The sequence below is a fragment of the Sulfitobacter sp. NFXS29 genome, from assembly GCF_040148765.1.
GTDB lineage: Bacteria > Pseudomonadota > Alphaproteobacteria > Rhodobacterales > Rhodobacteraceae > Sulfitobacter.
The window spans coordinates 169,090-213,934 of the sequence record NZ_JAGDED010000008.1; the positions used below are offsets into that span (position 1 = coordinate 169,090).

Genomic DNA, 44,845 nt, shown 5'->3' on the forward strand with positions numbered 1-44,845 from the left:
CCCATCGGTTCGCGCAAGAGATCGCGCCCGAGGGGCCAGAGAAGCTCTATATCAGCCGCAGTAAATTGCCCGCTGGGCGCGGCAATCTGATCGGTGAAGAGGCGTTAGAAACCTATCTGACGGCGCAGGGCTACACCGTCTTTCACCCCGAGAAACACGGGCTGCGCGAACAGATCGCGGTCTATAAGGCGGCAAAGCAGATCATCGCCGCCGAAGGGTCGGCCTTGCACCTTTTGGGAATGGTCGCCCGGCCCGCGCAGCAAGTGGCCATCGTCGTGCGCCGCCCGTCCTCTGCCACGCGCGGGTTGGAACAGCACCTGCAGAGTTTTGCGGGGATCACCACCGCCACGCTCTGCCATCTTACCCGCTCGTGGAAACCGCTCGGAAAAGCCAAGGCGCGGCTTTGGATGGGGGAGCTTGATATGCCCACGCTGCAAGATAGCCTACGTGAGGCGGGTTTTATCGACGACAGCGGGCCGCTTTGGGCAAACCTTGATCCCGCAGAGGTGCGCGCCCGGCTGGGGGATCAATTTGAACTGGTGCCCGAGAAAGCTTAACCCACTACCCCCGTGCGCAGCATCGCGGTGACTTCGATCTCAATGCGGTATTTGGGGTCAATCAGCCCGCATTCGATCATCGTCGCCGCAGGTGGGTTCGCGCCGAATGCCGCGCGCAGAAGCGGCCAGCAAGGTTCAAACTCCGTAGCGTCGGGCAGCATGTAGGTGACGCGGACCACATGGGCGAAATCACTGCCCGCCTCTGCCAGTGCCCGCTCAATCGTCGCCAATGCGGCTGCGCATTGCGCTTTGACATCAGCCCCTTCACCGACGCAGCCCGAAACATAGACCATGCCGCCCGCCATCACGGCGCGGCTGTAGCCGATCTTTTCCTCATAGGCGCCACCCGATGAAATCCGCTTCATGACCGTTCCCTTCAATGTAAGAGGGCGGACCCATTGGCCCGCCCTCTATTTCTCTGCCTAGCGTCGGGTCTAGCCCGCGCTGGCTGGTTCTTTGCTTTCGCTGTCGGCGTGGATCATCAGCGGTTTGGCCTCGGATGTGACGGCCTCTTCGTTGACGACCACCTCGGTCACCGTCTCCAACCCCGGCAGTTCGAACATCGTATCCAGCAGGATGTCTTCGAGGATAGAGCGCAGGCCCCGCGCGCCGGTTTTCCGTTCAATCGCGCGTTTGGCAATCGCTTGCAGCGCGTCATCGGTGAAGGTCAGCTGCGTGTCTTCCAGTTCGAACAGACGCTGGTATTGCTTGACCAAAGCGTTCTTCGGCTCGGTCAGAATGGTCACCAGCGCGTCTTCGTCCAGATCTTCGAGCGTTGCCAGAACCGGCAGACGGCCCACGAATTCCGGGATCAGACCGAACTTCAACAGGTCTTCGGGCTCAAGGTCAGTGAAAATCTCACCGATGCCGCGCGCGTCATTGTCACGCACGTCGGCGCCAAAGCCCATGGCCGAACCCTTGCCCCGCGCCGCGATAATCTTGTCGAGGCCCGCAAAGGCACCGCCGCAGATGAAGAGGATGTTGGTCGTGTCCACTTGCAGGAATTCCTGCTGCGGATGCTTGCGCCCGCCTTGCGGGGGCACAGAAGCCACGGTGCCTTCCATCAGCTTCAAGAGCGCCTGCTGCACGCCTTCACCGCTCACATCACGGGTGATGCTGGGGTTTTCGGACTTGCGCGTGATCTTGTCGACCTCGTCGATATAGACGATGCCGCGCTGCGCACGCTCCACGTTGTATTCAGACGATTGCAGCAGCTTGAGGATGATGTTCTCCACATCCTCGCCCACGTAACCGGCTTCGGTCAGCGTGGTCGCATCGGCCATGGTGAAAGGCACATCCAGAATACGCGCCAGCGTTTGCGCCAGCAGCGTCTTGCCGCAGCCGGTGGGGCCGATCAGCAGGATGTTGGATTTCGCCAATTCGATATCGCCGCCCTTCTGGGCGTGGTTCAACCGTTTGTAGTGGTTGTGGACCGCCACCGAGAGCACGCGCTTGGCCATCGCCTGACCGATCACGTAATCGTCCAGCACGCCGCAGATGTCGCGGGGTGTCGGCACGCCGTCGGTCGCCTTGAGGCCCGAGGCTTTGGTCTCTTCTCGGATGATGTCCATGCACAGCTCGACGCATTCGTCACAGATGAACACGGTCGGCCCCGCAATCAGCTTGCGCACCTCGTGCTGGCTCTTGCCGCAGAAGCTACAGTAGAGCGTATTTTTGCTGTCGTTGCCGGAATTATTCGCCATCTCAAACCTTTCAGGTCTGTCGTGTATGTCCGCCCCGAACGTGGGGCTGCGAGATTTGGCCTCAAGCTTAGGCCAGTGACCCCGGCGCTACAATCGCAAAATATGCAGCGCCGGGCCCCTCTATTACTTGTCTTTCTTGTCCTTGCCGCTGGCAGCGGCATCATCTGCCTTGCCACGGCTCTCGACGATCTCGTCCAAGTGGCCCCATTCTTTGGCTTCTTCGGGGGTCATCCACAGGTCCCGGTCGAGCGCTTTTTGAACGGTTTCCAGCGGCTGGCCGGAGTGTTTGACATAGAGCTGATACATCCGCTCACGAGTGCGCTCGATATGGCGGGCCGAGATCAGGATATCTTCGGCCATGCCTTGCGAGCCGCCCGACGGCTGGTGGATCATGACTTCGGCGTTGGGCAGCGCGAAACGCATGCCCTTTTCGCCGCCAATCGCGATGACCGACCCCATGGAGGCCGCCATGCCACAGATCAGAGTAGAGACCTTGGGTTTGATGTATTGCATCGTGTCATAGATCGACAGGCCCGCCGTCACTTCGCCACCGGGCGAGTTGATGTACATGCTGATTTCCTTGGTCGGGTTCTCCGCCTCAAGGTGCAGCAACTGGGCGACGACCAGATGGCTCATCCCGCTGTGGATCGGGCCGTTGACGAAAATGATCCGCTCTTTCAGCAAACGCGAGAAGATGTCGTAGGACCGCTCGCCCCGGCTGGTTTGCTCAACCACCATCGGGACAAGCGTATTCATATAGGTGTTGATCGGATCGTTCATGCGTGCCTGCCTCAGTTCCTGTTCGCGGGACCATACCCGCAAAACTGTTACCCAGAGATTAGTCCCCCCGGTATGGGGGTTCAAGGGGGGCAGGCACGTCAGTTTTCTCTAATCGCCGCAATCACTCCGATGCGTCACGCAGGTAGGCGATCAGCGCGGCGATGTCTTCTTCTTTACGCACACCGGGGAAGGACATTTTCGTGCCCTTCATATAGCCCTTAGGGCTGGCCAAAAACGCGTTCAGCTCGCTTTCGGTCCAGACCAGCCCGGCCTCGGCGGCGGCGGCCATCGGTTTGGAATATCGGAACCCATCGACCGCGCCCGCCGGGCCATCCACGATGCCGTTCAGCACCGGTCCGACGCGGTTCTTGGCCTTGGCGCCGATCTGGTGGCAAGATTTGCATTTGCGGAACACCTTTTCACCGGCTTTGATCAGCGCCGGGTCGGCGGCAGGAGCCTCGGCCACCTCAACCGCCGGCGCCTCGGCGGGCGGGGCTTCGGATGTGGGTTCGGCGGCTTGCGCCTCTTCGGCCTTAGCGGCGGCTTTGGCGGCGGTCTCTTCGGGCGTTACATCCAGCACAGCGGCGCGCATGGTGATTTCGACCGATGGTTTGCAGTCGCTCATGCATGGCTTTTCTTTAAAGGCCGCAAACTCCACCTCTGCCCGGTCATCGGGTTTGAACGCCTCCTCATTGGGCAGACGCGCTTCGGCAAAGTTGTCCGAAGAGAGCACGAAATCCTCGTCCACCTCATCGTTGAGATAGAGCAGATAGGCCGTGATGGCATAGACCTCATCATCGGTCAGCGACTGCGCATCGCCAAAGGGCATCGCCCGGTTGATGTAGTCGTAAACCGTTGACAGATAGGGCCAATAGCTGCCGATCGTCTTGACCGGGCGCGCATTGGTCAAGCTGCCCTGCCCGCCCGCCAGCACCGGCCAGCGGCCCGTGCCTTCGCCAAAGACCCCGTGACAGGCAGAACATTTCTCGGTGTAGATTTTATCGCCGGTCATCACGTCGCCGCTGCCCGCAGGCAGGCCCAGACCGTCGGGGCGCACGTCGATGTCCCAAACGGCGATTTCCTCGGGCGTGGCGGCGCGGCCAAGGCCCAAAGGCTCGGCGGCAAGGGGGCTGGCCATGGCGCTGGCCAGCAGCGCAAGTTTAAGAAATCTCGACATTTTCGGCCTTTCCGTCAGCGTCAACAGCCCAAGTCTGGATGCCATTGTTGTGGTAGATCGAATTCTCGCCCCGGATCGCGCGCAGGGCGTTTTTGGCGGGCTGGACATAGCCGGTGCTGTCATGCGCGCGGCTTTGCAGCAGCAGCGGTTTTCCGTCCCATTCGAAATCATAGTAAAAGCGGTGCAGCGCCTTAGGCGTGCTCGGCCCGTCCATTCGCGCCTCATGCCATGTAATGCCGCCATCAAGGGTCACATCCACGCGCGGGATCGTCCCCCGGCCCGACCACGCCAAACCGGTCAGCACGGTCGGCCCCGGCCCATGGGTGATCGGCGCCTGCGGGCTGGGGCTGGTGATGACGGATTTTGCGTCCATCTCCCAAGTGAAGCGCCGCGCCACGCCGTCGGCCATGAGGTCGGTGTATTTGCTGGTCTCCTCGCGGTGGTGCCAAGGTTGATCGCCCACTTTGAGGCGGCGCAGCCATTTGACCCACATGTTCCCTTCCCAGCCGGGCACGACCAGCCGCACCGGGTAGCCCTGTTCGGGGCGCAGCGCCTCGCCGTTCATCTTGAAGGCGACCAGGCAATCGTCGAGCGCCTTTTCCATCGGGATCGAGCGGGTCATGGCGGCGGCATCGGCCCCTTCTGCAAGCAGCCATTTGCCCTCAGGCTTGATCCCCGCCTCTTCCAGCACCAGCCGCAGCGGCACGCCAGTGTACATAACGTTATGGATCATGCCGTGGGTGAACTGACAGCCGTTAAGCTGTGAGCCGCGCCATTCCATCCCAGAATTCGCTGCACATTCAAGGAAGTAGACGTGGTTCTGCCGGGGAAAACGTTTGAGGTCTTCCATGGTCAGCACCAAAGGTTTGTCGACCAGCCCGTGGATCATCAGCCGATGCTGCGCCGGATCAACGCGGGCAACGCCTGAGTGGTGACGTTCAAAACACAGACCATTGGGGGTGATCGTCCCGTCGAGGTCATGCAGCGGCGTAAAATTGATCGAGCTTACCGGATCGGCAGTGAGCCACTCCACCGTGCGTCGTTTCACATCGGCCTCATGCGGCGATGGCATTCCGTAAGGCGCGGCGTCAACGCCATCGCCCAACTCCTGCATCCACGGGTGAATGGCAATCGCCGGGTCCGTCTGGGCGCTGGCGCGGCCCGCCAGCGTTCCTGCGGCCGCCGCCCCTGCCCCCGTTAGAAAGGCACGGCGCGATGGCCCATTTTGATTTTCGTCGGTCATATCGTGGCCCTCACATATTCAAATTCATTTTATTGAATTTGTTCCCGTGTGAGAACCCCTATTCTGTTTTTTCTTAATCTGGCAGAACGATTTCCACCGGCGTGCGGGCCCCATCAGAAACCGTTCCCAATTTGGAGATATGGCTTTCGACCACATCCCAGATCGGCGGCCCTTCGGTGCCCTCGTTGACCGAGGCCCATCCGGCGACGACATAGCTGCGCTGCGGGTCAATCGGCTCACCGGAACTAAGCAAGGTCATGTCGCTAATCCGCTCACCCTGCGGCTTGGCGATGTCCATCTTAAAGCCCATGCCGCCGACCCGCACCATGTCGCCGCCCTGCTGGTAATAGGGGTCGGGGTTGAACAGGTTGTCACCTACGTCCTCCAGCACGACTTTCAGGAATTCCCCTGTCATTTCCGTGCGGTAGGCATTGGGATAGGTCATCGAGGTGACGTTAAAGATATCCTCGCGCGTGATATCCTGGCCCGGCAGGATCGACGGCCCCCACCGCACACCCGGGCTCAGCGCGATCTCGGCGTCCCGCTCGCTCAGCAGCGCGTCGCAGATGAGGTCATCCCATGTGCCGTTGAAGTTACCCCGACGGTAGAGCAGCGCGTCGCTTTGCCCGACCACATGGGTCAACTCATCCAGATAAGGCGCACGCTGCGCGTCGATCAGCTGGGCCACCTCTTGATCGGGTGTGATGAGGTCCGAGAAGATCGGGATCAGCTTGTGCCGGATGCCCATCATCTTGCCATCCCGCACGTCCAGATCCACGCGGGAAACAAATTTCCCGTTGGAGCCAGAAGCGATGATATGCGTCTGTCCCACCAGCACCGGTTCGGGCAGCGCGTCATGGGTATGGCCCGAGAGGATCACGTCGATTCCCTTGACGATCCCGGCCATCTTCTTGTCGACATCAAAGCCATTGTGGCTGAGACAAACGACCAGTTCGGCACCCTGCGCGCGGACCTCGTCGACCATCTCCTGCATATGCTCGTCGCGGATGCCAAAGGAATATTCGGGGAACATCCAGCCGGGGTTGGCGATGGGCATGTAGGGAAAAGCCTGCCCGATCACGGCTATCTTCACGCCACCGCGCTCGAAAAACTCATAAGGTTTGAACAGTTCCGCAGGCTCGTCCCATTCAGCATCAAAGATGTTCTGGCCGAGAGCGGCAAAGGGCAGCCCCTCGACAATCTCCTGCACCCGTTCCGACCCCAACGTAAACTCCCAATGGAAGGTCATCGCGTCGGGTTTCAGCGCGTTCATCACGTTGACCATGTCCTGCCCTTGGGTCTTGAGACAGGTCATCGAGCCATGCCACGTATCCCCGCCATCCAGAAGCAGCGCATCGGGCCGGTCGGCGCGGATCGCATTTAGCACGGTCGCCACGCGGTCGAGCCCGCCGACCTTGCCGTAGGCCTGCGCTTGCGCGACAAAATCATCATAGGTCAGCGCGTAATCCAGCGGCGTGCCGCCGCCGATGCCATAGCGAATGCGGAAATCCTCGCCGGTGATATGGGGCACCTTGCCGCGATTGTCGCCGACGCCGATGTTGACCGAAGGCTCGCGGAAATAGATCGGCTTCAGTTGGGCGTGGATGTCGGTGACATGCATCAGAGTCACATTGCCGAACTTCTCGAACTCCAAGAGCGCGTCCTGATCAAAGCGGTCCTGCGCCGCCAACCGCGCCCAGTTGCCGAAGCCCGAGCCGCCGTAGATGGAGGCCGCAGCCATGGACATTTGCAAAAAATCGCGGCGAGACAGCATGTTACGCTCCATCACTTGAAAACAGGTAAAGGCCCCGCCCCCTTTTGAGGGGCGGGATCAGGTCAGGCAAAACGCCCGAATATGATATCAGTTACGCACCGAAGGCGCTTCGACCGACAGGCCGTTGCCGCGGCTGGCGACGTAAAGCTCAAGCGCCACGAACTCGGGGCTGCCGGGGCTAAAAGTCTCGGCCCGGGTGTCACGCACGCAACCTTTGAAACGCGCGTGGCTGCTGTTGAGCTTGGTGTTTTTCAGACGATACACCGGAAAGCCGTTGATCTGTCCTTGGCTCAGATGGTCGGCGCGGATCATGTTGCCATAGTTGTCTTCGTGGCAATTGGCGCAGCTCAGCTCAAGCTGGCCGTAGCGGGTGTAGTACATCTCTTTGCCCTGCTCCCAAGTGCTTTGGGCCGGGCCGTCGATCGCTACATTGACCGGCATGCCGCGCGACTGGACCGAGATCAGCGCCTCCATCGCGGTCATGTCGTTGCCGGTGTATTTATAGGGCTCTGCGCCCATCTGGTTCTCGCGGCAGTCGTTGATCTGCATCGCAAGCGTGCGCACTTCGCCCGCCTCTTCGTTCCATTTGGGATAGACGGCGCGGACGCCTTCCATCGATTCCACGTCATTGTGACAAGACGCGCAGGACTTGCCCTCGCTGCCCTCTGCCGTGTCCCAAGCCGCTTGGGCTTGGTCGACAAAGATCATGCCGGGGTTATCGAAATCGTCCATTTGCGTTTGCTGCGTCTCATCCGAGCGGAAGCGCCAGCCAGACATGATTTCCGGCAAAGCCCCCTCAAGATGCGCAGGCGCATCGGTCTTGGTCACCATCTCGATCTCGCCGTTGACGACAAGCTCGGCCTCCTCATCGGCCATCCCCAGCATGGGGGCGGCCACCAAAAGCGCCGCGACAGCGGTCATTGCCTTGAATTTCATGTCTTTCCTCCCTGTTCCACGCACGGTGCTGGCTGACGCGGGGTCAGCCAACCGTGATGGATTTGACTTCTTCGTAGACCGAACCGTCGTCATCGTACCACGTGAATTTAAAGTCGCCTGCCTCAGGCACAGTGGCGTCAAATTCGAAATAGGGGTTGGTCGACATCGCCGGTTCCATCTTCACGTCGATCACGCTCTCGCCGTTAAACTCAGCTGTGAAGCGGTTGATGATCGAACGCGGGATGACATTGCCGTCGCCGTCTTTGCGCTGGCCCGATTCCATCGGGTGGCTGATCAGGGTCTTGATCGTAATGACCTCACCTGCCTCAGCTTTTTTCGGCACTTTGACGCGAGGGGTTACACCTTCTGCCATTTTGAAAACTCCTGAAAATTGGGGCGCGCGGGCTTAGCCGCCGCAGCCGCCGATTGTGACTTTGATCTCTGCGCTGGTGCGGGCGAATGTGCCGTCTTCCAGCTTGGCGATGGCGACAACGTCTTGGGTCGTGGCCAAACGAATGCGGGTGGAGGCACTGCGGCTCCCTGCCAAGGGGCCGAAGTTGAAGGTGCCGACGGGCGGGGTCGGGTTGCCAGTGGCCAGCACCATGATCGCGGAAGCACCCGGCGCTTCGACCGAGATTGGCACGGTGTTGCCGTTCTCAGCGATTTCGGGCGCGGTCAGGGTCACGCCGGTGTCGGCCATATCGGCCCCGCCGGTGAATTCCGCGATCAGCTCGTCGACCGTGGCGGCAGAGGCCCCCACGGGCAGCATTGTCAGCGCCACGGCACCAAGGCCCAGGCCGAAAGTTTCACGTCTTGAGAAGTTCATCTCTCATCTCCTTATTCGTCAGCGGCGCTCTGCGCCGTCATTCCATTGCCGCGGTGCGCTGACCGCGATGATCTGTCGAGCCCTCCGCCGCCCCTAGGCCGCGAAGCTTCGGCGCTACTCTTTCAACGTGACCAAGAACGCCACGATATCTTCGATCTGCTGGGCGTCCAACAGAGGCGGCAGCGGCTCGGACCCGGCCTTGCCGGTGAAACCGTCGCCGGGGCGGATGTATCCGCTTGTCTTGTAGTAGGAGGGCATCATCGAGCCTTCGAAGGTCATTTTGCTGTTGGCGACGATGCCGCGCAGCTCTGCCTCGGTCCAGCGGTCGCCCGCCCCGTCGAGCATCGGGCCGATCTCACCTTGGAAGGGCACATCGCTCAGCGCGCCGATCTGATGGCAGGCCACGCAGTTGCCCGCCTTTTTGTTGCCGACGATGGCGGCACCGCTGGCGGCGTCTCCGGCCGTGCCGGTCAAGGATTGTTCAACCGAACCGTAATCATCATAGGTCACGTCGGCAGGTGCCACGGTTTCAGCGGCGGCCAGAACGGGCGCGCCCGACACAATTGCGGCGGCGATCCATCTCATCATCGAAAACTTCCTCCCAGTGCCGATCACGGTGATGTGTGATCCGGTTTACCTGACCCTAAGACAGGGATGCGGCGCGGCGCAACAACAAATTCAAACTTTTGAATAGCTTTACCCGCGCAGCGCCGCTTTTCATCGGTCAATCCGTGCTACCGTTGTTGCGCTCTTGGATCATCCGCGCGTGGTAGCGTTGGAAATCCTCTGCCCCCTCAAGGGCGTAGCGTTCCTCATTGACCCAAGTCAGCATATCCAGCGTCGTGCCTTTGCCAAAGGCACCCGGCATCACCGCCACGGCGGCTTGCGGCGCTGTCGCGCCTTCGGCCACCTCAGGCGGCAGGAACATCATCGTCGGGGTAAAGAGAATCCCCCATTTCCGCGCCATCTGCTTTTCCGAGAGAGTCTCGCCATCGAAATCGGTCACTTCGATATCGCCGTGCAAATTTAGCTGCACAACGAAGTAGTTTTCTTCGATGTAATCGGCGATCTCAGCGGTGGGAAAGACTTCCTCATGCATTTTGGTGCAGTAGATACAGCCGCGCTGCTCGAACATCAGCATCAAGCGCTTGTCCTCGGCCCTCGCCTCCTCAAGATCCTCGCGCAGGTCTTTGAAGGTGTCGCGCATCCAAGCCGCCTTGTGCAGCCCGTCGTCGCCCAGTTCCGCCGCGGCCAATGGCCAAGCCAGCACCGCTGCCGCCACTGCGGCCCCTATCCTTGAGATCATCATCTTGGCGTCCTCCTCCTTGTTGCGGTTACCCTAACGTCGTGAAGCTGGGGAACCAACGGATCATCGCATCCGCGATCAATTGTACCCCGCCTGTCACGATCAGCACGGCAAAGAGGATCAGCATGACCCCCATCGCCTTTTCCACCTTTTGCACCAGCGCCATATGCCGCGCGGCCCAGTTGAGAAACGGCTTGGCAAAGAGGGCCGCCACCACGAAGGGCGCGGTCATCCCCGCGCCGTAAGCGGCCAACAGCAGCCCACCATGCGTGATGTCCCCCATGCCCGACGCTATCATCAAGATCGCCGCCAGCGCCGGGCCAACGCAAGGTGTCCAGCCAAAGCCAAAGGCCAGCCCCATCACATAGGCGCCCCAGATCGACGTGGGCTTGCCGCCTCCCTCCAGCCGCGCCTCGCGGTAGAGCAGCGGCACCTTGATGACGCCCAGAAAATGCAGGCCAAAGACCAGCAGGATCGCCGCCGCCACCCAGCTGAGCGGCTCAAGGTATTGTGTAAACACCTGTCCCAAGGCCGTAGCCCCCATGCCCAGCAGCACAAAGATCGTCGACACCCCTAGCGCGAATAGCACCGAGGATAGCACCAACCGCCGCTGCGCCCCCGGCGCAATCGCGCCGTCGCCGCGCAATTCGGTCACGCTGAGCCCCGCCATATAGCTGAGGTAAAACGGCACCATCGGCAGAATGCAGGGCGTAAAGAAGCTGAGCAGCCCCGCCAGCAGCGCGCCTGCATAGGTGATGTCGAACATGTTACCCCCTGCCTGCGCCGCGAAATGCCGCCGCGCTTGAATAATTCACATATTCAAATTACGTTGAGTGTTATCCAAACGTCAATCAGGCAAGCCAATGATCCGCACAGTGACCGCCCTGAGCCTCGCGGCCCTAACCGCCCTGCCCGCCTTGGCGGTGGAATTGGTCATGGTCGAACAGCCCGGCTGCATCTATTGCGAACGCTGGGACAAAGAGATCGCCCCCGCCTACCCCAAGACCGCCGAGGGGGAGTTTGCCCCGCTGCGCCGCGTCGATATTTCTGTCGTCGAGGACAGCGTCACCCCCCAGCGCGCGTTGGTATTTACGCCGACCTTCCTGCTGGTTGAAGATGACACCGAACTGGGCCGCCTAGAAGGCTACCCCGGTGCGGAATTTTTCTGGCCCATGCTAAACATGCTATTGCGCGACAAGACCGATTTCGAGGAACTGACCGAATGACAGCCCTGCCCGTGATGACCCCCGACATGTCCGAAGAGGACATGGACCGGATGCTGACCAACGCCGTGACCGCGTCGAACTTCCTCAAGGCGATCAGCCATGAGGGACGGTTGATGATCCTGTGTCACCTCGTTTCGGGTGAAAAATCGGTGAGCGAGTTGGAAGCGCTCCTCGCCACGCGACAGGCCGCTGTATCTCAGCAGCTCTCACGGCTCAGGCTCGAAGGGCTGGTGACCCCGCGGCGTGATGGCAAAACGATCTACTACCGGCTTGCCGATGACCGGCCCCGCAAAATGCTGGAACTGGTCTACGAATTATTCTGCAAGAATGATTGAGCGTCTGGGCCAGCCGTTGACCGCCGCCCTTTTGGGTGGATTGGGCGGCGTATTGCTGGGCCTTGCCGCACGTTTGGGGCGGTTCTGCACCTTGGGCGCGATCGAAGACATGCTTTACGGCGGCTCCAGCCACCGGATGCGCATGTGGGGCTTGGCCATCGGCGTGGCGATGCTGGGCAGCTTCACCCTTGGCGGATTTGGCCTGATCAACATCGACCGCGCCTTTCACCTGACCATCGCTTTCTCTTGGGCGCCCGCGATCTGTGGCGGGTTGATCTTTGGCTACGGGATGGCGCTGGCGGGCACCTGCGGCTTTGGCGCATTGGCGCGGCTTGGTGGCGGCGATCTGCGTTCATTTGTTATCGTGGTGGTCATGGGGCTGGCAGCTTTTGCTGTGCTCTCCGGCCCCCTCTCCCCGGCGCGTGTGTTTCTCTTCCCCCGGCAAATGAACGTGGGCCCGCCCGATGGCATCGCCCATGCGCTTTCTGCACTCACAGGCGGACCAGTGGCAATGATTGGGGTGGCTCTAGGGTTGGTGATCTGTGCCTTCATGCTGAGCGCCCGCGCCTTTCGCCGTGATTTCCGAATGGTCTTTTGGAGCGTGACCGCCGGTCTCGCCATCGTCTCGGGTTGGGCGGGCACGGCGTGGCTGGCACAAACCGGCTTTGGCACACAGACGCTCATGTCTCACAGCTATGCCGCCCCCGTGGGAGAGACACTGCTCTATGCCATGCAAGGCTCAGTCCGCCCGCTGAGCTTTGGTATCGGCTCCGTCTCGGGTGTCTGGGTCGGTGCCTTCCTCGGCTCCCTCTGGCAGGGGCATTTCCGTTGGGAAGCCTGCGAAGACCCGCGCGAGCTGCGCCGCCAGATATTCGGCGCGGGGCTTATGGGCGCTGGCGCGGTGATCGCCATGGGCTGCACCATCGGGCAAGGCATCTCGGCCATATCGGTCTTGGCCTTCAGCGGACCTGTCACCCTGGCGTCGATCTTTGCCGGGGCCGCCTTGGGCCTGCGCCAACTCATTGTCGGATTTCGCAACAACCCGATCTAGCGCGTCATAAAACCGTGACAGTCATGGTGCAGATGGAGGCCAGCCAAGTCACCAGAGGAAGCATGATGACCCGCCGCGAAATTCTCAACGACCCCGCCATCGGCAACAAGGCTGAAGCCTTTGAGGCCTTTGACGACATCCCCACCAATGCCAATCTTTCGCGCACCATCGGTGATGTGATCAACGCCCGCTATGGCCGCCGCGACATCCTGCGCGGGATGCTTGGGGTTTCCGCCACCACCGCGCTTTTCGGCACCGCTGCCGCCATCGCCCCGTCCAAGGCCAATGCCGCCACCAGCCGCTATGTCTTTGACGAACTGGCGTGGGGCAATGATGAAACCCACCACGTCGCCCCCGGCTATGACGCGCAGATCCTGCTGCGGTGGGGCGATCCGATCACCGCAGACGCGCCCGAGTTCGACGTGATGAACCAAACCGCCGCCGCGCAGCTGAAACAGTTCGGCTATAACAACGACTACGTGGGCTTTGTGCCGCTGAACGAAGACGGCAGCCGCGGGCTGCTCTGCGTAAACCACGAATACACCAACGAAGAGGTTATGTTCCCCGGCCTTGGCCGTCAGGACAAAGTCGACTTCAAAGGCATGACGCCCGAGTTGATCGACATTGAGATGGCGGCGCACGGCGGCTCGGTCGTCGAGATCGCCCGCGATGAGGTGGGCAAGTGGCAAGTGGTGCGTGATGGCAAGATGAACCGCCGCATTACCCCCCTCGACACTGCCATGACGCTGAGCGGCCCTGCCGCCGGTCACGCGCGGATGAAGACCAACAACGATCCTAGCGGCACCCAGGTCATCGGCACGCTCAACAACTGCGCGGGCGGGCTGACCCCTTGGGGCACATGGCTGATGGCCGAAGAGAACTTCCACGGCTATTTCTGGACCGACAAGCTGGACGCCGACGGCAAGCCCGACATCAGCGGTGCCGCGGAAGAGAAATCTTGGGACCGCTACGGCGTGCCGGGCATGTGGTACGCTTGGGGCCAGAAGCACGACCGTTTCAACGTGGATGCCGAGCCGAACATGCCCAACAAATTTGGCTGGGTGGTCGAGGTTGACCCGATGGACCCGACCTCCACCCCCATCAAACGCACCGCTCTGGGCCGTTTCCGCCATGAGGGCGCCGAGACCACGGTCAGCAAAGACGGCAAGCTGGTGGTCTATATGGGCGACGACAACCGCTTTGACTATCAGTACAAATACGTCTCTGCCGGAACCGTGTCCGAAGACCCCGCCGCCAATGGCGCTCTACTGGACGATGGCACGCTCTATGTCGCGCGCTTTGAGGAGGACGGCACGATCAACTGGCTGCCGCTGGTGCATGGCACCGGACCACTGACCGCCGAGAACGGCTTTAACGACCAAGGCGACGTGATGATCGACACGCGTCTGGCCGCTGACCTTTTGGGCGCCACCCCGATGGACCGCCCCGAAGACGCGCAGCCGCGCGGCGATGGCACGGCCTATATCCTGCTGACCAACAACACCAAGCGCAAGCAGGGCGACACCAACGCCGCTAACCCGCGCGCCGACAGCAGTTTTGGCCATATCATCGAGATCAAAGAGGCCGAGGCTGACCACGCCGCCACCAGCGGCACTTGGTCGATCCTTGTGCAATGCGGTGACCCAAAGGTTGCCGAGGTCGGCGCGCAGTGGAACCCTGAGACGTCGGAAAACGGCTGGTTCGGCAGCCCCGACAACGCCGCGATGGACGCCGACGGGCGGCTCTGGATCAGCACCGATCAGGGCAGCAGCTGGGGCAAGACCGGCAAATCCGACGGACTTTACGCGCTGGAGACCGAAGGCGAGGCGCGCGGCACCTCAAAGCTCTTCTTCCGCTGCCCCGTGGGCGGCGAAATGTGCGGCCCCTACTTTACGGAGGATGGCGAGACGCTTTTCGTCGCGGTGCAGCACCCCGGTACGGACGGGACCAAGGACATCCCCGGTTTCGAGCGGGAAAGCACGTTTGAAGACCCAGCCACCCGCTGGCCCGACTTCGACCCCAAGATGCCTCCGCGCCCGGCGGTGGTTGTCATCACCAAAGAAGGCGGCGGTAAAATCGCCGTCTGATCAGAATTCTATAAAAGTTATTTCAGCATGTAAGATGTGGTGCAGCTTCCCCGGCTGCACCACTTTTCGTTTCGGCGCCAAGATCAATCCGACAGGCAAACGGCCATGTTCTCTGCCATGCCGCGCAGCAGATCGGCATAGAGCGCAGCGCCCGGTTCCAGATCAGCCCCCAGCGGGTCGAGCGTGCCGGTCCCGGTGCCCTGCCCTTCGGTCACCGCGGCGATCAGGCCGGGGTTGAACTGCGGCTCGGCAAAGACGCATTTCGCGCCGCTCTCGGCCACCAAATCGCGCAGTTCTGCCACCCGCGCCGCACCCGGCGCGCGGGCGTCATTTTCGCTGATGGCGCCGCGTGCTTCGATGTCAAAACGCGCTTCGAAATAGTGGTAGGCGTCGTGGAAAACGATGAAGGGGCGGTTTTTAACCGGCGCGAGGGTCTCGGCAATGTCCTTTTCCAAGGCGGCAAGCTCGGCCTGCGCCGTTTTGGCATTCTCGCGGTACTGTGCGGCGTTGTCGGGGTCTAGCTCTGCCAGCGCCTCGGCGATCTGACCCAGCCAAAGCTGACCGTTCTGCGGATCAAGCCAGACGTGGGGGTCAACGCCGCCATGCGCGTGGGCCTCATCATGGCCGTGATCGTCGTGGTCTTCGTCAGGCGCTGGCGCGTCATGTTCTGCGTCGCTATACCCTTCGTGACCGTGCGCATCGTGGTCATGCTCCTCGTGGTCATGTCCTGCGTGACCGTGCGCGTCGTGGTCATGCTCCTCATGCGCATCGTCACCATGCAAGTCGTGATCGTCCCCCTTTGCGGCATGCTCCTCCCCCTCGTGGTCTTCATCTCCCACATCGCCGTGATCATGGGCCTCAAAACTCGCCCCCTCACGGAACGCCAAGACGCGGGTGCCCGGCTGCTCCATCAAGGCCAGATGGCTCGCGCTGCTGGCCAGAGATTCCAGCGGATCGGCCAGCCAAGGCGTCAGCAACGGGCCAACCCAGACGACCAAATCCGCCCCGCTCAGCGCCCGCGCCTCGGAAGGGCGCATCGCATAGCCATGTGGTGAACTGCGCGGCGGCACGATGAGGTCAGGCGTGCCGACTCCCTCCATCACCTGAGACACCAGCGCATGAACCGGGGCGATATCCGTGGCGACGGCAGGCACCTCCGCCCAAAGCGGCGATGCGGCAGAGGCAAGAATGGCAGCGGGGAGCGTAAAACGATACATGGCAGACCTTCAAATGTTATAGTATCACCTTGCTAACACCGCTGTTATAACATATCAATACCCAAACGAATTGAGGTCCCCCATGAGCGCCATCGAATTCCGCGATCACGATCATGCCGCCTGTATGCGCAGCACCATGCAGGCCGCCGAAGCACAATGCGCCGTGCGCGGGCTACGGCTGACGCCCGTTCGCCGCCGCGCGCTCGAAATTCTGCTGTCAGAGCACCGCGCTTTGGGCGCCTATGACCTCTTGGCCCATCTCTCGGCCGAAGGCTTGGGCGCGCAGCCCCCCGTGGCCTATCGCGCCTTGGATTTTCTGGTGAAAGCCGGGCTGGCCCATAAGATCGAAGCGCTCAACGCCTATGTGGGCTGCGTACATCCGGGCGAAGACCACGCGCCCGCCTTTCTGATCTGCCGCGGTTGCCGGTCGGTGGCAGAGGCCGAAACCTCACCCACCAAAAGCCGCCTTGGCGATGCCGCCCGGGCCGCAGGCTTCCGCATCGAGCGCAGCGTGGTCGAGGCCGAGGGTCTTTGCCCCGCCTGTCAGGAGACCGGCGCATGAGCCTGATTGAGACCCGTGGCCTGACCCTGCGCCACGACGGGCAAACCGCCCTGCGCGATGTGAACTTCAACATCGAACCGGGGGAGATCGTCACCATCGTCGGCCCCAACGGATCGGGAAAATCCAGCCTGCTGCGGGCGCTGATCGGGGCGCTGAAACCGGCGGCGGGCAAAGTGTCCCGGAAGGCGGGGCTGCGCATCGGCTATGTGCCGCAAAAGTTGCAGATCGATGCCACCCTGCCGTTGACCGTGCGCCGTTTCGTCAACCTGCCGCGCCGCCAAAAGCCTGAGGCGATCCGCGATGCCCTTGCCACCGCTGGCGTGCCGGAATTGGCCGAGCGGCAGATGGTCGACCTTTCCGGCGGGCAGTTCCAGCGCGTCTTGCTGGCCCGTGCGCTGCTGGAAAGGCCCGATCTGCTGATCCTCGACGAGGCGACTCAAGGGCTGGATCAACCCGGCTCTGCCGCCTTTTACCGCCAGATCGAAACGGTGCGCCAAGACTTGGGCTGCGCCGTGCTGATGGTCAGCCATGATCTACACGTCGTAATGGCCGCCAGTGACCGGGTGCTCTGCCTCAATGGCCATGTCTGCTGCGAAGGCACGCCCGAAACCGTGGCCGACGCGCCTGAATACCGCGCGCTCTTTGGCAGCGGCACCCAAGGGGCGCTGGCGCTTTACCGCCACGATCACGACCATCACCACCACCATCACACCCACCACCACGGCGACGCCTGTGAAGGCCACCACCAAGAGACCGAGAATGCTTGACGATTTTATTCTGCGGGCCGCCCTCGCAGGGCTTGGCGTGGCGCTGGCCGCCGCCCCCTTGGGCTGTTTCGTGATCTGGCGGCGCATGGCCTATTTCGGCGATGCCACCAGCCACGCGGCCTTGCTGGGCGTGGCCTTGGCGCTGGCGACCGATCTGCCGATCACCGCGGGCGTGCTTTTGGTGGCGCTGGTGATGGCGCTGGTGATCAGCACACTCTCGGGCCGCAATGTCAGCGCCGATGCGCTGCTGGGCGTCATGGCCCATTCCGCGCTGGCGCTTGGGTTGGTGGCCGTGTCCCTGCTGCCGGGGCAGCGGGTTGATCTGTCGTCCTACCTCTTTGGGGAAATCCTCGCTGTCACCCGATTTGACCTTGCCGTCATTTGGGGCGGTGCGCTGGCCGTGGCGCTGCTGTTGGCGTGGCGCTGGTCGGCGCTGCTGGCCGCCACGCTGAACCCCGATCTTGCCCAAGCCTCTGGCGGGAACCCGAAACGCGAGCAGTTGATCCTGACACTGGCATTGGCGATCATGGTGGCCGTGGCCATCAAGGTCGTGGGCGCACTGCTCATCGCCGCCATGCTGATCATCCCCGCCGCCACTGCCCGGCCCTTTGCCAGGACGCCCGAGACCATGGCAATCTGGGCCATGGGACTGGGCGCTTTAGCGGCACTGGGCGGGCTGATGGCATCACTGGAATTCGACACGCCGACAGGGCCCAGCATCGTCAGCATCGCCGCAGGTCTCTTTGCGCTCTCCTCGGCCTTTTCGGCGGCGCTTCCGGCGTTGCGCCGCCGGGGGTGACCCCGGCGGCGGGATCGCTTAGCGGTTGATCACCGCATCGGCTTCGATCTCAAGCTTGGCGTCATCCTCGACCAATCCGGCGACGACCACCATCGCCATGGCCGGGAAATGCTTGCCCATAACCTCACGATAGGCGCGGCCCACGTCCTTTTGCGCGGCAAGGTATTCTTTCTTATCCGTCACATACCACGTCAGACGGGTGATGTCTTCGGGCGTGCCGCCTGCGGCTTCGACCACCTCGCGGATGTTTTGCAACGCCTGTTTCATCTGGCCAATAAAGTCATGGCATTCGAACTTCTGCTCGGCGGTCCAGCCGATCTGACCGCCGACGAACAGGTGACCATCCGCGCTCAGCACGCCGTTTGCATAGCCCTTCGCGGGGGCCCAGCCTTCGGGCTGAATGATTTGATGCGACATGTCGTGTTCCTTTTTGTTAACAGTCACACACCGAGAAATTGATCGGCGATTTGGGAATCGAGCGCGGGCATCGGGCCAGACCAGACCGTGCGGCCCCGTTCGAGAATGACAGCGTGATCGGCCACGCGGCGCAGCTCGGCGAGGGATTTGTCCACCACCAAAAGCGCCAGCCCGCTGTCGCGTTTAAGCTGCGCCACAGCGGCCCAGATTTCTTGGCGCACCACGGGGGCCAAGCCCTCGGTCGCTTCATCCAGCAGCAGCAATTTCGGGTTGGTCATCAACGCACGGCCAATCGCCAGCATCTGCTGTTCTCCGCCCGAAAGCGAGCCTGCCGCCTGATCGCGCCGCTCCCCCAGCCGTGGAAAAAGCGCCGTGACCCGCGCCTCGTCCCATGCACCGGGGCGTGCGGCAGCGATGAGGTTTTCATGCACTGTCAGCGGCGCGAAACAGCGGCGTCCCTCAGGCACCAGCCCCACCCCGGCCTGCGCGGCGCGGAAACTGGGCAGACCCGCGATGTCGCGCCCGTCAAAGCGCAGCCCACCGCCATCGTGTTTCAGCATCCGGCAGATCACCTTAATGGTCGAGGATTTGCCCATCCCGTTGCGCCCCATCAGCGCGCAGACCTCGCCCGCTTTTAACGTCAGATCGACGCCAAAAAGCGCCTGCGTCGGCCCGTAGGAGGCGGTGATGTCGTTCAACTCCAGCAAGCTCATGCCGCGTCCTCCTCGCCCAGATAGGCCACCCGGACCTGCGGATCGGCCTTGATCTCGGCCGCCGTGCCGCTGGCGATGATCTGGCCATAGACCAGCACCGAAATGCGGTCCGCCAGCGCGAAAACCGCGTCCATGTCATGTTCCACCAGCAGGATCGGCGCCTCGCGGCGCAGTCCGTCGAGAAAGCCTGTCATCTCCTTAGAGCCGCTGGCCCCGAGCCCCGCCATCGGTTCGTCCATCAAAAACACCTTGGGCCGCAGGGTCAGCGCCACGGCGACCTCAAGCTGGCGACGTTGCCCATGCGACAGGTCCGCGGTGCGCTTGGCCGCGTGATCCGCAAGCCCCACCAACTCCAAGGCGCGCATCGCCTCTTGCCGCAACTCCTGTTGCCGCATCACTGGCGCGAAGAAGCGCATCACCCGGCCCGATTGGCCAAGCGCGCCCAGCACCGCGTTTTGCAGCACGGTATATTCCATCGCCAGCGACGAAATCTGAAACGTTCGCCCCAGCCCCGCCCGCGCCCGCTGCACGGTGGTCATCGGTGTCACGTCCTGCCCGGCAAAATGGACCGATCCGCTGTCTGATCGCAGCCCGCCCGCGATCTGCTTGATCAGCGTCGACTTGCCCGCCCCGTTGGGGCCGATAAGCGCGTGGATCTCGCCCGTCCGCAGGGTGAGGGAGACATCATCCGTCGCCTTCAACGCGCCAAAGCTTTTGTGCAAGTTGCGCACGTCCAACAGCACATCCGTCTTCCCTTCAGTCATGGGCCACCTCCCGTCCGGCAACGAGGCCAATCATGCCGCCGCGCGCAAAGAGCACCACCAGCAACAGCAACAGCCCCAGATAGATGTGCCAGAACTCCGACAGCCCGCCCAAGACATGCTCAAGCAAGATGAACAGCGCCGCCCCGGCCACCGGGCCAAAGAGCCGCCCCACCCCGCCGAGGATCACGAAGATCATGATCTCGCCGGAGGTCTGCCACGAGAACATCGTCGGGCTGACAAAACGGTTGAGGTCGGCGAAAAGCGCGCCCGCAAGCCCGGTGACCGCGCCCGAGATGACAAAGGCCACCAGCCGGAGCCGGAAGGGCGCGAGGCCCACGGCTTCGACCCGCTCGGCATTCTGCCGCGCCGCCGACAGCGCAAGGCCGAAAGGAGCCCGCGCCAGACGCCCTGCAAACAGCAGCACCAGCGCCAGCACCGCAAAGGCGATGGCAAAGAAAGTCAGCGGATCAAGCGTGTTCAGCCCCGGAAAGCCGTTGCGCACATAGATCGACAGCCCGTCCTCGCCCCCATAGGCGGGCCATGAGATCGAGAAGTAGAACAGCATCTGCCCGAAGGCGAGCGTGACCATGATGAAATAGACACCCGAGGTGCGCAAAGACAGCGCCCCGATCAGCAGCGCAGCAAGACCAGAGACCACGATCGCCACCAGCCAGATCACCGGCATCGACTTGGTGCCTTCGATCAGAAATGGGCTCTCCATGATCGGTGTGTAGCTCTGCGCATGGGCGGCGAGAATGCCCATGGCATAGCCGCCGATCCCAAAGAACGCCGCGTGGCCAAAGCTCACCAGCCCGCCCAGCCCGAGCGCGATATTCAGCCCCACGCCCGCAAGGGCGAGGATCGCCGCCTTGGTCGCCAGCGTGATGATGAAGGGCTCGTCCAGCGCAAAGGCCGCCAGCGCCGTCACGGGCAGCAGCAAAAAAAGAAAGAGGTTTACGAGTTTTTCGCGCATCATGGCTCAGGCCTCCCCAAAGAGGCCGGTGGGTTTGAACAGCAAGACCCCCGCCATCAGAATGTAGATCGACATGGAGGCGAGCGAGGAGCCGACGGACGTGGCCGCCGAGGCCTCCATGAAGTTGGCAAAAAAGAGCGGCAGCAGGACAGAGCCAAGCGTATCCGTCAGCCCCACCAGCAGCGCCCCGATCAGCGCGCCCTTGATCGAGCCGATGCCGCCGATAACGATCACCACAAAGGCAAGGATCAGCACCGGCTCCCCCATGCCCACCTGCACCGACTGGATCGCGCCGACCAGCGCACCGGCAAGCCCCGCCAGCGCCGCGCCGAGGGCGAAGATCAGCGTATAAAGTTTGGCGATATCAACGCCAAGCGCTGCGATCATCTCGCGGTCGGCCTCACCTGCACGGATCTGGATGCCAATGCGCGTGCGGGCGATCAGCAGGAACAGACCTGCAGCAATCACCAGACCGACGCCGATGATCACGAGCCGGTAGAGCGGATACTGGATGCCGCCCGGCAGGGTCACAGGCCCCGCCAGCGCGGAGGGAATGTCGAGAAACAACGGGAAGGAGCCAAAGAGAAACCGCGTACCTTCTGAGAAAATCAGGATCAGCGCAAAGGTCGCCAGCACTTGGTCCAGGTGGTCGCGGTCATAGAGCCTGCGGATCACCGTCATCTCGATCAAGCAGCCCGCCAGCGCCGCCGCGGCCAAGGCCGCCACCAAGGCCAAGAGGAACGACCCCGTCGCCGCCGCAACCGCCGCGGCGGCAAAGGCACCGACCATGTAGAGCGAACCATGGGCGAGGTTAATGAGCCCCATGACCCCGAAGATGAGCGTGAGCCCCGCGGCCATCAAGAACAGCATGACCCCGGATTGGACCCCGTTCAGCACCTGTTCAATCAGCAAGATGAGCGACATTTGGCAAAGCCTCCCGGCGCGCCGGACGCGAGGACCGGCGTGAAAGCGGTGAAACGTCGGCCCCGGCGCGCCAAATCGACGCCCGGGGCCGCGCGGGATTACATTTTGCAGTCAGCCGCGTAGGCATCCGCGTGATCGGTCAATGAGGGGCCGATCAGCTTGTTGGTATAGACATCACCCTCTTTGACCACTTCGCGCACGTAGTAGTCCTGGATCGGGTGATTGTTGTTACCAAACGAGAATTTGCCCCGCACGCTGTCGAAATCAGCCTCTTTCAGCGCCGCGCCAAAGGCTTCGGCATTCGATACATCCGCCTTCTCCATCGCGCTCAGCAACAGGTTTGCGGTGTCATAACCCTGGCTGGCGTAGAGCGACGGCAGACGGTCGTATTCCTCCTGAAAGGCTTCGACGAAGGTCTTGTTGGCTTCGTTATCAAGATCCTTGTTCCACTGGCTGGTGTTCTTGATCCCAAGAGCGGCCTCACCCACGGCCTGCAAGATGCCTTGATCAAAGCTGAAGGCCGGGCCGACGACGGGCAGGTCCACGCCCGAGTTGGCATATTGCTTGAGGAAGGAAATCCCCATCCCGCCGGGCAAGAAGAAGAACACGCTATCCGCGCCCGAGGCACGGATCTGCGCGATCTCGGCGGCATAGTCGGTTTGGCCCAGATCAGTATAGACCTCGCCCGCCGCTGCGCCATCATAGGTCCGTTTGTAGCCCGTCAGCGCGTCCTTGCCCGCAGGATAGTTCGGCGCCAGCATGAAGGTGTTTTCATAGCCCGTGTCATTGGCATAAGCGCCCGCCGCTTCGTGCAGGTTGTCGTTCTGCCATGCCACGTTGAAGTAAAGCGGGTTGCAGCCCTTGCCCGCCAGCGCCGAGGGGCCCGCATTGGGCGAGAGGTAGAATTTGCCCTGCGCCGTCGCCGCGGGCACCACGGCCATGGCGAGGTTAGACCAGATGATGCCGGTCATCACGTCGACCTTCTCGGATTGGATCATCTTGTCGGCCAGTTGCACTGCAATCTCGGGCTTGCGCTGGTCGTCTTCGACCACGACCTCAAGGTTCTCGTTCCCGGCTATCTTTGTGGCCAGCATAAAGCCGTCGCGCACGTCGATGCCAAGGCCCGCGCCGCCGCCCGAGAGGGTGGTGATCATGCCGACCTTCACCTTACCCTCTTCGGCCCATGCGCCGCCTGCCGCCAGTGCCGCGACCGAAGCCGCCATCACAAGTGATTTCATCTTCATTTCAATCTCCCTTGGTTGGTTTGGGCCTCTTTACCGGGCCCGTTCAATTGGGTCGTCTTGCCAGCTTAGCGCCTGCGCCTAACACTGTCAGGTCACCCGCGCGCGGGTCTTGTATTTTTCGTTATCCCAGAGACGGTTCTCCATCACATCGCGGATAATCGCGACCGCTTTAGAGACATCTTCGGCGTCGATATAAAGCGGCGTGAAGCCAAAACGCATGATGTCGGGCGCGCGGAAGTCGCCGATCACGCCGCGGTCGATCACGGCCTGCATCGCGGCATAGCCTTCGTCAAAGCGGAACGACACCTGACTGCCCCGATCGGCGCTGTTGCGCGGGCTGGCCAGCGTCAGCTGCGGCACATCGCGCTCGATCTCTTCGATGAACTGCTCTTGCAGCGCGATAGAGGCCGCGCGCAGCTCTTGCATGTCCACATCCGCCCAAAGCTCCATCGCCACTTCAAGCGCGGTCAACTGGATCACCGGCGGGGTGCCGACGCGCATCCGCTCGATCCCCTGTCCGGGCTGGTAGTTTTGCTCGAAAGCGAATGGCTGGCGGTGCCCCAGCCAACCGGCCAGCGCAGGTTGCACTTCGTCGGCCAGATCGGGGCGCACATAGATGAAGCCCGGCGCACCCGGCCCGCCGTTGAGGTACTTATAGGTGCAGCCAACCGCGAATTCGCAGTTGCTGCCCGCGAGGTCCACCGGCAGTGCCCCCGCCGAATGCGCCAGATCCCAGATCATCACCGCGCCATTGGCATGGGCCAATTCGGTGATCGCTTTCATGTCGTGTTTGCGCCCAGTGCGGTAGTCGACCTCGGTCAGCATCACCGCGGCGATGTCTTCGCCGATGGCCCCCGTCACCTCTTCTGGCGCCACGGTGCGCAGCTCATAGCCCTGCTCCAACAGCCCCACCAGCCCCTCGGCCATATAGAGGTCCGACGGGAAGTTGCCGCTGTCCGACAGGATCACCTTGCGGTTAGGGCGCAGCTTCAGCGCCGAAGCCAACGCTTGAAAAACCTTGATCGACAGGGTGTCGCCCATCACGACCGACCCTTCCGGCGCGCCAACGATCCCGGCCACCATATTGCCGACGCGGGCGGGCTGCTCCATCCAACCGGCTTGGTTCCAGCCGCGGATCAACATCTCACCCCATTCAGCAGTAATCATATCCTGCACTCGCGCGGCGGCGGCCTTGGGCAATGGCCCCAGCGAATTGCCGTCGAGATAGATAACACCCTCAAGCAGGATGAACTGATCTTTTTTCAAAACAGACACTTACAGTGCTCCTCTCACATGCCAAAGCTCGGGGAAAAGCTCCACCTCAAGCATTTTGCGCAGATAGGTTACCCCAGCGGTGCCCCCGGTGCCGCGCTTGAAACCAATGATACGTTCAACGGTGGTAACGTGATTGAACCGCCAGCGGCGGAAGTAGTCCTCAAGATCGACCAGCTTTTCCGCCAATTCGTAAAGTTCCCAATGGGTTGTCGGGTCTTCATAAACCTTTTTCCATAGAGCTTGAACCTCGGCCTTCGGCTGCCAAGCTTGCGGCTCGGGGCTGCCTGCAAGCGACGGCTCCCCCAGCCGCGTGCAAAGCAGATCAATCGCCACCTGATAGAGGCTCGGCTGCTGCATCTCCGCCACCAGTGCCGCATGGGGTTCGGGCGTATGTTCATGCAGTTTGGTCAGCGCCGCGATCCGGTTGCCCAGCAGGTATTCGATCAGACGGTACTGGTAGGACTGAAACCCAGAAGAGGCCCCAAGGTGCGGACGGAACTGGGTATATTCGCTCGGGGTCATAGTTCGCAGCACGTCCCAAGCCGAATTAAGCTGCTCGAAAATCCGTGCCACACGGGTCAACATCTTGAAACTCTGGCGCAATTCCCCTGCCTGAAGCGCCTTTCGGCAGGCGGTCAACTCATGGATCGCAAGCTTCATCCATAGCTCCGAAGTCTGGTGCTGGATGATAAACAGCAGCCCGTCATGCGCCATGTCGAGCGGATTCTCGGTGGTCAGGATTTGGTCCAGCCCGAGGTAATCGCCATAGGACTTGTCCTTGGCGAAATTCATCTTAGCGCCTTTGGAGGCTTCGTCGAAACTGCTCATGTATCCTCTCTCAGCGCGAAACGCTGGATCTTGCCGGTCGCGGTCTTGGGCAGTTCTTTGATGAAACGAATGTCGCGCGGGTATTTATAGGGTGCGATGGTCGCTTTAACATGATCCTGCAATAGCTTGATAGTATTTGCGTCTTCCGGCGTTCCGTCAACCAGAACCACATGCGCCTGCACGATAGAGCCGCGCGCGTCATCCGCAGCGGCCACCACCCCGCATTCGCTGACGCAAGGATGGCTTAACAGCGCCGCCTCAACCTCCGGCCCGGCGATATTGTAGCCAGAACTGATGATCATATCGTCGTTGCGGGCGGCGAAATGCAGATAGCCGTCCTCGTCCATGGTGAAACTGTCGCCGGTGATGTTCCACCCGTCCTTGACGTAATCCGCCTGCCGCATGTCGCCCAGATAGCGGCAGCCGATTGGGCCCCGCACAGCCAGACGGCCTACCTCGCCGCGCGGCACCTCGTTTCCGTCAGCATCGATTACCCGCGCCTCATAGCCCGTGACGGGCTTGCCGGTGCAAGCGGCGCGGTGGTCGTCGAAGCGGTTCGAGATGAAGATATGCAGCATTTCCGTCGCACCGATGCCATCAAGCATGGGTTTACCGGTCTTTTCCTGCCACTCGTGATAAACCGGTGCAGGCAGGGTCTCTCCGGCAGACACGGCGGCACGCAGGCTGCTGAGGTCCGCGCCCTCTTCCATCGCCTGCAACATGGCGCGGTAGGCGGTGGGGGCGGTGAAACAGACGGTGGCTTTGTACTTCTCAATGATCTCGATCATGTTGGGCGGGCTTGCGGTTTCCAAAAGCGTCGCGGCGGCCCCAAAGCGCAGCGGGAAAACCGCGAGGCCACCAAGGCCAAAGGTAAAGGCCAAGGGCGGCGAGCCGACGAAAACATCCCGTGGAGTGACGTTCAGCACTTCGCGCGCATAGCCATCTGCGATGATTAGAAGGTCGCGATGAAAATGCATTGTTGCCTTAGGGTTACCCGTCGTTCCTGAAGTAAATCCAAGGAGCGCCACATCGTCCTGCGCGGTGTCCACCGGCTCGAACTGCACCGGTTTTTCCAGCGCCAGACGGTCCAACTCGGCGTCGTGGTTGCTGGTGCCGTCAAAACCCGCGACCGTTTTGAGGAATTTGGAGGTTTTGGCGCAGGCCGTCATCTCATCCATCAGCCGCGTGTCGCAGAGCGCATGGGTGACTTCGGCCTTGTCGACGATGGCCGAAAGCTCGCCCGCGCGTAGCATCGGCATGGTGTTAACCACCACCGCCCCCGCCTTGGTCGCCGCCAACCAGCAGGCCACCATCGCAGGATTGTTGGCCGAGCGGATCAACACCCGGTTGCCGGGTTTCACACCCAAATCCTCGACCAGCGCGGAAGCCAGACGGTTGGTCCAGTCTGACAGTTCCTTATAGGTCCGCCGCCGCCCGTTGCCGATCAGTGCGGTGTGGTCGCCAAACCCTTTTTCCACCATCTTATCCGTAAGTTCGACGCCGACGTTCAGGCGCTCAGGATAGTCGAAGCGGTCCAACAGCAAGTCCGGCCACTGCTCAAAGGGCGGCAGGTTATCGCGGGCGAAGGTGTCTTCATGTCCGGTCGGGTGCAGCTTCATGACATGGCTCCCAATGTCTGGCGCGCGATGACAACACGTTGCACGTCCGACGCGCCCTCGTAAATGCGCAAGGCCCTGATTTCGCGGTAAAGTCGCTCCACTGCCTCGCCATTGCGCACGCCGTCGCCACCGTGCAATTGAACGGCCTTGTCGATCACCTTTTGCGCCTGATCCGTGGCGAAAAGCTTGGCCATCGCCGCCTCGCGGGTGACACGCGGCGCGCCGCTGTCTTTAGTCCAGGCGGCGCGGTAAACCAACAAAGCGGCAGCATCGACGTCAAGCGCCATGTCCGCGATATGGCCTTGTACCATTTGCAATTCGCTCAGCGGCGCGCCCTGCACCTGACGGCTGGTGACGCGCAAAAGCGCCTCGTCCAGCGCACGGCGGGCAAAGCCGAGGGCGGCGGCGGCGACGGTGGAGCGAAAGACATCCAAAACCGACATGGCGATGGCAAAGCCACGCCCCGCCTCACCCAAAAGCGCCGAGCCGGGCAGTTTCACGCCATCGAAATGCAAAGTGGCCAGCGGATGCGGCGCCATGACCTCAAGCCGTTCCTCAACCTTGAGCCCCGGCGTATCGGCAGGCACGATGAAGGCCGACAACCCCTTGGCGCCTGGTGCCTCTCCGGTGCGGGCGAAGACGGTGTAGACATCCGCGATGCCGCCGTTGGAGATCCACGTCTTGCGCCCGTCGAGCACATAGCCATTGCCATCTGGCGTGGCCGTCATGGTGGAGTTGGCCACGTCTGAGCCGGACTGCGGCTCGGTCAGGGCAAAGGCCGAGATCGCCTGCCCCGAACGGGTCTTGGGAAGCCATTCGGCCTTTTGCTCATCCGTCCCGAATAGCGAGATCGCTCCCGTGCCAAGCCCTTGCATAGCAAAGGCAAAATCTGCCAATCCGTCATGCCGGGCCAGCGTTTCGCGGATCAGGCAAAGGCTGCGCACATCAAGCACCTCGTCCCCCTCCGCGCCGCTGTGGCGCAGCCAGCCGTCCTGGCCCATCATCGTCACCAGATCGCGGCAGGCCCCGTCCGTGTCGCCGTGGTCTACGTTTCGCAATTCTTTGCTGGCCCAGTCATCCAACGCCAGTGCCAGTTTCTTGTGGCGCGGCTCGAAAAACGGCCAGTCGAGAAAACTTTTGTCAGCCATGGTTACGCCTCCCCGCGTGTTTATCTTTTGGCTATTCGTGGCTCAGTCCCCTTCGAAGACTGGGCGTTCTTTGGCGACGAAGGCGTTGTAGGCACGTTCAAAATCGCCCGTTTGCATGCAGATCGCCTGAGCTTGCGCCTCGGCTTCGATGGCTTGTTCGATGGACATCGCCCATTCTTGGGCCAGCATCGTCTTGGTCATCATATGCGCGAAATTCGGGCCGGCTTGGATTTTTCGCGCCAGTTTAAGCGCCTCATTTTCCAGCGTCTCACCTGTCACCAGCCGGTTGTAAAACCCCCAGCGTTCCCCTTCTTCGGCAGACATGGCGCGCCCGGTGTAAAGCAGTTCGGCCGCCCGTGTCTGGCCGATGATCCGCGGCAGGATCGCGCAGGCGCCCATGTCGCAGCCCGCAAGGCCCACGCGGGTGAACAAAAAGGCGGTCTTGGCCTCTGCCGTTGCCAGCCGCAGGTCCGAGGCCATGGCGATGATCGCGCCCGCGCCCACGCAGACGCCATCGACGGCGGCGATCACCGGCTTGCCGCAGTTCACGATGGCCTTGACCAGATCGCCGGTCATGCGCGTGAAACGCAGCAGTTCTTTCATGTTCATCCGGGTCAAAGGCCCAATGATATCATGCACATCGCCGCCAGAGCTAAAGTTGCCACCGTTGGAGCCAAAGATCACCACATCGACGTCATCCGCATAGACCAAATCGCGGAACCAGTCGCGCAGCTCGGCGTAGCTGTCGAAGGTCAGCGGGTTCTTGCGGTCAGGCCGGTCAAGCCGCACGGTGGCGATCCGGTCTTTAATTTCACATTGGAAATGCTTCACATCACTGCGCATTGGTTTTTTCCTTTTCTTCCGTTTGGGCGGCGAAAGCCTGCAGGCGGGCCGCCATGGCGCGGGCTTCCTCGGAGGAGATCCCGCGCAGTTTTTCGTTGATCCAGTCTTCATGCGCCTGCGCTTGGCGGGCAAATTGCGCCGAGCCCGCGGGCGTCAAACGCAGCATCATCGCGCGGCGGTCGCCGGGGACCGGGATGCGTTCGACCAGCCCCTCCTCGCTCAGACGATCAGCGATGCCGGTGACATTGCCGTTGGACACACGCAGCACGCCCGAAAGCTGGCTCATCTTTAGCCCTTCGGGATGGCGCGAGAGGGCCGACATCACATCGAACCGCGGCAGGGTCGTATTGTGCTCGCGCCGCAGCGTATCGCGCAATTCCTGCTCCAATCCGCGCACGACTTTCAGCAGCCGCAGCCAGAGGCGCACCCGATCCTTTGCAACGTCGCTCATACTTCGCCCCCCGATAGCGCCAGCGCGTGGCCGTTGACCGAAGCCGCGGCGTCCGACAGCAGGTAGAGCACAGCACCGGCGACCTCGGAGGTTTCGACAAAGCGGTTCTGCGGGCTTGCGCGTTTCAGCAAGGCGCGGGCCTCCTCGGCGCTTTTGCCGGTGGTGGCGGTAATATTCTCGACCGAGCGTTCCAAGAGCGGCGTGTCGATGAAACCGGGGCAGATCGCGTTCACCGTGATGCCCGTGCGCGCCAGTTCCAACGCCAGCGCGCGGGTCAAGCCCACGACCCCATGTTTCGCTGCGACATAGCCCGCAACGTAAGGATAGCCCTTGAGGCCCGCGGTGGAGGCCACGGCGACCAAACGCCCCTGCCCGGCGTCTTTCATCTCCGACAGCGCGGCCTGCCAGACGTTAAAGACGCCGGTGACGTTCACCGCCATCATATCGCTCATGTCTTGCGCGGTGATCTTGTGGAATGGTGCGGAATGCGCCGCCCCCGCATTGGCGATGACGCCGGTGATCGGGCCATTTTCCGCGCGGGCGGCGGCAAAGGCCGCTTGTACGGCATCCGCATCGGTCACGTCGCAGGTCTGAAACGGCAGGCCCTGCTCGCGCAGCGGTGCTTCGCGGCGGCCCATGATGGTAACCTTGGCGCCGGTTCCGGCCACCACATGGGCGATCTCGGCCCCAACGCCGGTGCCGCCGCCGGTGATGACGATATGGCTCATACTTTCTCCATCTCCGCCGCGCGGTCTGCCAGACGCCATGCCTGATCGCGGCCCGGGCCATAAGGCAGCGGCCAATCGGCGTGGCGGTCGCCGATGGCGGCGGCGGCGTGCAGGGTCCAATAGGGATCGGCCAGATGTGGCCGGGCAAGGCAGACCAGATCGGCGCGGCCCGCCATGAGGATCGAATTGACGTGATCGGCCTCATAGATGTTGCCCACGGCCATGGTCTTGATGCCACCATCGTTGCGGATGCGGTCGCTGAACGGGGTCTGGAACATGCGGCCATAGACGGGCTTGGCCTGCTTCGAGGTCTGGCCTGCCGAGACGTCGATGATGTCGGCCCCCGCGTCGCTGAGCATACGTGCGATTTCAACGGCTTCGTCGGGGGTCACGCCGTCTTCTTCGACCCAATCGTTGGCCGAGATGCGCACTGCCATCGGCTTGCCTTCGGGCCAAGCGTCGCGCATCGCTTTAAAGACCTCAAGCGGGTAGCGCATGCGATTTTCAAGACTGCCGCCATAGGCATCCTCACGCTGGTTCGACAGCGGCGAGATGAAGGACGAGATCAGATAGCCGTGTGCCGCATGCAGTTCGACCATGTCGAAGTTGGCCCGCTCGGCCATGCGGGTGGCTTCGACGAATTCGTCGCGGATCGCGTCCATGTCTTCGCGTGTCGCCGCTTTGGGCAGGGCATTGTTTTCCGACCACGGGATCGCGGAAGCCGAGATGATGTCCCAGTTGCCCGCTTTGAGCGGCGCGTCCATCTCTTCCCAACCCAGTTGGGTCGAGCCTTTGCGGCCCGAGTGGCCAATCTGGCAGCAAATCTTGGCCTCGGTCTCGGCATGAACGAAATCGGTCAGGCGCTTCCACGCGGCTTCGTGCTCGGGCGCATAAAGGCCCGGACAGCCCGGCGTGATGCGGCCCTCGGGCGAGACGCAGGTCATCTCGGTATAGACCAGCCCCGCGCCGCCCTTGGCGCGTTCGGCGTAATGCACGAAATGCCAGTCGGTCGGGCAGCCATCGACGGCCTTGTACTGCGCCATGGGCGAGACGACGATGCGGTTTTCGAGCTTCATGTCACGCAGTTGGAACGGCGCGAACATCGGCGCGCGGACGGGGCCATTGCTGTCGGCACCGGCCTGTTCGAGGAACCATTTCTCGGCCCCCTCCAGCCACTTGGGGTCACGCTCGCGCAGGTTTTCGTGGCTGATCCGCTGGCTGCGAGTCAGCATGGAATAGTTCAACTGCACCGGGTCGAGGTTAAGGTAGCGCTCAACATCCTCGAACCATTCGACCGAGTTGCGCGCCGCAGATTGCAGACGCAGCACTTCGAGGCGGCGGGCTTCTTCGTATTTCTCGAACGCCGTGGTCAGGTCTTTGTCGTCGGTAACATGTTTCGCCAGCGAGATCGCAGATTCCAGCGCCAGTTTCGTCCCCGACCCGATCGAGAAATGCGCCGTGGCCGAGGCATCTCCCAGTAGCACGACATTCTCGTGGCTCCATTTCTCGCAAAGGACGCGGGGGAACTTGATCCAAGCCGAGCCGCGGATGTGGCTGGCGTTGGTCATCAGTTTGTGGCCGTCCAAGTGATCCTTAAAGATTTCTTCGCAGATCGCGATGGTCTCTTCTTGGGTCTTTTCGCCGAAACCGTAGGCGTCAAAGGTTTCTTGGCTGCATTCGACGATGAAAGTCGCCGTGTCTTTGTCGAACTGATAGGCGTGGACCCAGATCCAGCCTTTGTCGGTCTTTTCAAAGATAAAGGTAAAAGCGTTGTCGAATTTCTGATGCGTGCCGAGCCAGACGAAGGGGCAGCGGCGCACGTCGATGTCGGGCTTAAAGGTTTCTTCGAATTCCATCCGGGTTCTGGAGTTCAGACCGTCGGAAGCGACCACCAGATCATAGACGTCCATGTATTCAGAGGCATCCTTGACCTCGGTCTCGAACTGCAGGTTCACACCCAGTTCGCGCGCCCGCTCCTGCAGGATCAGCAGCAGCCGCTTGCGCCCAATACCGCAGAAACCATGGCCGGTGCTGTGGATCACGTTGCCCTTGTGGTGCAGGGCGATATCGTCCCAATAGGCGAAATGGCTGCGGATTTCACGTGCCGAGACGGGGTCGTTAACCTCAAGATTATCCAGCGTTTCATCCGACAGCACAACGCCCCAGCCGAAGGTGTCATCGGCGCGATTGCGTTCCAGCACCGTCACATCGGCCTCGGGCTGGCGCAGTTTCAGCGAAATCGCAAAGTACAGCCCCGCAGGACCGCCGCCAAGACAGATTGCACGCATCGAAATTCCCCTCTGGTTCGCTTTGGAACGGAGCCTAGGCTGAGTCGCTTTTTCGTTCAAGGATAAATATTTTAGGCTTGAAGCAATTGAACGGTCTCGCGACTGGCAGGGCGTCGGATGCATTGAACCCGCAGCCCACAGCGCCTATGCCAGACGGAAATTCACGACGAGAGGCAGTGCGATGACCGATGTAAGCAAAGCAGACTGGCTGGCGGTTGAGATCCAAGACACGCGGTTGCAGGTCTGGGCGATGCAGGGCGGATCGGCGCTAGAGACCGCAACGGCGGAGTGCGACCCGGCGGGCTTGACCAGCGCCTCGACCTTTGACGCCGCGCTCAAGACACTCACCGCGCTATGGCAATTGCCGCGTTTGCCGGTCTTCTTGGCGGGCCTGCCCGTAAGCTGGACCGCCGCCGCACCCCGCATGGTGCCCTGCACCGCCACTGCCGAAGGTGCGACGCCTCTCCCCACAGAAAACTTCGACCTTCAGGTCATCCCCGCCCTGCGACAGCAAAGCCCCAGCGGGCTGCTGCAAGGGGCCGAGACCCGGATCGCGGGCTTTCTGAGCCTCAATAAAGACTGGGACGGGGTGATCTGTTTGCCGGGCGCGACTTCGGTCTGGGCGCAGATCAGCGCGGGCGAAGTGGTGAGCTTTCAGACTTTCCTGACCGGGGAATTGCTGGACCTTTTGGGCGACAGCACCCCTGCCGAGGGCACGGCGCTGGACGACACGGCCTTTGACGATGCGCTCAGCGATGGGCTGTCGCGACCCGAGCGGCTGGCAGGGCGTTTGGCCTCCATCCGGGCCGATCTGGCTTTGAAGGATATCCCGCCGCCGACGGCAGAGGCGCGGTTAGCTGGCACGCTGATCGGCGCGGAACTTGCGGCGGCGCGGGCCTATTGGCTGGGGCAAACACTGGCGGTGATCGGCACGGGCGGCGCGGCGCAGCTTTATCTCCGGGCCCTGACCCAACAGGGCGCACCGGCGACAGAGGCCGAGGGCAGCCGCATGGCGCTGGCCGGAATTTGCGCGGTGCGGCAGGCAGTTAAGGGGGGCTAACCCCCCTACGCGTCAGTCTTTCTTTGGCCCGTCGGTCTTTTTCTGCATGTCCAGATTAACGAGGTCTTCAAGCATATCCAGCAGGTCTTCCATCCGCTGCTTGCCGAAACGGGCTTCGAAATCCGAAAACAGCGCGGCGGCGTCGCCCGCGTGGTCTTGTAGCACCTGCTGGCCCTGATCGGTGATCGTGACGATAGATTTGCGCCCGTCGTCGGGATCACTGGCACGGCTCAACAGACCTTCTTGCTCCATCGCGCGCAGCATGCGGGTCAGGCTCGGCAGCAACAAACAGGCTTGCTGCGCCAGCGCTGTCTGCTCCATCGGGCCGGATTCCTCGACCACGCGCAGAACGCGAAACTTCTGTTCCGAGATGCCGCTTTCGTTCAGGATTTCCCGGATCGGCCCCATCACCCTTTCCCGCGCGCGCAAAAGCGCAATCGGAAGGGAGCGGGCAGTACGGCGCAGGGGGGGCATTGTGGCCATTCTTGACGGTTTCCTGATCGCTACTTACCAAGTCAAAGAGCGCCCAAAAGGGCGTGACGATCACCATAACCGCTACGGCATCATTCTTGAAGAGGGCAAGCCGCGCGGAACAACAGTGAGACAATACAACAACATGGGGCAGGAAATGCGGATGACAACCAGAATTCAAAACGACAGGAGCCGCGCATGAACTGGGAGGATTTCCGCCAGTGGGGCCGCCGTGCGGCCGATTGGGCCGCAGACTACCACGCGGGCCTGCGCAATGAGCCCGTCCGCGCACAGGTCGCCCCCGGTGCCGTGCTCTCTGCCCTGCCCGACGCCCCGCCCGAAGGGGCCGAGGCGATGCAGGCGATTTTCGACGATTTTGAGCAGACCATCATGCCCGGCATGACCCACTGGCAGCACCCCCGGTTCTTTGCGTATTTCCCGGCCAATGCCGCGCCTGTCTCGGTGCTGGCGGAATATTTCGTCTCTGCCATCGCGGCGCAGTGCATGCTGTGGCAAACCTCTCCGGCGGCGACAGAGCTGGAAACCCGCGTTTGCGATTGGATGCGCCAAGCGATCGGGCTGCCCGATGGGTTCACCGGGGTGATTCAAGACAGCGCCAGTTCCGCCACGCTTTGCGCCGTGCTGACGATGCGGGAGCGGGCATTGGATTGGCAGGGCAACAAGGCAGGTCTGTCGGGCCAGCCGCGCCTGCGGGTCTATTGCTCGGCCGAGGTGCACACGTCGGTCGACCGCGCCATTTGGATTGCGGGGCTGGGCGAAGAGAACCTTGTGCGCATCCCCACCCACGGCCCAACCCGCGCGATGGATGCGGACGCCTTGCGCGCCGCCATCGCTGCCGACCGCGCGGCGGGGCATCAGCCCGCGGGCATCATCGCCTGCACCGGCGGCACCAGCGCGGGGGCCAGCGATGATATCGCCGCCGTGATGGATGTGGCCGAGGCCGAGGGGCTTTATACCCATGTCGATGCCGCTTGGGCCGGATCGGCGATGATCTGCCCTGAGTTCCGCAGCCTCTGGGCCGGGGTCGAGCGGGCCGATTCCGTGGTTATGAACCCGCATAAATGGCTCGGCGCGCAGTTCGATTGCACCACCCATTTCCTGCGCAATCCCGACGATTTGGTCAGGACTTTGGCGATCCAGCCGGAGTACCTGAAGACCCACGGCGCGGATGGGATCGTGAACTATTCCGAATGGTCGGTCCCACTGGGCCGCCGCTTTCGCGCCCTGAAACTATGGTTTCTGATCCGCGCCCATGGGCTGGACGGGCTGCGCGAAATGATCCGAAACCATGTGACATGGGCGCAGGGCTTGGCCGCGCGGCTGGAGGCGACGGAGGGTTTTGAGGTCGTGACCCAGCCGATGCTCTCGCTCTTCACCTTCCGCCATCTCGCGACCGCAGACCTTGATGCGCACAACCGAGACCTCCTCAATCGCATCAACGACGATGGCCGCATTTACCTGACCCAGACCCGCATCGATGGGGACTTGGTGATCCGTTTTCAAGCAGGCGCCTTCACCGCCACGGCCGAGGATGTGGCCATGGCCTATGACGTAATCACCGAATTGGCTGCCGCTGGCACTTAAGGCGCGATCAGGCTGACACCCGGCATGGCGCGGATAATTTCGACATCCGCGTCATAAAGCGCCGTCATCCGCTCGACCAATTCCTCGGTCCAGCCGGGCATGTCGAGCTCTTCTTCGATCTCTTCTTCCAGCGCGTATTTGTCGAGAAACGCTGTGATCACACGCCGTTTCTGCGCCTCGGACATCTCTGGATGAGTGTCGAGATAGCCGCGGAACCGTCGCATCCCTTCTTCGGACATGATCGCGTGCAGCAGATCAAAGCCGCCTTTGATCTTGGTCTCCGGATCCAATCCTGCCATATCGCGGATGATCTGCGCCCAGATCAGCGGCGTATCTTCGTTGCACCAGACCGTGATCGGAATGCCCGGTGCCGCTTCACGCAATTGGGCAATCGTTTCAGACCAGCGCAGATCTTCCGGCCCCCGCTCCCCCCAGAAGGCCGCCGAAGTCTTGTCGGCCGCTTTGTCATAAAGCACCGGCACCAGCGACGCGGGGTTTCGGATCGCCATAAAGATGCGAATCTCGTCCTCGGGGAACAGCTGCGCCATGCGCAACATCCGAACGGCGGCGGCAGGATAGAGCACCCCCTCTTGCAGGGCCGTGGCGGGCGAGCGGAAGAAGTTCGCGTCCGACAGGATCACCCGGCTGGCTGTGCCCTCATCGAGAATTGCATCAAGCAAAACATCCCGCGCCACCTCAGAGGGCTCTGCCTTGTGCATCGCGTTGAGCGTATCGCGAAACAGATTGCGATAGGTGCTGGGCCCGGGCACTTTGACGCCGGTTTTGGCAAAATCATCCTGATTGCGCAGCAGGCATTTCAGCAGCCGCTCGTCTTCCGTGAAATGAACACCTGTGTGCAAAACGAGCTGCATGATACTCCGCTCAACCTTGAAAATCTTGGCGTTGAATAGCCCGTCCCGCGCCGCGTGTAAAATCCGAAAGAAACTCTCATTTCCCCTCTTGCACCCCCCGCGCCATTTCTCTAAATGAGCCCTCAGTGCCCCTATAGCTCAGCTGGTAGAGCAACTGATTTGTAATCAGTAGGTCCGCGGTTCGAGTCCGTGTGGGGGCACCATCAATATCTTATAAGTGATTGAAATAGAATGGTATTGCTGCGGACGTTGGATTTTGATCCACCCCGCAATCCACCTTTCTGTTGTCCTTAGAGGATAGTTCAACCGCTTTGATGCTGATAAATTGACGGTGGCTTTTGAAAGCTGTCAGCGAACGCTTATCAGTGTGTCAAAACGAACCAGATGCCAAGCGCCCATAGCGCTGCAATTGCCATACCAAACGCCAAGCGCTCGCGCACTTGCCCGGTATCACCCCCACGCTCACGCAATTTCCGCTTGCTGGCCGTTCTATTCTGCTCGTCGGATGCCATTGACCAAACCTAGACGCGATAAGTTGAGCAACAAGTCCCTAAGGTCGAAAATTGGGTAATTGTGTCTTTCTAGCTTTCGAGCACGTATGTGATCATCTCATACGCTGCTGCAATCCACAGCCCTACAATGGCGATTGCCCCGAGCCAGTGTGATAACTTCCAATGCTCGACGACACGAGCGAACAGGTTTCTATCGTTGTCACCATTAGACGACATAAGTCCCCCTCCGTGAATCAATTCCAGCCATAAAATTACAAGACGACTGAAGCGGAGAACAACCTGCGCGTGAGAGGTTTTAACATGTATTAAGTGCATCGCCACACTTGTTGGGATATCCAAACCATCGCTTCTCACGAAAGGTTCTGGCTTGCCCGATCAAGGCGAGGGCGCATCATCAAATATTGAAGGCTAGAACGAAACCGATCAACCACAACATGCCGACAGCCGCCGCAAACGCAATGCGCTCGAGCGTCCATCTGCCTGTCTGCCGCTTCGTTTTCTCGTCATTATCAGCCATGACGAGTAAGTGGACTGATCCAATGCGATGGTAAGCAAGCTGACTGAATAATTTGGCTAGCTCACTTTGGGACGGCGCTAGCTGCGCACTACGTAACCGACCACCTCATAGACGGCATAGCCCCAGAGAACGACTAAGGTTGCGATGGCCAACCAGTATGACCTCCGCCAGCGGCGAGCTTTATGGATGAAGCGAACTTCATCCTCGTTATTTTTAGAAGACATCCGACTTTAACGTACTTTCATTCTATGGGTACGGTTCGGGCCGCTTTCGCTAAGCTTCTAGCAGATATCGGGATGGCCGCTATAATCTATATTAACTCGAAACCACTAAATCTCGGAAATATTGAGACAAAACGGTTCAATTTCGCATGACTCCTGAACATGCAACGACCAGCGGCGGATCAGCCGGAAAAGAACGCAGATCAAACCACTTGAACCGCGTACCATCCGCATTGCGCTGGTCGCCCATGACAATCTGAGGAGCGTTCACCCTGTTGCGGATTAGCGCAGCGCGGAACGCTCGAAGGTCGATCAGCCACCACGCCTCTAAGCCCGTCTGATCGGTGTTGGAATGCCCGTAGAACATCCAATCCCCATTGCCGTTCACAATTTTGGAAAGCTCTGTCTGCGCGCCAGATGCCACCGCTGAGCGTATGGTGAACTGGTAGGGATAGCGATGCGCATATCCAGGACGCCTTACCCGTGCCGCAACCCGCATGTCGCGGGCATCCAGCATCATTAGGTCAGTAGCGTGAAAATGGTCGAAGGGGTCGGCAGCGGTTTCCAGCAGGTAGCCGCCGATTAACTGCTTAATCTCAGGCAAGAACCTGTCGGACCAGTTTCGGTTGTTCGTGTAGCAGTTCATTTCTGACAGCCTCCAATGCGGCCCCCACCGCGTAACCTACGCCCCGGCAGCGGGGCGCAGGCGGGTTCGTTAGGCCTTGGACCGCAGGTATTTGATCACGGCCTTCTGCGCGCGCGGATACTGCTCGCACAGCAATTCTCCGGCGCAATCCTCAACGCACCATTCAAGCATGGCGGCTGCATCTGCATCTGTCTTCGGCTCAAAGCAGGAAATGCGCTCAGCATACCATTCGATATTCTGATCAAGCTCGGCCAGCTCCGCAGGTTCAGATACCTGTTTGGTAGATTGCGCCTGTATCAGTGCGTCTCGGGTGCGCTTGGCTGCCTTCCATTTATCCAGCAGTTGCACGGCACCTGTCCTCTGATTGGCGTCCTCTTCCGGGCGCTCGCCTCTCAGTTCAACCAGTTCAAGGGTGCTGATCAGGTCCCCAACCATGTTCCCCGCCAGCTTGACCGTGTGCGCTGTCGCCTCTCCGTCTCCCGGTTGCTCGGGCGCGTCCCCCTCAAGGGAGCGCACACAAACGCGCAGAATGCTGCTGAGGTCGTATGCATTGGAAATTGCGGCTGCGAGGTTCGTGTTCATTGTACTGCCTCCCCTGCCAGACGACGTGCGCCGGTGCGCAAGTTGAGCATCGCAATGTAGGTTGGGTTGCTCATAGAGGCCTGCCAATCAGGCGACCCCATGTGCGAGACCGGCCCTTCGGTCTGCCAATGCATGTTTGCCAGCGCGGCCAACCCCTCAGCGGTCTTGGGCACATGCTTCAACATTTCAGCTTCGAGGCGATGCAGTTCTTCGATCATGTCATCAAGCAACGGGTCGCTGCCGTCCACGCTGTTGATCAGTTTGCGCAGTGGACGGCAACGGGCGTCTAGGTCAACCAGTGGGTCGCGGCTGCTCTCTGTAAGCCGTTCAGCATCGGTGCGAAGGGCAGCAATGGCTTCATCGAGCATGCCGTCGCAGATCAGTGCTTTCACCTTCCGCAAAGCATCCATCGGGGTCTGAGGCTCAATGGCCATGAGGGCGCGTTCAGCTTTGCCCACCGCCTCTGCGGCGTCACCGACTGCATCTTCACTCGTAGGTGACGTCTTACCACCATTCGCGGCCTGATATGCGTCTCCTACTGCGATAGCGGCCTCGTGGGCTTGGCGGGCCTCTTGCAGAGCATGTAGAGCGTGCTTGATATTGGACATGGGTACTTCCTCCGTTCGTGTGGCGTTCGGCCACGATTGTTTGATTGTCGGGAATTCAGGCGCGGTATCGTGGGCAATCCCCTCAACCGCTCTGCGTAAGATGGTCGCCGGATTGACTGAGCACAGCCCTCAGAGCAGCGCGTAGGACGCCGATGCGGGCATAGTCAGGCTGTGCCCAATGGGTCTTGCTTTCGAGGATGGCGATTTCGTTTTGGATGCAGACGACTTTCGGCGTTGCCTGCTCCTGCTTCTCCTGCCGCACTTCCATTGCCCGTTTGTGCTTGGCGTTCGCCCATGCGGCTTTAAGCGCGCGCCGCATGATGGTCCGGAACCCGTACAGGGCCACATTGGCTTTACGGACAATCTCCCAAGCGGCGTTCATGATGGCTTTGCGGTTGTATGTAGCTGCGGTGGTCATCCTTCAAATCCCTTGCCTTGCTCAAGTGTATAGCCCATAATTAGGCTATCAGCATAGTGCTGTCAACCTTATATTAGGCTAATAGCACATCAGAGTTAGGAGTTTTCATGTCCGACAGCATCACGCCCTTGCAAATTAGGCTCGCAAAAGCCGCTCTCGGCCTTTCGAATCCTGCATTGTCAGAAGCAACGGGTCTCAATCGGAACACTATTAACGCCGCCGAAAAGGTTGGGGGAAACCCGAGCCGATCCACGCGAATCCAACTGCGGCAATACTTCGAAGGGCAGGGCGTTATATTTGTACCCAAAAATGGTGGGCCTGAAGGGATACGTTTTGCTGAGGAAGGTTTGGGGCCGGATACGAAGGGTAAAGGGAATGACTGACATTGCCATAATCGACAGCCCGCTAAGCCAGTCCCTCATCGTGGAGGGGCATTGCTTCGACATCAAGATTTATCGAGGGGCGCATACCCTTTGGTCCCTGGAAGTCGTCAATGCCAAGGGGACAAGCTTTGTCTGGGACGAGCTATTTCCCACGGATGAGGATGCACTCGGTGCGGCGCTGGCGGACTTTGAGGCCAGCCCGGTAGAGGATTTTCTCGGCTGATAATAAACGGCCCCGGCGGCGAATTCATTGCTGGAAAAGGTGGTTATCAAACAGCCTGTGTACAGAGGCCGATCAAAAAATCAGTCCCCCTCCCCCCGTTACTCCCTAGTTTGAGTACGACAACACCGGAGGAATGTAACACAACATCGGAAGCCGGATTTCTCCAATGTTGTGATACTCTTCTCCGGTGTTCTTCTAACTAGTTTCCTGAAAAGTGTTACTCAGGGGCAAGTTCTAACACCCACTATAGTTCTTATTTCCGCTAGCTGTGATCGTGTATGTGCCGCCACGCGGGCCAACGTAGCACCGTGAGCTACTGCTGCGGCGGGGAGTTGCGCGGCGGTCAACGGGGAGCGCTTTCCGATACAGCCGTGTTGCCATCTTGCGCAACCAACATGTAAAATTGCGATACGCTTACCCAACTTGAGGCCAAATTGAGCATCTTTGGCCGGACCCGGCACAATATACTGCAACAGGCCTTAGGATTGACCAAAATGGCGTATAAATTCACAGATAAGGAATGGGGCACCCTTTCTACGGGACTAAAAAAGCTTCAAGCAGGACCTGATGAGTGGTCAGGCTTTGATTGGTTGCCCTGGTCTACTTTGCGGTCAGTATTAGATGCGAAAGCCGTCAGGGCGGCGTCTTTCTGGCTCATTCTTGTACCCATCCTCATAACTTTTTCCTCGGAGCTTCCTGAACGTTATTATGCAAATCCCTTTGGCGGCAAAGAAGATGTACCATTTGTTCTGAACATACCGTTCAATTGGTACCTGCTTTACTTTTCAGCCGCCTCCTTTGGCTTGGGGCGGCTGATCTATGTAGCATACTGCCCTGAGTTTATCCGAAAATACGGCTCATCGGCCGCAGCGTCTTCAGATGGAGTGACCGCAGAGCTGGTCAGGGACTACGCTTCAGACTACCTTTCCAGCATCAAGAAGGTGAATAGGATGAGCCCTGAGGGACTTCGGCTAAACCGTTTCCTGTTTGAACTTACCGGTGAGAACAATCTTGTTGGGCAACTTTGGGAATATAAATCAGACCTGAACCCTCTCCAAGTCAAGGCAGCGGGAGCACGCGTGCGTGAGATACCAGGGACGGGAACGTACTTAAGGTCAACGAAGTTGACCGGAGAGAAGAAAGAAGATCAGAAGCTTTTGACGAGCATTCTCTTGTGGAGGTTTATCGACTGGCTAAACTTCTCAAAGACTATAGCGAGGCCATTCTGCGCCATCCTTGTTGGTTTGGGTTTTATGTTCCTCGCAGTCCCTCTTGTTCAAGGATTTTGGGTGGTCGTTGAGGCGTTTACTAGTCAACTTCCAGAACGGTAGGATCGTAAGATCAAAATTGTGAGATAACGATCCGCTCTAGCCCGCATAGATTGCCAATGCTCGATTTCCTTTTGTCCATAAATACTCTTGAGGTTTTACGGATGGTTCCAATACGAGTTTCCAAATTTATGAAGCAGTTGTCGCTGTGCGCTCTTCTCGCTTTGTTTGCACCCCCTGCTTCTGGAGGGCCAGACGCAACCACAAACTACCTGATGAATACCCCAGCTACGCTGATGGACTTTGGCTTGTACAAATTGTCTTTGCGTATCCAATCGGTCCTAGGGAAAGGGTTTGCCAGTTATGATTGGGACACCAATGAAATACTAATACTTGTGATCGATTTCAGCACTCCTGCAGATCAAGTGAAGCAAATGTGCGTTGATACGATTGCCGATATTAGATTTGCTGCCAATGTAAGGGATGGAGCGGCGGTGGGCGGTTATAGCAACTTTTCACGGTTCTTCTCGCATGAGGGCTTTGTTAAAGGTGGGATGGAACAACACACCGAACGCATGATTGACTTGGATAAGAAGTTTCATATCAATTGCGTCACGGGGCACGATACATATGAAGCGCCTCTTGTAGGGACTGGCTATAGTTTGCGGGTTTCGCAGGATTGACGGATTACTTTCGCACGAGAAGTTTATGTGTCGGCGAGTTTCAGATGCCTTGGCTAGCGGCGCTGAAGGAAGCGCGCAAGACTAGGCTGTGACATAAAATCTTATTGAACGAGGGCTTGCCCCCCCCCTGCATTGTAAAGTAGGCCATTCTCGCACTTGCAACGCGGGTTCTTTGCTTCTGTTCGTGCTCGGATATTCCGTCTACGTAAGCCGCTGTTTCTCTATGGCTTCGTAGAGTTGATCAACTGTAATTCCAACAAGGTCGGAGATTTCTTGTGCTAGAGCGGTTGCTTCTTGGACATCGCTGATCAAATCAATAGGCACTTGAACAAACTCAGAGTAGCACGAAGCAGCGAAGTATTGTCTACATCTTTCATTAGCTAAGAGGTCGCAAAGTCTCTGCAGCATCGGATGTGTATCGTTCTGAACTGGCTGATCTACATCGAAAAACTTATCTACCCCTTGGAGTGGTTGCGCTTTGCCCCCGAACGCGGATTTTGAGATAATATGTCCCACGATTGAACACCTCGCCATAACAGCCAATTGCAAAGGTACACCGGACTCCCGTAGCGCCTCTGAAATTGCGTTCATCCCGTCGGTAATTTGATCAGCCGCGCTGTTTTTAACGATTCGATTCAGCCCATCCTCATAGAATGATTTATCCAATCCCGTCCGCGCAATGTATGCCTGAACGAAAGGGAAGTCACTTGAAGCCGCACCATCAAGTTCATAGGCAATGACGTCTGCAGTAGCGCCATACTTGCGACAACAAGCCTCTACGAAGCGTGCCGTACAGATCATTAGCGGGCCGTTGAGCGACTTTGGCAGACCCTTGCGTATAGGTGTGGCTGGCTGCTGCCTAATTTGGTCGACTAAGTTGTCAAACCCGAAACCAGCTCTGTCGGCAGCTTCAAGTAGCCACAAGGTCTCTATGGCTTTGTCATGCCCTGCCGCTGCGGCTTTGTACCAGCAGTCCGCTGCGATATTAAAATCGTAAGGTGAAACCGCCCCCGCGCCCCATAGGAGCGAGAGGTTGTATGTAGCGGACTTATGACCTGAACTCATCGCCTGTGAGAACTTTAGGCTAGCCTTTGGCAGGTCCCCTCTTTTCAGATGTCTTAAGCCCTGCTGATAGGCCTGCTCGGCAGGATCTTCCTTCGACCCAAATCTTGAGAAAAGAGGCATAATATAACCTTTTAAAATTGCGAATTAAACTATCGAAAAATAACTGCGATTAGATGAGGCGAAAAAGGAAAGCGATAGGCTCTTCGCCTTGAAATAGGCTGCCTTATCTGACCGTAACCGTATAGTTAGCTGACCTTCTTGGTTGCGGGCCGTATTATATCCCAGATTAGGGCTGCGCCCCCAAGAATGGGCATAATGAGCGCAAGAAAAAATGTCCCTGCACCATAAAGTGCTGGGCGTCGACCCTTGCGTTGAGCAACGAAGTACGCGCCAAGGCCGATGGGTGCTGCGAGTGTGAGATTAAATAAAAACTGAGCTATGATTTCACCGGTCATCTCCAGCGTACCTCCTAAATAAAAATTCAACTTTTCCGGTGCATTGTGGGGATGCCAAGCGGCTCTGGTAAGGAATAAGTTTGTCTAATTCTGGGCGTTCGAGTTGCCATTACTTCGGCACCTGGAAAAGTTGTTTCATCGGCCCATCAATGTCCGTCTCCACTTCGAAAGAGAGAGTCCGAACCGCGAGAGCGTAGAGCCACAGCTCAGCATCAGGGCTATTCGTTTCTTTGAAGCGCTCCGACGCATCAGCAATCTGACTGCAATAGCTCACATATGCATCTACACTGTGCGGCGGCGGTATCTCATTGAGGTACTTCCCGAAGAGGCTACACCTTGCGTCTGTGGCCCGCGAAGGCATGAGGTTGCGGAGGGTTTCCGAAGCCTCAGCCTCGGAAAACACATCAGATGACCACTGCATCATTCTGCCCCAATCGCTGCCGCTGTTCCGACGAAGTAGGGCGCAAGACGGCTCTTCTGCTTTGGCGTTAGCTTCACGCTTCCGGTATCGACCAATAGGAGGCGGAACAATTCAGGGTCCGTCACCGCGTCGATAAGCAGCTTCTCGGCCTTATCATTCTGGAGATTGCCTAGCACGCTTTTCATCCGGCTCGACGCCATGTTTGCAGTCTGGATGGATGCACCACTGCTTCCCCCGCCCATCTTTGCGCCCTGCTTAGCTGCGATGACCCGTG

Annotated in this window: 50 protein-coding genes and 1 tRNA gene (1 of these 51 cut by a window edge); 16 read left to right on the plus strand and 35 right to left on the minus strand. The window is 60.2% G+C overall.

What is annotated here, in order from left to right:
* A protein-coding gene (locus tag J3456_RS13850; protein WP_349580730.1) for an FkbM family methyltransferase crosses the window boundary here: on the plus strand, positions 1–557 show its 3' end. 1,225 nt of this gene lie to the left of the window's left edge; only the last 557 of its 1,782 coding nucleotides appear in the window; its start codon lies beyond the left edge, outside the window; it ends in the stop codon at positions 555–557.
* Here the strand turns inward: J3456_RS13850 and J3456_RS13855 are convergent.
* The 12 genes from J3456_RS13855 to J3456_RS13910 all read right to left on the minus strand — a co-directional run bounded on the left by J3456_RS13855 (position 554) and on the right by J3456_RS13910 (position 11,068).
* Positions 554–922, minus strand: coding sequence for a RidA family protein (locus J3456_RS13855; protein ID WP_349580731.1), 369 nt, complete (start codon positions 920–922; stop codon positions 554–556). The two genes, J3456_RS13850 and J3456_RS13855, sit on opposite strands and share 4 nt — an antisense overlap.
* 69 nt (positions 923–991) lie before the next feature.
* Entirely contained in the window at positions 992–2,260 is a 1,269-nt protein-coding gene (gene clpX, locus J3456_RS13860; protein ID WP_067939575.1) for an ATP-dependent Clp protease ATP-binding subunit ClpX, read from the minus strand.
* A 123-nt stretch (positions 2,261–2,383) separates the two neighbouring features.
* Entirely contained in the window at positions 2,384–3,040 is a 657-nt protein-coding gene (locus J3456_RS13865; RefSeq protein WP_067939572.1) for an ATP-dependent Clp protease proteolytic subunit, read from the minus strand.
* 121 nt (positions 3,041–3,161) lie between these two features.
* A complete protein-coding gene (locus J3456_RS13870) occupies positions 3,162–4,217 on the minus strand; it encodes a c-type cytochrome (protein WP_349580732.1) in 1,056 nt (351 codons plus the stop codon).
* Complete coding sequence (gene soxC, locus J3456_RS13875) at positions 4,201–5,460, minus strand: sulfite dehydrogenase (RefSeq protein WP_349580733.1); 1,260 nt, start codon at positions 5,458–5,460, stop codon at positions 4,201–4,203. The genes J3456_RS13870 and soxC overlap by 17 nt, the downstream gene beginning before the upstream one ends.
* A 73-nt stretch (positions 5,461–5,533) precedes the next feature.
* On the minus strand, positions 5,534–7,234 hold the full coding sequence (gene soxB / locus J3456_RS13880; RefSeq protein WP_349580734.1) for a thiosulfohydrolase SoxB: 1,701 nt from the start codon (positions 7,232–7,234) through the stop codon (positions 5,534–5,536).
* An 87-nt stretch (positions 7,235–7,321) separates the two neighbouring features.
* Positions 7,322–8,170 (minus strand): sulfur oxidation c-type cytochrome SoxA, encoded by an 849-nt coding sequence (soxA, locus tag J3456_RS13885; RefSeq protein ID WP_349580735.1) that lies wholly within the window; start codon positions 8,168–8,170, stop codon positions 7,322–7,324.
* A 43-nt stretch (positions 8,171–8,213) separates the two neighbouring features.
* Positions 8,214–8,543: a thiosulfate oxidation carrier complex protein SoxZ gene (gene soxZ / locus J3456_RS13890; protein ID WP_067941571.1), complete on the minus strand. Its 330-nt coding sequence runs from the start codon at positions 8,541–8,543 to the stop codon at positions 8,214–8,216.
* 33 nt (positions 8,544–8,576) lie between these two features.
* On the minus strand, positions 8,577–8,996 hold the full coding sequence (gene soxY, locus J3456_RS13895; RefSeq protein ID WP_067628363.1) for a thiosulfate oxidation carrier protein SoxY: 420 nt from the start codon (positions 8,994–8,996) through the stop codon (positions 8,577–8,579).
* 114 nt (positions 8,997–9,110) lie between these two features.
* Complete coding sequence (soxX, locus tag J3456_RS13900) at positions 9,111–9,584, minus strand: sulfur oxidation c-type cytochrome SoxX (protein WP_386279657.1); 474 nt, start codon at positions 9,582–9,584, stop codon at positions 9,111–9,113.
* 136 nt (positions 9,585–9,720) lie between these two features.
* Positions 9,721–10,302 (minus strand): thioredoxin family protein, encoded by a 582-nt coding sequence (locus J3456_RS13905; protein ID WP_349580772.1) that lies wholly within the window; start codon positions 10,300–10,302, stop codon positions 9,721–9,723.
* A gap of 28 nt (positions 10,303–10,330) precedes the next feature.
* A complete protein-coding gene (locus J3456_RS13910) occupies positions 10,331–11,068 on the minus strand; it encodes a cytochrome c biogenesis CcdA family protein (RefSeq protein ID WP_339636645.1) in 738 nt (245 codons plus the stop codon).
* 97 nt (positions 11,069–11,165) lie between these two features.
* Here J3456_RS13910 and J3456_RS13915 point away from each other — a divergent pair, with 97 nt between their 5' ends.
* From J3456_RS13915 to J3456_RS13930, 4 genes are all read left to right on the plus strand, one after another.
* The gene (locus J3456_RS13915) at positions 11,166–11,528 is read left to right on the plus strand and encodes a thioredoxin fold domain-containing protein (protein ID WP_349580736.1); all 363 of its coding nucleotides are present in this window, start codon (positions 11,166–11,168) and stop codon (positions 11,526–11,528) included.
* Positions 11,525–11,863, plus strand: a complete 339-nt coding sequence (locus J3456_RS13920) for an ArsR/SmtB family transcription factor (protein ID WP_349580737.1) — start codon at positions 11,525–11,527, stop codon at positions 11,861–11,863. Before J3456_RS13915 ends, J3456_RS13920 begins: the two co-directional genes overlap by 4 nt.
* Positions 11,856–12,914: a YeeE/YedE family protein gene (locus J3456_RS13925; protein ID WP_349580738.1), complete on the plus strand. Its 1,059-nt coding sequence runs from the start codon at positions 11,856–11,858 to the stop codon at positions 12,912–12,914. Before J3456_RS13920 ends, J3456_RS13925 begins: the two co-directional genes overlap by 8 nt.
* A gap of 65 nt (positions 12,915–12,979) precedes the next feature.
* Complete coding sequence (locus J3456_RS13930) at positions 12,980–15,001, plus strand: PhoX family protein (protein ID WP_349580739.1); 2,022 nt, start codon at positions 12,980–12,982, stop codon at positions 14,999–15,001.
* Between the two features lie 83 nt (positions 15,002–15,084).
* On the opposite strand, the gene J3456_RS13935 is transcribed toward J3456_RS13930, so the two are convergent.
* A complete protein-coding gene (locus J3456_RS13935; protein WP_349580740.1) occupies positions 15,085–16,218 on the minus strand; it encodes a zinc ABC transporter substrate-binding protein in 1,134 nt (377 codons plus the stop codon).
* 82 nt (positions 16,219–16,300) lie between these two features.
* Here J3456_RS13935 and J3456_RS13940 point away from each other — a divergent pair, with 82 nt between their 5' ends.
* Genes J3456_RS13940 through J3456_RS13950 form a run of 3 tightly spaced genes read left to right on the plus strand, consistent with a single transcriptional unit; the run spans position 16,301 to position 18,346 of the window.
* Positions 16,301–16,780, plus strand: coding sequence for a Fur family transcriptional regulator (locus J3456_RS13940; RefSeq protein WP_349580741.1), 480 nt, complete (start codon positions 16,301–16,303; stop codon positions 16,778–16,780).
* Entirely contained in the window at positions 16,777–17,547 is a 771-nt protein-coding gene (locus tag J3456_RS13945) for a metal ABC transporter ATP-binding protein (protein WP_349580742.1), read from the plus strand. The genes J3456_RS13940 and J3456_RS13945 overlap by 4 nt, the downstream gene beginning before the upstream one ends.
* Positions 17,540–18,346 (plus strand): metal ABC transporter permease, encoded by an 807-nt coding sequence (locus tag J3456_RS13950; protein WP_205570912.1) that lies wholly within the window; start codon positions 17,540–17,542, stop codon positions 18,344–18,346. Before J3456_RS13945 ends, J3456_RS13950 begins: the two co-directional genes overlap by 8 nt.
* Positions 18,347–18,364: 18 nt before the next feature.
* Here J3456_RS13950 and J3456_RS13955 read toward each other — a convergent pair whose 3' ends face one another.
* The 14 genes from J3456_RS13955 to J3456_RS14020 all read right to left on the minus strand — a co-directional run bounded on the left by J3456_RS13955 (position 18,365) and on the right by J3456_RS14020 (position 32,561).
* A complete protein-coding gene (locus J3456_RS13955) occupies positions 18,365–18,763 on the minus strand; it encodes a RidA family protein (RefSeq protein WP_067941149.1) in 399 nt (132 codons plus the stop codon).
* 23 nt (positions 18,764–18,786) lie between these two features.
* Complete coding sequence (locus J3456_RS13960) at positions 18,787–19,476, minus strand: ABC transporter ATP-binding protein (protein ID WP_349580743.1); 690 nt, start codon at positions 19,474–19,476, stop codon at positions 18,787–18,789.
* Positions 19,473–20,240, minus strand: coding sequence for an ABC transporter ATP-binding protein (locus tag J3456_RS13965; RefSeq protein WP_349580744.1), 768 nt, complete (start codon positions 20,238–20,240; stop codon positions 19,473–19,475). Before J3456_RS13965 ends, J3456_RS13960 begins: the two co-directional genes overlap by 4 nt.
* On the minus strand, positions 20,233–21,216 hold the full coding sequence (locus tag J3456_RS13970; RefSeq protein ID WP_067626267.1) for a branched-chain amino acid ABC transporter permease: 984 nt from the start codon (positions 21,214–21,216) through the stop codon (positions 20,233–20,235). Before J3456_RS13970 ends, J3456_RS13965 begins: the two co-directional genes overlap by 8 nt.
* 3 nt (positions 21,217–21,219) lie before the next feature.
* Positions 21,220–22,137: a branched-chain amino acid ABC transporter permease gene (locus J3456_RS13975; protein WP_067626265.1), complete on the minus strand. Its 918-nt coding sequence runs from the start codon at positions 22,135–22,137 to the stop codon at positions 21,220–21,222.
* A gap of 98 nt (positions 22,138–22,235) precedes the next feature.
* Positions 22,236–23,381 carry an ABC transporter substrate-binding protein gene (locus J3456_RS13980; RefSeq protein ID WP_349580745.1) on the minus strand — a complete coding sequence of 382 codons (1,146 nt, stop codon included), beginning with the start codon at positions 23,379–23,381 and terminating at the stop codon, positions 22,236–22,238.
* Positions 23,382–23,468: 87 nt separating this feature from the next.
* Positions 23,469–24,656: a kynureninase gene (gene kynU / locus J3456_RS13985; protein WP_349580746.1), complete on the minus strand. Its 1,188-nt coding sequence runs from the start codon at positions 24,654–24,656 to the stop codon at positions 23,469–23,471.
* Positions 24,657–25,484 (minus strand): tryptophan 2,3-dioxygenase, encoded by an 828-nt coding sequence (locus tag J3456_RS13990; protein WP_339636659.1) that lies wholly within the window; start codon positions 25,482–25,484, stop codon positions 24,657–24,659.
* Positions 25,481–27,103, minus strand: a complete 1,623-nt coding sequence (locus tag J3456_RS13995) for an AMP-binding protein (RefSeq protein WP_349580747.1) — start codon at positions 27,101–27,103, stop codon at positions 25,481–25,483. Before J3456_RS13995 ends, J3456_RS13990 begins: the two co-directional genes overlap by 4 nt.
* Entirely contained in the window at positions 27,100–28,251 is a 1,152-nt protein-coding gene (locus J3456_RS14000; protein WP_349580748.1) for an acyl-CoA dehydrogenase family protein, read from the minus strand. Before J3456_RS14000 ends, J3456_RS13995 begins: the two co-directional genes overlap by 4 nt.
* A gap of 42 nt (positions 28,252–28,293) precedes the next feature.
* Positions 28,294–29,094: an enoyl-CoA hydratase family protein gene (locus J3456_RS14005; protein ID WP_349580749.1), complete on the minus strand. Its 801-nt coding sequence runs from the start codon at positions 29,092–29,094 to the stop codon at positions 28,294–28,296.
* Complete coding sequence (locus J3456_RS14010) at positions 29,084–29,545, minus strand: MarR family winged helix-turn-helix transcriptional regulator (protein ID WP_349580750.1); 462 nt, start codon at positions 29,543–29,545, stop codon at positions 29,084–29,086. The genes J3456_RS14005 and J3456_RS14010 overlap by 11 nt, the downstream gene beginning before the upstream one ends.
* On the minus strand, positions 29,542–30,273 hold the full coding sequence (locus J3456_RS14015) for an SDR family NAD(P)-dependent oxidoreductase (protein WP_349580751.1): 732 nt from the start codon (positions 30,271–30,273) through the stop codon (positions 29,542–29,544). Before J3456_RS14015 ends, J3456_RS14010 begins: the two co-directional genes overlap by 4 nt.
* On the minus strand, positions 30,270–32,561 hold the full coding sequence (locus J3456_RS14020) for a bifunctional salicylyl-CoA 5-hydroxylase/oxidoreductase (protein ID WP_349580752.1): 2,292 nt from the start codon (positions 32,559–32,561) through the stop codon (positions 30,270–30,272). Before J3456_RS14020 ends, J3456_RS14015 begins: the two co-directional genes overlap by 4 nt.
* 181 nt (positions 32,562–32,742) lie before the next feature.
* On the opposite strand from J3456_RS14020, the gene J3456_RS14025 reads away from it, so the two are divergent.
* Positions 32,743–33,621: a 2-dehydro-3-deoxygalactonokinase gene (locus tag J3456_RS14025; RefSeq protein ID WP_349580753.1), complete on the plus strand. Its 879-nt coding sequence runs from the start codon at positions 32,743–32,745 to the stop codon at positions 33,619–33,621.
* A 12-nt stretch (positions 33,622–33,633) separates the two neighbouring features.
* On the opposite strand, the gene hpaR is transcribed toward J3456_RS14025, so the two are convergent.
* Positions 33,634–34,104 carry a homoprotocatechuate degradation operon regulator HpaR gene (gene hpaR, locus J3456_RS14030; RefSeq protein WP_236627358.1) on the minus strand — a complete coding sequence of 157 codons (471 nt, stop codon included), beginning with the start codon at positions 34,102–34,104 and terminating at the stop codon, positions 33,634–33,636.
* Here hpaR and J3456_RS14035 point away from each other — a divergent pair.
* Positions 34,097–34,294: a hypothetical protein gene (locus J3456_RS14035; protein WP_349580754.1), complete on the plus strand. Its 198-nt coding sequence runs from the start codon at positions 34,097–34,099 to the stop codon at positions 34,292–34,294. The genes hpaR and J3456_RS14035 overlap by 8 nt on opposite strands.
* Entirely contained in the window at positions 34,291–35,697 is a 1,407-nt protein-coding gene (locus tag J3456_RS14040; protein WP_349580755.1) for a pyridoxal phosphate-dependent decarboxylase family protein, read from the plus strand. The genes J3456_RS14035 and J3456_RS14040 overlap by 4 nt, the downstream gene beginning before the upstream one ends.
* Here J3456_RS14040 and J3456_RS14045 read toward each other — a convergent pair.
* Entirely contained in the window at positions 35,694–36,569 is an 876-nt protein-coding gene (locus J3456_RS14045; protein WP_349580756.1) for a hypothetical protein, read from the minus strand. The two genes, J3456_RS14040 and J3456_RS14045, sit on opposite strands and share 4 nt — an antisense overlap.
* 127 nt (positions 36,570–36,696) lie before the next feature.
* Between J3456_RS14045 and J3456_RS14050 the strand changes: the two genes are divergently transcribed.
* Positions 36,697–36,772: transfer RNA gene (locus tag J3456_RS14050), tRNA-Thr, on the plus strand.
* Positions 36,773–37,958: 1,186 nt separating this feature from the next.
* On the opposite strand, the gene J3456_RS14055 is transcribed toward J3456_RS14050, so the two are convergent.
* The 4 genes from J3456_RS14055 to J3456_RS14070 all read right to left on the minus strand — a co-directional run bounded on the left by J3456_RS14055 (position 37,959) and on the right by J3456_RS14070 (position 40,073).
* A complete protein-coding gene (locus J3456_RS14055; RefSeq protein ID WP_349580757.1) occupies positions 37,959–38,465 on the minus strand; it encodes a hypothetical protein in 507 nt (168 codons plus the stop codon).
* 69 nt (positions 38,466–38,534) lie between these two features.
* Entirely contained in the window at positions 38,535–39,047 is a 513-nt protein-coding gene (locus J3456_RS14060; protein ID WP_349580758.1) for a hypothetical protein, read from the minus strand.
* Positions 39,044–39,655: a hypothetical protein gene (locus J3456_RS14065; protein ID WP_349580759.1), complete on the minus strand. Its 612-nt coding sequence runs from the start codon at positions 39,653–39,655 to the stop codon at positions 39,044–39,046. Before J3456_RS14065 ends, J3456_RS14060 begins: the two co-directional genes overlap by 4 nt.
* A gap of 82 nt (positions 39,656–39,737) precedes the next feature.
* Positions 39,738–40,073 carry a hypothetical protein gene (locus J3456_RS14070; RefSeq protein WP_349580760.1) on the minus strand — a complete coding sequence of 112 codons (336 nt, stop codon included), beginning with the start codon at positions 40,071–40,073 and terminating at the stop codon, positions 39,738–39,740.
* A 107-nt stretch (positions 40,074–40,180) separates the two neighbouring features.
* Between J3456_RS14070 and J3456_RS14075 the strand changes: the two genes are divergently transcribed.
* From J3456_RS14075 to J3456_RS14090, 4 genes are all read left to right on the plus strand, one after another.
* The gene (locus J3456_RS14075; protein ID WP_349580761.1) at positions 40,181–40,456 is read left to right on the plus strand and encodes a helix-turn-helix domain-containing protein; all 276 of its coding nucleotides are present in this window, start codon (positions 40,181–40,183) and stop codon (positions 40,454–40,456) included.
* Positions 40,449–40,679, plus strand: a complete 231-nt coding sequence (locus tag J3456_RS14080) for a hypothetical protein (RefSeq protein ID WP_349580762.1) — start codon at positions 40,449–40,451, stop codon at positions 40,677–40,679. The genes J3456_RS14075 and J3456_RS14080 overlap by 8 nt, the downstream gene beginning before the upstream one ends.
* 494 nt (positions 40,680–41,173) lie before the next feature.
* Positions 41,174–42,010, plus strand: a complete 837-nt coding sequence (locus tag J3456_RS14085) for a hypothetical protein (RefSeq protein WP_349580763.1) — start codon at positions 41,174–41,176, stop codon at positions 42,008–42,010.
* A gap of 56 nt (positions 42,011–42,066) precedes the next feature.
* Positions 42,067–42,630: a hypothetical protein gene (locus J3456_RS14090; RefSeq protein WP_349580764.1), complete on the plus strand. Its 564-nt coding sequence runs from the start codon at positions 42,067–42,069 to the stop codon at positions 42,628–42,630.
* Positions 42,631–42,831: 201 nt separating this feature from the next.
* Here the strand turns inward: J3456_RS14090 and J3456_RS14095 are convergent, their stop codons facing one another.
* On the minus strand, positions 42,832–43,815 hold the full coding sequence (locus J3456_RS14095; protein WP_349580765.1) for a hypothetical protein: 984 nt from the start codon (positions 43,813–43,815) through the stop codon (positions 42,832–42,834).
* 755 nt (positions 43,816–44,570) lie between these two features.
* Positions 44,571–44,845 (minus strand): hypothetical protein (locus J3456_RS14100; RefSeq protein WP_349580766.1); only part of this gene is annotated, 275 nt, incomplete at its 5' end.

Excerpts from the sequence above, each read along its gene's own strand:
- J3456_RS13855 (WP_349580731.1), bottom strand. The coding sequence starts at position 922 with ATGAAGCGGATTTCATCGGGTGGCGCCTATGAGGAAAAGATCGGCTAC.
- clpX (WP_067939575.1), bottom strand. The coding sequence starts at position 2,260 with ATGGCGAATAATTCCGGCAACGACAGCAAAAATACGCTCTACTGTAGC.
- J3456_RS13865 (WP_067939572.1), bottom strand. The coding sequence starts at position 3,040 with ATGAACGATCCGATCAACACCTATATGAATACGCTTGTCCCGATGGTG.
- J3456_RS13870 (WP_349580732.1), bottom strand. The coding sequence starts at position 4,217 with ATGTCGAGATTTCTTAAACTTGCGCTGCTGGCCAGCGCCATGGCCAGC.
- soxC (WP_349580733.1), bottom strand. The coding sequence starts at position 5,460 with ATGACCGACGAAAATCAAAATGGGCCATCGCGCCGTGCCTTTCTAACG.
- soxB (WP_349580734.1), bottom strand. The coding sequence starts at position 7,234 with ATGCTGTCTCGCCGCGATTTTTTGCAAATGTCCATGGCTGCGGCCTCC.
- soxA (WP_349580735.1), bottom strand. The coding sequence starts at position 8,170 with ATGAAATTCAAGGCAATGACCGCTGTCGCGGCGCTTTTGGTGGCCGCC.
- soxZ (WP_067941571.1), bottom strand. The coding sequence starts at position 8,543 with ATGGCAGAAGGTGTAACCCCTCGCGTCAAAGTGCCGAAAAAAGCTGAG.
- soxY (WP_067628363.1), bottom strand. The coding sequence starts at position 8,996 with ATGAACTTCTCAAGACGTGAAACTTTCGGCCTGGGCCTTGGTGCCGTG.
- soxX (WP_386279657.1), bottom strand. The coding sequence starts at position 9,584 with ATGATGAGATGGATCGCCGCCGCAATTGTGTCGGGCGCGCCCGTTCTG.
- J3456_RS13905 (WP_349580772.1), bottom strand. The coding sequence starts at position 10,302 with ATGATCTCAAGGATAGGGGCCGCAGTGGCGGCAGCGGTGCTGGCTTGG.
- J3456_RS13910 (WP_339636645.1), bottom strand. The coding sequence starts at position 11,068 with ATGTTCGACATCACCTATGCAGGCGCGCTGCTGGCGGGGCTGCTCAGC.
- J3456_RS13915 (WP_349580736.1), top strand. The coding sequence starts at position 11,166 with ATGATCCGCACAGTGACCGCCCTGAGCCTCGCGGCCCTAACCGCCCTG.
- J3456_RS13920 (WP_349580737.1), top strand. The coding sequence starts at position 11,525 with ATGACAGCCCTGCCCGTGATGACCCCCGACATGTCCGAAGAGGACATG.
- J3456_RS13925 (WP_349580738.1), top strand. The coding sequence starts at position 11,856 with ATGATTGAGCGTCTGGGCCAGCCGTTGACCGCCGCCCTTTTGGGTGGA.
- J3456_RS13930 (WP_349580739.1), top strand. The coding sequence starts at position 12,980 with ATGACCCGCCGCGAAATTCTCAACGACCCCGCCATCGGCAACAAGGCT.
- J3456_RS13935 (WP_349580740.1), bottom strand. The coding sequence starts at position 16,218 with ATGTATCGTTTTACGCTCCCCGCTGCCATTCTTGCCTCTGCCGCATCG.
- J3456_RS13940 (WP_349580741.1), top strand. The coding sequence starts at position 16,301 with ATGAGCGCCATCGAATTCCGCGATCACGATCATGCCGCCTGTATGCGC.
- J3456_RS13945 (WP_349580742.1), top strand. The coding sequence starts at position 16,777 with ATGAGCCTGATTGAGACCCGTGGCCTGACCCTGCGCCACGACGGGCAA.
- J3456_RS13950 (WP_205570912.1), top strand. The coding sequence starts at position 17,540 with ATGCTTGACGATTTTATTCTGCGGGCCGCCCTCGCAGGGCTTGGCGTG.
- J3456_RS13955 (WP_067941149.1), bottom strand. The coding sequence starts at position 18,763 with ATGTCGCATCAAATCATTCAGCCCGAAGGCTGGGCCCCCGCGAAGGGC.
- J3456_RS13960 (WP_349580743.1), bottom strand. The coding sequence starts at position 19,476 with ATGAGCTTGCTGGAGTTGAACGACATCACCGCCTCCTACGGGCCGACG.
- J3456_RS13965 (WP_349580744.1), bottom strand. The coding sequence starts at position 20,240 with ATGACTGAAGGGAAGACGGATGTGCTGTTGGACGTGCGCAACTTGCAC.
- J3456_RS13970 (WP_067626267.1), bottom strand. The coding sequence starts at position 21,216 with ATGATGCGCGAAAAACTCGTAAACCTCTTTCTTTTTTTGCTGCTGCCC.
- J3456_RS13975 (WP_067626265.1), bottom strand. The coding sequence starts at position 22,137 with ATGTCGCTCATCTTGCTGATTGAACAGGTGCTGAACGGGGTCCAATCC.
- J3456_RS13980 (WP_349580745.1), bottom strand. The coding sequence starts at position 23,381 with ATGAAGATGAAATCACTTGTGATGGCGGCTTCGGTCGCGGCACTGGCG.
- J3456_RS13990 (WP_339636659.1), bottom strand. The coding sequence starts at position 25,484 with ATGAGCAGTTTCGACGAAGCCTCCAAAGGCGCTAAGATGAATTTCGCC.
- J3456_RS13995 (WP_349580747.1), bottom strand. The coding sequence starts at position 27,103 with ATGAAGCTGCACCCGACCGGACATGAAGACACCTTCGCCCGCGATAAC.
- J3456_RS14000 (WP_349580748.1), bottom strand. The coding sequence starts at position 28,251 with ATGGCTGACAAAAGTTTTCTCGACTGGCCGTTTTTCGAGCCGCGCCAC.
- J3456_RS14005 (WP_349580749.1), bottom strand. The coding sequence starts at position 29,094 with ATGCGCAGTGATGTGAAGCATTTCCAATGTGAAATTAAAGACCGGATC.
- J3456_RS14010 (WP_349580750.1), bottom strand. The coding sequence starts at position 29,545 with ATGAGCGACGTTGCAAAGGATCGGGTGCGCCTCTGGCTGCGGCTGCTG.
- J3456_RS14015 (WP_349580751.1), bottom strand. The coding sequence starts at position 30,273 with ATGAGCCATATCGTCATCACCGGCGGCGGCACCGGCGTTGGGGCCGAG.
- J3456_RS14020 (WP_349580752.1), bottom strand. The coding sequence starts at position 32,561 with ATGCGTGCAATCTGTCTTGGCGGCGGTCCTGCGGGGCTGTACTTTGCG.
- J3456_RS14025 (WP_349580753.1), top strand. The coding sequence starts at position 32,743 with ATGACCGATGTAAGCAAAGCAGACTGGCTGGCGGTTGAGATCCAAGAC.
- hpaR (WP_236627358.1), bottom strand. The coding sequence starts at position 34,104 with ATGGCCACAATGCCCCCCCTGCGCCGTACTGCCCGCTCCCTTCCGATT.
- J3456_RS14040 (WP_349580755.1), top strand. The coding sequence starts at position 34,291 with ATGAACTGGGAGGATTTCCGCCAGTGGGGCCGCCGTGCGGCCGATTGG.
- J3456_RS14045 (WP_349580756.1), bottom strand. The coding sequence starts at position 36,569 with ATGCAGCTCGTTTTGCACACAGGTGTTCATTTCACGGAAGACGAGCGG.
- J3456_RS14055 (WP_349580757.1), bottom strand. The coding sequence starts at position 38,465 with ATGAACTGCTACACGAACAACCGAAACTGGTCCGACAGGTTCTTGCCT.
- J3456_RS14060 (WP_349580758.1), bottom strand. The coding sequence starts at position 39,047 with ATGAACACGAACCTCGCAGCCGCAATTTCCAATGCATACGACCTCAGC.
- J3456_RS14065 (WP_349580759.1), bottom strand. The coding sequence starts at position 39,655 with ATGTCCAATATCAAGCACGCTCTACATGCTCTGCAAGAGGCCCGCCAA.
- J3456_RS14070 (WP_349580760.1), bottom strand. The coding sequence starts at position 40,073 with ATGACCACCGCAGCTACATACAACCGCAAAGCCATCATGAACGCCGCT.
- J3456_RS14075 (WP_349580761.1), top strand. The coding sequence starts at position 40,181 with ATGTCCGACAGCATCACGCCCTTGCAAATTAGGCTCGCAAAAGCCGCT.
- J3456_RS14080 (WP_349580762.1), top strand. The coding sequence starts at position 40,449 with ATGACTGACATTGCCATAATCGACAGCCCGCTAAGCCAGTCCCTCATC.
- J3456_RS14085 (WP_349580763.1), top strand. The coding sequence starts at position 41,174 with ATGGCGTATAAATTCACAGATAAGGAATGGGGCACCCTTTCTACGGGA.
- J3456_RS14090 (WP_349580764.1), top strand. The coding sequence starts at position 42,067 with ATGCTCGATTTCCTTTTGTCCATAAATACTCTTGAGGTTTTACGGATG.
- J3456_RS14095 (WP_349580765.1), bottom strand. The coding sequence starts at position 43,815 with ATGCCTCTTTTCTCAAGATTTGGGTCGAAGGAAGATCCTGCCGAGCAG.